This is a genomic window from Myxococcus sp. MxC21-1 (assembly GCF_032612255.1).
GTDB lineage: Bacteria > Myxococcota > Myxococcia > Myxococcales > Myxococcaceae > Myxococcus > Myxococcus virescens.
In genome coordinates this window covers 9,024,865-9,080,842 of the sequence record NZ_CP123278.1, presented here as the reverse complement: position 1 = coordinate 9,080,842, position 55,978 = coordinate 9,024,865, and the positions used below count along the sequence as shown (strand labels likewise).

Below are 55,978 nucleotides of genomic sequence, written 5' to 3'. Positions count from 1 at the left end.
CCGCTGCACGAAGATTGCGGTCGAGGGCGAAGAGGCCTCGACTTGGCAAGGTGGCAGGTGCGTCACTCAGTTGGGCGAAGTTGAGCTGCCCGAGGAAGTGGAAGCCATCCCACGTCAGGTCCACCTCTTCGACGTAGGGGATGCCGCCGAACTTGCTGTCGAGCGTGGAGAGCACGGGCTGCGCGGCCCTGTGGCCCATCAGTCTGTGGAGGATGGAGGGCCGGAGGGGCGAGCGAGAGACGCGCTCCGAGCGGATGTACAGACACGGGGAAGGTGCCGTTTCGAGGAACCGCTCGATGTCGGACTCGAGTCCCGGTGCGTGGGAGCGGAGCATCCGCCGGAGGTTCTCGGGGAGTTCGAGTGGAGCTTTCATGGCATCGAGTCTCCCGTGGGGACGGCGCACGTGTTGTTGATGCCTGGGGGAGCTTGCCCGATTCGAGTCAGTCACCGCCGCTAGTTTGACGGGGCGCCTCGCATGGCATCGAGGCTACGGGGGATGCCCATGCGGCTGTCTTGGATGCTCTTGTTGCTGCTCATCGGGCCCGCGTGCTCGACGGTGCGTGTGGTGCGTCTGGACACGGGAGAGGCTGCGCCCATCGTGTACGCACCGCGTGATGCGGAAGGCGCCAGTTCCGTGGAGTTGGACGATGAGGCGTTCGAGACCGCCGTGGTGTCATTGGCCCGGGATGTGAGGCCCTCCCTGCATCCACTGCGCGATGCGCGGCGGCGCTTCGGTGTACCGGACAGGAGTGGGGTCTACGCGTACGAGCATCGAAGCTAGCGGCTGATTCCCGTGGAGGAGCGCGCGGACGGTCCGCGCCTGTTGATGGCCTATGCGGACGAGGGGCTGACGCGCGACTACGGCCAATGGTGCGTGCGGAAGCGGCAACCGGGTGACTGCCTTCGGCTGCTGGATGAAGGCCCTCTGCTGGCCAGCGATGGAAAGTACACCCTGGCGATGGCCATCGCCATGGACTCGGTCTGGGACGAGACGGTTGAGGCTCTGCGCGACATGGCAGACCCGCAAGCCGTGATGGCCACGGTGACAGCGGCCGTCAGCATGTACTTGCTGCTGTGGGCCTTGCCGGAGCCGGTGAGCAAGGGTGTTGCCGCCCTCGTGACGGCCACCGCGATTGCGTACCTCGGTGTGGACACGGTGTGGCGCTTGCTGGATGGGTGGATTGCGCTGGTGCGCCAGGTGGACCGGGCCACGACCTTCGCGCAGCTCAGCGAGGCGGGTGAGGCTTACGGCGAGGTGCTTGGGGAGAACGCCGCGCGCATCTTCGTCATGCTGGCCACGGCGGCCATCGGGAATACGGCGGGGCTGGCGGCGAAGGCGCCAAGGCTCCCAGGTTCCTCGCAGGCGGCGCTGACCGTCGAGGCGCAGGAGGGCTATCGCTACGCGGCCCTGGGAAGCGTGGAGTCGGTGGCGATGACGGCGGATGGCTTCACCGTCGCGCTGGCGCCGCATGCCGTGGCGATGGCGGCCAGTGGCTCTAGAGGTGCGAGCCGCATACAGAAGCACCACATCGCCACGAACAAGAACGACGTCTCCGCTGCGCGTGGTGGGCCGTGGACGCCGAGATTCAAGGCCATCTTCAGACGGGCTGGGATGGAGCTGAAGGACCCTGAGAACATCGTCCCCGTCCCAGCGCACCGCGGACCACATCCACGCGAGTACCATGAGCAGGTCCTCTTCACGCTCGAAGAGGCCACGAGCACCTGTCGTGGCGTCGCCCAATGCCGCGAGGCATTGACCCGGGCCCTGAACCGCCTGGCGCGTGAAGTCTCGACACCCGGCACGCGGCTCAACACACTGGTGACTTCGGGCTCGCGGCGCTAGGAGCGTTCCATCATGCCGACGCGGTACTTCCAGCTCACGGATGACATGTATCTGCCCAGTCGCTGGGAGTTGGGAACCCTCGACGGACCGGATGGAGTCCCGGTGCAGCCGGCGCTGCTCAGGAGCGGAACACCTCTATCGCTGAAGGGCCGCTTGAAGGTCGCCATCGAGGAACCCGGAGGCCCGCTCGATTTCACCCATGCGCCGTACAGCATTCCCATCGTGCACGTCCGGGTAGCATCCCTGCTCACGGAGCAGAGCCCAGACGAGGTTCAGTTCCTGCCGGTCGACATTCCCTCGCAGCCCGACCAGTACCTCGTGCTGAACGCTCTTCGGCTCATCCGGTGCATCGATGACGCCCGCTCCTCCGAGGTCCGCTACTGGGAACCGGAGGACGGTATGCCCGAGAAGCTCGGGACCTACTTCTCCATCGCGGGTCTGCGCATCGACCCCACGAAGGCCGGAGGTGCTCGGATGTTCCGGACCTGGGGTTGGCCGGGGGCCCTCATCGTCTCCGAGGACCTCAAGCAGGCCCTGGAACAGTCCGGCGCCACGGGGATGAAGTTCACCCCCGTGTGACGCGGGCGGCTACTCAGGCTTCTTCGCGCCCGTCCGCTGCCAGAACTCGCGCAGCAGAATCGTAGCGAAGCGGGAGTCATTCAGGATGTACCGCCGCCACAGGCGCTTGGGCTCGTTCACCAGCCGGTACAGCCATTCGAAGCCCGCGCGCGAAATCCAAACGGGCGCGCGCTTCGCCGTTCCGGCGATGAAGTCCAACCCCGCGCCAATGCCAATGGCGACCGTGGGGCCCAGCTTGGAGGCCACCTGCGAAATCCACACCTCCTGCTTCGGGCTGCCCAGCGCCACCAGGAGCAGGTGCGGGTCCTTCTCGCGAATCTTCGCGACAATCGGGTCGTTCTGCGCGTCGCCGCCGTCCAGGCGCACCATGGGCGAATCCCAGCCCACCACCTCCACGCCGTACTGCTCGCTGACGATGCGGCCCACCTTCTCCGCCACGCCGGGGCCCGCGCCCAGCAGGAACACGCGCCACTTGCGCTCTGCCCCCAGCTTCATCAGCGGGAGGATGAGGTCCGAACCGGCGATGCGCTCGGGCAGCGGCACGTCCATGGCGCGCGAGGCCCAGACGATGGGCATCCCATCCACCACTGAAATCGTGGCGCGTGCGTACGCCTCGCGGAATTGCGAGTTGTCCTCGGCCAGCACCACGTGGTCCACGTTGGCGGTGAACACGTAGCCGCCCTGGCGCGAGTCCACCAGCCGGCCAATCTCCGTCACCGCCTCCTCGAAGGTGAGCTGGTCGATGGCGAGCTGGCCGATGTTCAGGCGCGCTCGGCCAGTGGTGAACGGGGTCTGCGGGGGGACGGGCGTCGCGGCGGAGCTCATGGCTTCTTCACCGTCAGGTCGAGCACGGTCATGGAATAGGGCGGCAGCCGCTGGGTCAGGGAACCCGCGGCCTTCGCACCGGGAGTCTGCTCGGTGAACCCCCCAGGTGCGCCCGAGTAGCCCAGCACGCGCACGCTGTCGAGTGTCCCGCAGCCCTTGAGTTGAATCTGCGCCTGGGCTGCCTGGTCCGGGTCGAAGTTGAGCACCACCGCCACCATCTTCCCGCCCGCCTCGTCGCGCGAGGCGAACACGCTGGTGCCCTCGGCGGCCTTCGCGGGCACCCACCAGTCCTGGAAGCGGCTCCCCTTGCCGTCGAAGTTCCGGAACGCGCGGAACGCCCAGAACACCGGCGAGCCCTCGGTGGGGTACTGCCAGAAGTAGGCGGAGTAGATGTTCTCCTGCGCGAAGCGGCCCAGCGCCTCGGCCTGGGCCAGTCCGCCGCTCATGTGCCGGAAGGCGCCGAAGTTGTACTCGCCAATGGAGATGCGCAGGCCCGGGTAGTGGTCGGCGATCCACTCCTTCATGCGCGGGATGAGGCGCACGGGCTCGCCAATCCAGGACTCGTCCTTGTACGTGGGGTCCCACAGCCCGCGCGTGGAGCGGATGCGGCGCGCGTTGGTGGCCGGGTCCGTGTTGCCCTCCAGGCCGACGCCGACGTTCGTCTGTGGATAGAAGTGCAGGTCCACGATGTCGAGCAGCCGCACGCCCGTCTTCTTCTCGTGCTCGCGCAGTTGCCGCAGGTACCAGGGCAGCAGCGGCATGTTGCCGTGCGCGCGTCGGTCGGAGTGCGGCATCTTCCCCGGCGCGAAGTCCGCCGCGGACCACAGGTAGTTCGTCCAGCCCCACTCGGCCGGGCCCGCGATGAGGCCCTCCGGGTCTTCCTTCCGCACCACCGTGCCGTAGGCAATCGTGCGCTCCAGCAGCCCGTCATACGACAGCGGCTCCGGGTGCACGTCGCGGTGCGTGGAGTTCCAGAGCATGGGCTCGTTGTCCAGGATGTACGTCTGGACGCTGCGCTGGCCCCGCTCCTGGTCCTTCTTCCGGATGGCGCGGATCCACTCGGCGATGAACTCCGGTGGGGCCTCGGTGCTGGTGAGCGTCGGTGCGCCGGGCTTCAGCGGCGTGCCATCCCGGGTGAGCCCGTTGCCCGAGCCGTTGTCCTCCTGCTGCTGCGGGCCGAAGCGCGATACGGGGAAGCCCACCGACTTCGCGTCCTTGGCCACCCAACCCAGGATGGGCACCGTCAGCGCGGACGTCATGCCGTGCTTGCGGTTGGACTCCAGGAAGTCGTCGTAGCTCAGGCCGATGTCGACGTTCTGGTAGAACCAGTCGTTCGCGGTGTTCCACGCGCCGCCCAGCTTCCAGTTGTAGCGGGACGTGGGGTTGCCGCCCCAGCGGCGCGTGGTGGCGCCCATCTCGTACTGGTGCTTGTCGCGCTTCTCCGTCAACCCGTCGAAGGCGATGCCGTAGATGAGCGGGCTGATGCGGTGGCTCGGCGCGGTGCAGTCGATGGTCATGGGCGCATCGCGGCCACTGCCCTGGCCGGTGCGTCCGCCCCCGCGGCCAGCGCGGCGGCCAGTTCGGGCGGCAGCGGCACCAGCGCCACCTTGTCGAACAGCACCCATTCACGGCCCACGCTCTTGGACGCGCGCAGCACCACGCGGTCGAACGGCTGGCCGCGTGGGTTGAGCTGCTCCATGGGGATGACAATCTCCGACCACTCACCGTCCTTGCGGACCTGGAGCTCGGGGATGATGGGGACGCGTGGGAAGCTGGCGGCGCCCGGAGCGTCCAGGCGGACCTCCAGGAACTCGCCGAAGGACTCTGGCGCGCTGAACCGGAACGACAGCGCGCCGAAGGTGCCCTCCAGCTTGGGCCGGTACAGAATCCACCCGGCGTAGTTGAACAGGCGCATGCGCGCCGGCGCGCCCTTGGGGAGCTCGCGCTGCGCCCAGCCGAGGTCCTTCCAATCGGGGGACAGGCCTCCGTCGTACAGCATCACCGGCGCGGTCTTCTCCGTGCCGGTTGCAGGCGCCGTGGCCGCGGTGCCGTTCGCGCCCGCTGTGTTGCTCGTGCCCGGCGCCGCCGTGGCCTCGTTGCTCGTGCCCGGCGCTTCCGCGCCGACGGCCCGCGCCACGGTTACGGTGCCACCAACCAGCAGCGCACCCGACAATACGGCGGCACCCGCCTTCGTCCGCGAACGCATCACTCTGTCCTCCATGGGCGCGTTGTCGCCACAGCACCAGCGCGCGACTTCATTCGCGAACGCTTCAAACCGACCTCCACGGCCCCGCTAGAGCGCGACTTCGTCCGTGTCCTTGCGCGGGAAGATGCGGGCGGGAATCCCCACGGCCACGCTGTCTGGCGGCACGTCCTGGAGCACCACCGCGTTGGCGCCGATGCGCGAGCGCGCGCCGATGCGCACCGGTCCCAGGATGCGGGCTCCCGCGCCAATCCAGACGTCATCCTCGATGACGGGATAGCCGTTGTCCTTCGCGGTGCCCACGGTGTTGTTCCCGTAGAAGCGCACGCGGTCGCCGATGCGCGCGTCGCCGCCGATGACGACGCCCAGGCTGTGCACGAAGTACACGCCCTTGCCGAGCGTGACGTCCTTGCCAATCTCAATCCCCATCACCGCCGTCTGCGCCACGCGCAGCACGTGGTTGACCAGAGGGATGCGGTAGGCCAGCGCGGCCTCGCGGGCGCGGTTGAGCGCGGTGATGCGGTACGAATCACTGGTCAGCACCACCTTGGCGATGGACTTCGCGTCCGAGTTGCCATTGGCGGCCTTCGCCAGCTCCAGCGCATCCGTGACGAGCGAGCCAATCATCGATTCCCTGGCCTTCAGCATGGTGTGTGACTACTCCCCCCGGCCCTGCAGGTAGCGGGCGACCTCGCGGGCAATGCCCGTCCAGCCGCCGGCCTCGCCGCGCGCGCCGCGCAGATACTCCATCCCGTACACCACGGAGGTGCCGGCGAAGGCGGCCTTCTCCAGGCCCAGCTTGTCCGCGGCGTTGGCGGCGTGCATCACCGCGCGCGTCAGCACGCGTGACGCGTCCGGCGCCACCAGGGTGGCGGCCAGCAGCGGGCGAGTCAGGGGGTGGGTCTGGAACAGCAGCCGCCACGGATTGACGTCACGCACGTCCGGGTGCTTCCGGGCCACCTGCGTGTCGAACATGCCGTAGCGGTGCGCGCGCTTCAGCCAGCGCTCGAAGGACACGTGGTCACTGCCGTGCAGCACGTACGCGTCACGCGCGAAGACGAAGGCGCAGCCGGCCTTCTCCAGCCGCACGCCCAGCTCCACGTCCTCCGACTGTCCCAATGACTGGTCGAAGCCGCCCACGCCCGCGTAGTCCGCGCGGGGGAAGGACACGTTGCCGGTGAACAGGTGGACGCCGCGGGCGCGGGCGCCGGGCGTGGAGAGCTCCTCGGCCATGCGGTTGTTGAGGTACGCGTACCAGCGCTCGAACAACGGCATGTCGCCAATGGACGGGTCCGGCCGGATGCGGCCCAGCACCACGGTGCGCGAGCCCTCCGGATGGTGCGCCGGTGCCGCTCCAGGAAGTCCGGGGCCACCTGCATGTCGTCATCCGTGACGAGCACCACGTCACCCCGGGCGGCCATGACGCCCCGGTGCCGGGCGGCGGCGGCGCCCGCGTTCTGCTGCACCTCCACGCGCAGGGTGTAGGGCAGGGCCAGGGCCCGCAGCGGCTCGCGGGTGGGCTCCTTGGAGCCGTCGTCCACCACGACGACCTCGAACTGCTCGGGCGGCAGCGTCTGCCCGGCCAGCTGCCACAGCAGCCGGGTGATGAGGGGCAGCCGGTTGTACGTGGCGATGACGACGCTGAGCCGGGGCGCGGAGGTGGAGCTCATGCCTTCTTCTTCTGGGACGCCGCCCGGCGCTGCTTCTTCGTCAGCCGGGGAAAGGTGACGCTGCCGAGGAAGCGCTCGCGGCCCACGAACTCCAGGGTCTTGCTGGCGGCGCCGAAGTCCGTCTCGCCCAGGGTGACGCAGAGGAGGCAGCCGTCGGCGGCCAGCGCCAGCGGCAGGCTGGCCGGATGGGTCATCAACGAATCGATGACGGCGACCACACGCTCGCCCCGGGACACGCGCTCGCGCAGCTCCAGCACCTTCTGCGCGGCGGCCGTGGGCGACAGGCCGGTGGCGTCTTCCAGGTGGACCTTCTGCGTGTAGGCGTAGGGCGCGCCCGCCTCCAGCACGGCCGTGGCGGCATCCAGCGCCGGAGCACCCGGGTGGGCCGGCACCACCGTGAGGAAGCTCCACGCGTGGCGCTCCAGGGCGAACCACAGCCGTTGCAACGCCGGGGACGGAATGGCGCTGTCGGTCGAGCTGGCGTCGGCGGGAGGTGCGCTGGAATCGGCTGCCATGGGGAGGGGCTCGGTATAGCGCAACGCGTGGCGCCGGCCCAACGGCCTCTCCGGGCAGTCCGGGGCGCGGCGGCCCGCCTGGCTGCCGCGGAGCGCGCCTGCGACGCGTGACAGTCACCGCCTCCCGAACCGGGCGTTCCGCCGCGCGCTCCCCAGGCGGCCCGGCGGGGCGCGCGAAGCCCTCCCCACCGCGAGCGTGAAGCGAGTGTGACGGGCTGGGTACGCGCCTACCCACGCCGTGGCAGGGGCAGGCAGGCGTGTTATGCCATCCACCGTGCAGAAGATTGGCTATTTGATTCCCGAGTTCCCCGGACAGACGCACATCTTCTTCTGGCGCGAGCTGCAGGCGCTCCAGGGGAAGGGCGTGACGCCGGAACTGGTGTCCACGCGTCCGCCTCCCGCGCGCATCATCTCGCACAGCTGGGCGCGCGAGGCCATGTCGCGCACGGAGTACCTGACGCCGCCGGGGCCGCTGGGGGTCGCCAAGGCCGCCGCGGAGGTGGCCCGCGCCATGCCCACGGGCTGGGCCCGGTGTCTGGCCTCCATCGCCCGAGCGGAAGGGCTGGACGCGAAGGGCCGCGCGCAGCTGCTGGCCTTCGCCGTCATGGGCGGCCGGCTGGCGTCGCTGGCGCGGGAGCGGGGCTGGACGCACGTCCACGTCCATTCATGCGCCAACGCCGCGCACGTGGCGCTCTTCGCGAACCTCCTGTCGGGGTTGCCCTACAGCCTGACGTTGCACGGGCCGCTGGATGATTACGGCCCCAACCAGCGCGAGAAGTGGCGGCACGCGCGGTTCGCCTTCGTGATTACGAAGAAGCTGCTCAAGGAAGTGAATGACGAGCTGGCCGGCGCGCTGCCGTCGCGCATCGAGCTGGCGCCCATGGGCGTGGAGCTGCGCAAGTTCAACCGCTCCGTGCCCTACTCGGCGTGGACGGGTGAAGGCCCGCTGCGCATCTTTTCCTGCGGCCGCCTCAACCCCTGCAAGGGCCACGCGGACCTCATCGACGCGGTGGGGATGTTGCGCGCGAAGGGGCTGGACGCGCGGCTGTCCATCGCGGGTGAGGACGAGGCCGGCGGCACCACGTACCGCAAGGTGCTGGAGGCCAAAATCCAGGAGACGGGCCTGGGCGACGCGGTGACGTTGCTGGGCGCGGTGAGCGAGGACACGGTGCGCGGTGAAATCGAGCGCGCGCACATCTTCTCGCTGGCCAGCCTCCAGGAGCCGTTGGGCGTGGCCATCATGGAGGCCATGGCCATGCGCGTGCCCGTGGTGGTGACGGGCGCGGGTGGGGTGCCGGAGTTGGTGGATGACGGGGTGGACGGAATCCTCGTGCCCCCGCAGCAGCCCCGCACCCTGGCGGACAAGCTGGAGACCGTGGCGCGCGACGCGCAGGAGGCCCACCGGCTGGGTGAGGCGGGCCGTCGCAAGGTGGAGACGACGTTCAGCAGCGAGCGCAGCGCGGACATGCTCGCGCAGATGCTCCAGCGGGCGGTGGTGTAGCGGGCCATACGGTAGGAGGTCCCGCCGCGCTGGAAGGTGTTGCCAGGCCGTCACTGGCCCGGTGCGGGCCTTCCGCGGACTGGTGGGCGTTCTGGGGCGGCACCATGATGGGGCCCGTCTTGACCGGGGGGCGCTGGGTTCGCCCGCCTGGCGGAGACCCGCGGGCACGGCGGGTTGGACCCGTTGCGAAATCCCCCCTGGCGCATGACCGCCAGGGGTCAGGCACGAAGGGAGGCATCGCGGGTGAAAATGCCCCAGCAACCCACGTTCCATGCGCTCACCCGGCTGGAGCCGCTCGCCACGAGTGTCCTGCTGGTGGACGACAACGCGGCCAACCTGCTCGCGCTGGAGGCCGTCCTGGAGCCGCTGGGGCAACGGTTGGTGAGGGCGTCTTCAGGCCCCGAGGCCCTGCGATGGCTGCTTCGGGAGGAGTTCGCCGTCATCCTGCTGGACGTGCAGATGCCCGGCGTGGACGGCTTCGAGACGGCCCGCCTCATCCGCCAGCGCCAGCGCACCCGCTACACGCCCATCATCTTCCTCACCGCGCACGGCCGCGACGAAGCCCACCTGGTGCACGGCTACGCGGTGGGCGCGGCGGACTACGTGGTGAAGCCCTTCCATCCGGACGTGCTGCGCTGGAAGGTGGAGGCCTTCGTCGGGCTGTACCTCCAGCAGCAGCGGCTCCAGCGGCACGAGTCCGCGCTGTGGGAGCGCGAGCGCCGGATGCTGGAGCAGCAGGGCGAGCTGCGCTTCCGCCGGCTGGTGGACACCATGCCCCAGTTCGTCTGGGAGTTGCTGCTGGACGGCACCATCGGCTACGCCAACCGGGGCTGGCTGGACTACGCGGGGCTGTCGCCGGAGCAGGGGCGGAAGTGGAAGGACACGCTGTACTGCCTGCACCCGGAGGACGTTTCCTGCCTTCGGAACGCCTGGAAGGAAGCCCAGCGCGAGGGCCAACCGCTGGAGCAGGAGTGCCGGCTGCGGCGGGCGGATGGCGAGTACCGCTGGTTCCTGACGCGCACGATTCCAGAGCGCGACGAGCAGGGGCAGCTCGCCGGCTGGGTCTCCACGGCGACGGACATCGACGACGCGCGCCGGGCGGTGGAGACGCTGCGGGCGGCCAGCGAAGCGAAGGACATGTTCCTCACCATGGCGGCGCACGAGCTGCGCACGCCGCTGCAGGCCGCGCGGGGGTATGCGCACCGGCCTCGGTGAAGGCGGGCGACACGCTGGCGCCGGGCGTGGACAAGGCGCTGCACGGCATCCATCGCAGCGTGAATCGCATGGTGAAGCTGGTGGAGAACCTGCTCGACGTGGGGCGCATCCAGCGGGGCGAGCTGCACGTGGAGCCGAAGGCGCTGGACGTGGGCGCGCTGCTGCGCGACGTGGCCGAGCACTTCGAGCCGCTGCCCGAAGGCCAGCACATCGAGCTGGACGCCCCCGAGGGACTGGTGGTGCCGGGAGACCGCGAGCGGCTGGACGGTGTTCACCAACCTGGTGTCGAACGCGCTGCGCTACTCACCGGAGGGCGGGCGCATCCGGCTCGCCGCCCGCGAGGATGCGGGGCGCGTGCACGTGGAGGTGGTGGACCACGGGCTGGGCATCCCCGGCGAGAAGCTGGAGGACATCTTCGAGCGCTTCGGCCGCGCGCACGGGATTTCCTACGGCGGGCTGGGCCTGGGCCTGTCGATTGCGCGGGGCATCGTCGAACGCCACGGCGGGCGCATCTGGGCGGAGTCTCCCGGCAGCCAGGGCATGGGCAGCACCTTTCACGTCGTGCTGCCGGTGGAGCCGGGCAAGCCCGCGCCATGACACCGCCGGGCCGCCTGCCTGGGTTGGCGGAAGAGGGGAGGCGGATGGAGCCCGAGGCCGAGCTGGTCCGCGAAGACGAGCTGCGTGACGCGTGGCCGGCGCTGTCGGCGCGAGAGCGCGTGGAGGGTTTCCACCTGCTGCCGCCCGAGCGCGCGCGGGACTTCTTCGCCACCCTGAATGCTCCAGCGCAACTGGGGCTGCTCGAGGCACTCTCGGCCGGGGAGCGGGGCACGTGGCTGCGGGCGATGGCGCCGGATGACGCGGCGGACGTCGTGCAGCGGCTGTCTCCCGAGGCGCGGGAGGCCGGCTGGCCCTGCTCGACGCGCCGTCCCTGCGTGAGGTGCGGGCGCTGCTGGCGTATGGCGAGGACGCAGCGGGTGGGCTGATGAACCCGCGCTTCGTCCGCGTGCGGCCGGAGATGCGCATCGACGAGGCCCTCAGCTACCTGCGCCGGCAGGCCCGCGAGCAGGTGGAGACCGTCTACTACGCCTATGTGCTGGACGAGGCACAGCGACTGGAGGGCGTGGTCTCCCTGCGCCAGCTCTTCCAGGCCACGCCGGACAAGGCGGTGCGGGAGGTGATGCGCACGGAGTTGATTCGCGTGCGGGAGGACACGGACCAGGAGGAGGTGGGGCGCCTCTTCGCCTGGTACGGCCTGGGGGCCATCCCCGTGGTGGACGACCAGGGGCGGATGAAGGGCATCGTCACCGTGGATGACATCGTCAGCGTGGTGCAGGCGGAGGCCACCGAGGACATCCAGAAGGTGGGTGGCACGGAGGCCCTGGGGGCGCCGTACTTGGAGATGGGCCTGCCCGCCATGCTGAAGAAGCGCGCGGGCTGGCTGCTGGTGCTCTTCCTGTCGGAGATGCTCACCGCCACCGCCATGACGCGCTATCAGGATGAGATTGCCCGCGCGGTGGTGCTCAGCCTCTTCGTGCCGCTCATCATCTCCGCGGGAGGCAACGCCGGCAGTCAGGCCTCCACGCTGGTCATCCGCGCGTTGGCGTTGGCGCAGGTGCGCCTGCGGGACGTGGTCCTCGTGCTGCGGCGGGAGCTGCTGTCCGGCCTGTCACTGGGGCTGGTATTGGGCTCGGTGGGCGTGGCGCGCATCCTGCTCTGGCAGGTGCTGTTCCACCTCTACGGCGAGCACGCCTTCCGGGTGGCCCTCACGGTGGGGCTGGCGGTGCTGGGCGTGGTGACGTGGGGGACGCTGGCGGGTTCGATGCTGCCGTTCCTGCTGCGGCGGCTCGGCTTCGACCCCGCGAGCGCGTCCGCGCCCTTCGTGGCCACGCTGGTGGACGTCAGCGGGCTGGTCATCTACTTCACCACGGCGGAGCTCATCCTCCGGGGCACCCTGTTGTAGCCGCCGCGCTCAGCGCGGGTTCGCGGCGGAGGAAGGGGCGTCCTCGTTGGGATAGGTGATGGCGCCCGGCGGTGGCACGGGCGCGGCGGGCGCGGGGCCCAGCAGCCGGCTGTGGGGCATGGGCCACGCGCCGGTGTGCACGGCGAGCTTCCCCGTCATGGCCACGGCCAGCGATATCTGGAACGTGCAGATGTACGAGATGATGCCCATGTCCCCGAACACCTGGTTGATGTACGTGGCCACCAGTCCCACGATGATGAGCGCGGCGGCGCGGTACTCCGAGACGTTGGTGCGGTGATACGCGCGCACCACCAGGTAGATGGTGACGGCCAGGTACATCCACACGCCCGTGTAGCCCAGCAGCCCCCCGAACGCGAACAGCCCCAGCAGTGAGTTGTGCGGGTGGAAGCGGTACTGGGGGAAGACGAAGGCGATGTCCGGCAGTGGGATGGGCTCCAGGAACTCGTGCCCGTAGCCGGTGCCCAGGATGGGGAACTGGGCCCACGTGGCAATCATGTCCAGGTTCTCAATGTCGCGGTAGTCCAGGTTGCCTTCGCCGCCCTGGCCGTCAATCAGCGAGCGGATGGTCTGCACCGGCGCGAAGACGGACGAGCCGGAGTTCCACCCCGCCGCGATGTACACGATGATGAAGGGCGCGAAGAACGGCAGCGTCCGCACCACGAACCGCTTCAGCGGCGTCCACGGGTTGATGAGGAAGGCCGCCAGCAGACAGCCGGCGAAGCTGACATAGGCCAGGCGCCGGTCGTTGAAAATCATCCCAATGCCAATGAAGGCGATGATGGCCAGGCCGCGCAGCATGTGCGCGGACTTGGGCTTCTCGACGAAGCGCAGCGTCGCCACCAGCAGGGCGAAGACGAACGTCATCGAGTCGGAGTGGGACGTGGTGTACTCCACCTCCACGCCGAGCTCGTGCACCACGACCATGGCGAAGTAGGTGCTCACCGCGGACTTGGTGAGGCCCGCCAGGATGATGGTCTTCGCGAAGGCGGGCCAGTCCTCCGGGCCCCGCATGGCGTAGTGATACATCGCCACGATGAAGGGCATCATCGCGGCCTGGTGCCATTGCCACAGCGAGTTCTTGATGTCCCCGCCCCGGGCGATGCCGCGCACCTCCATCCAGAGGATGGCGACCAGGGACAGCGCCACCACGGCGATGAGCGGCCGGGGCATGGGCAGCGGCTCCGGGTCGATGGTGGACTTCGTCACCCGTCGGTACATCGCCAGCCCCATCAACCCGAGGATGAGCACGTCCACCAGCGGGAAGCGCAGCGCCCCGATTTTGGTGATGTAGCTGAGCTGCGCGAACATCAGCTCGCCCAGCGGGTGGAGCGGCGAGGGCCACAGGCCCGACTGGGGCCGCTCTGGCACGTAGTCCACCGCCAGGACGAGCCAGGTCACCACCAACACCGGGTACTTCACCGGCACCTTCAGGATGACCCACACCACCCCCACGCACAGCACAGGGGCCAATGCGACCACGGGGTGGATGACGGCGCCGCCCACGGTGGCCAGCACCAGGAAAGCAAGCAGTGCGCCGTAGCGCAGGTAGGGCGGCCGGTCGGGTGCGTACATCGAGACCCGGAGGAGGCTACATCCGGGGAGCGGGTTGGGATAGATGGAGTGGCACGTATGCCTGCTCCCCGCCCACGCGTCCTCCTGATTGCCGAGCTGTGCAACCCCGACTGGGTGAGCGTCCCGCTCGAAGGCTGGTCGCTCTACCGCGCTCTGGCCGAGGTGGCGGACGTGCACCTGGTCACCCACGTCCGCAACCGGGAGAACATCCTCAAGCAGGGCGTGCAGGAGGGCTCGCAGTTCACCGCGCTGGACTCCACGCCGGTGGAGAAGCCGCTCGACAAGGTGGGCGAGGTGCTGCGGGGTAAGACGGGGGTGGGCTGGACGACGGCCACCGCGCTGAGCGCGCTGCCCTACTACTATTTCGAGGAGGTGCTCTGGCGCCGCTTCGGCCCGCGCATCGAGGCGGGTGAGTTCGACCTGGTGCACCGCTACACGCCCATCAGCCCCACCACGCCCAGCACGCTGGCGGCGCGGTGCAAGAAGGCGGGCGTGCCCTTCGTCATGGGGCCGCTCAACGGTGGCCTGCCCTGGCCCAAGGGCTTTGGCGGCGCGCGGCGGCGGGAGAAGGAGTGGCTGAGCTACATCCGTGACGTCTACAAGCTGATGCCCTTCTACAAGTCCACGCGGGAGAACGCGTCCGCCATCATCACCGGCTCGCGCGCCACGCGAGGGCAGGTGTCGGGGCGGTGGCACGGCAAGACGGTGTACGTGCCGGAGAACGCCATCGACACCCGGCGCTTCGGCACGGCGAAGTCGGAGGGCCCGGTGGAGCTGCCCCTGCGCGTGGCCTTCGTGGGCCGCTTCGTGCCGTACAAGGGCATGGCCATGCTGATGGAGGCCGCCGCGCCACTCATCCGCGAGGGCAAGGTGGTGCTGGAGTACATCGGTGATGGCCAGGAGATGGCCAACCTCCGGGCGCAGGCGGCGCGCGAGGGTATCGAGTCCGGCGTCACCTTCGCCGGCTGGGTGAAGCACCAGGAGCTCCAGGGCCGGCTGGCGAAGAACCACATCTTCGGCTTCCCCAGCGTGCGCGAGTTCGGCGGCGCGGTGGTGTGCGAGGCCATGGCGCTGGGGCTGGTGCCCATCGTCATGGACTACGGCGGCCCGGGGGAAATCGTGAGCCCGGCCACCGGCTTCGCCATCCAGATGGGGACGCCGGAGGAAATCGTCCTGCGCGTGCGTGAGGTGCTGACGAAGCTGGCGGCGGACCCGTCCGTCATCCGCCCCATGGGCGAGCGCGCCCGCGAGCGCATCTTCAAGTACTTCACCTGGAAGGCGAAGGCGGAGCAGGTGCTGGAGGTGTACCGCTGGGTGAAGGGCGAGCGCGGCCAGCCGGACTGGGGCATGCCGCTGGCGGATTGAGGCGCGGCCTCACTCGTCCAGGTCCAGCTTGCGGTACAGCGTGCGCCGGTTGATGCCCAGGATGCGCGCGGCGGCGGCCTTGTTGCCACCCTGCGCCTCCACCACCCGGCGCACATAGGCGCGCTCCACCTCTTCCAGAGGCGCGTCCTCGCCCGAGGCACGGCTGAGCAGCGACGTCAGGCCGTTGTCGCCGCCGCCCGGGAGGTCGAAGTCCTCCGGCACCAACGTGTCATGGTCCGCCAGGGCCACCGCGCGCTCCAGCAGGTTGGCCAGCTCGCGCACGTTGCCGGGCCACGCGTGGGCCAGCAGTCGCTTCAGCGCGCTGGCGGACACGCCCAGCACCTCGCGTTGCTGCTGCTCGCCCAGGCGCCCGAGGAAGAAGTCCACCAGGGGCAGGATGTCCTCGCGCCGCTCGCGCAGCGGGGGCACCTCGATGCGGATGACGTTGAGGCGGTAGTAGAGGTCCGCGCGGAAGCGGCCCTCACGCAGCAGCACCTCCAGCGGCTGGTTGGTGGCGGCCAGCACGCGGGCGCGCACGGGGGTCTCCGTGCTCGAGCCCAGGGGCCGCACGCGTCCCGTCTCCAGGGCCTGGAGCAGCTTGGCCTGCACCTCCAGCGACAGCTCGCCCACTTCGTCCAGGAAGAGCGTCCCGCCGCCGGCCGACACGAAGACGCCGGCCCGGTCCTCGCGCGCGTCGGTGTAGGCGCCGCGCCTGGCGCCGAACAGCTCGCTCTCCGCCAGCCCCGAGGGCAGGGCCGCGCAGTTGAGCTGGAGGAAGGGCTGGGTGCGCCGCGCGCTGGATTCGTGGATGAAGCGCGCCAGGGCGCTCTTGCCGGTGCCTGTCTCGCCGGTGAGCAGCACGGTGGCGTCGCTGCGCGCCGCGCGGCGGGACACCTCCAGCGCCTTCTGCATGGCGGGGCTGCGGGCCACCAGCCCGCCGGGCGTGTCGCCGGGGACGGCCGCGCGCAGGCGCACGATTTCGCGGCGCAGTTGCCGCTCCCGGAAGGCGCGCTCCAGTGTGAGGACGAGCGCGTCGATGTTGAAGGGCTTGGTGACGAAGTCGCAGGCGCCGGCCTTCACCGCCGCCACCGCCAGCTCCACGCTGCCGAAGGCGGTGATGAGCACCACCAGCTGGCCCGGCTTGCGCGTCAGCAGCGCCTCCAGCACCTCCGTGCCGCGCATGCGGGGCATCTCCACGTCGGTGATGACCAGGTCGAAGGACTCGCGCTCGAAGAGGGCCAGCGCCTCCTCGGGCGAGGTGCGTCCCACCGCCTCGTAACCGCGCGCGTCCAGGGATTCGCAGAGGAAGTCCACCACCCCCGCGTCATCATCCAGGATGAGCAGGCGCTTTCTGGGAGTGCTCATACCGCCCCCGTTCCTTCTTCCTTCTCGGAAGGAATGTGCACGACGAAGTGAGTGCCCAGGCCCGGGCGCGACGTCACCGTCACGGCGCCGCCGTGCTCCGCGACAATGGCCTTCACCACCGGCAGGCCCAGGCCCGTGCCGGCGTGGGCGCTCCAGGTGGTGAAGAAGGGCTCGAAGACGCGCTCCAGCGCCGCGTCATCCATGCCCACCCCGGTGTCCTCCACGGACAGGCGCACGCCGTGGCGCTCGCGCAGGCCGGGGGCGGGGTGGAAGGTGGACGGCGCCAGCGTCACCCGCACCTCGCCGCCTCGGGGCGTGGCGCGCAGCGCATTGGTGAGCAGGTTGAGCGTCACCTGCTGCAAGCCGTCTCCGTCCGCCAGCACGCGGGGGAGCGGCTCCTCGGAATGGAACGTCAGCCGGACGTCGCGCCCGCGCGCGTCGAACTCCAGCAGCTCCACCACCGCGCGCACGGAGGCGAGCGCGTCCAGGGACTCCAGCTTCGACGGCTTGCGGCGGGCCAGGTCCAGGAGCTGGCGGACGATGCGCTCGATGCGCTCCGACTGCTCCACCAGGATGCGCGCGTTGCGCCGCACGTCGTCGGGCAGCTCGGCGCGCGCGGCCAGGGCCTGGGCCCGTCCGTTGAGGATGAGCAGGGGGAGCCGATTTCGTGCGCCAGCCCCGCGGACAGCTGTCCCACGGCGGCCAGCTTGTCCACGCGCCGCAGGCCGCCTCCAGTGCCAACCGTGATTCGGCCTCGGCCGACAGCCGCTGCCGCGCCTCGCCCAGCTCCTTCACCATGCCGTTGAAGGCGTGGACGACCTCGCCCACCTCGTCGTCACTGCCGGGCGTCACGGTGGCCGTGAAGTCGCCGCCGCGCACCGCGCGCATCGCGCCCACCACGCGCTCCAGGGGACGTCGGAGGTAGAGCATCAGCAGCAACCAGCCCACCAGGGAGATGCCGGTGATGAGCGTCAGCACCGACAGCACGGTGGCGCGGCTGGTGGACTCCAGGTCCTGCCGCAGCCCGTCCAGCGGCTTCACCACGGCGAGCGCCCCCACCACGTTGGTGTTGTCGTCGCTGTGCAGGGGCAGGACGATGAGCAGGTGCGACAGCTTCTCGGGGCCCGCGAAGTGGGTGAGGGAGTGGTGCGTCTTCAGCACCCGCCGGGCGGCATCCTCCACCAGGTGCAGCGTCTGCGAGCTGCCCGGGGAGCGCACCACCGGCACGGCCTGGGCGTTGAAGACGAAGACGTCCACGGTCGGGTCCCGGTGGTCCAACGACTCGAGGATTTCGTTCACGTCCGCCGCCTGCCCGTCTCGCAGCGCGTTCTCCATGGCCACCTGGAGCGCCGTGGCCAGCAGTCGCGCTGCGTGCTCGGTGGCCGTCCGCAGGTCGTGCTCCTCCTTCTGGAGTTGGCTGTAGCCGTAGGCGCCCAGGATGACGGCGCTCGTCAGCGTCAGGCCCAGGCCCAGCTTCGTGGAGATGCGCACGCCGGACACTGTGGCGAAAGTGCACAGGTGGTTCAATAAGCACCAGTTGCGCCTGCTCGCTGAGCGTCGCCGTCCTCAATGATTCTCGTGGGTTGAACGCCCGGCGCGGTGGACCGGGACTTGCCCTGGGGCTGGGGCATGAACAGGACCCTGCTCCTTGGCCTCTGGGCCTTCTCCGCCGCCTGCTCGGGCGCGGGCACCTCCTCCGCTCCCGCTGAGCGCGCCGCGTCCGCCCCCTGAAGGAAGGCGTGGTGCAGCTCGCCGAGGCCTCCCGGGCCTTCATCACCGTCACCCCGGTGAAGGCGGACGCCAGCAGCGCGGCGCTCCAGGCCCCCGCGCGTGTGGCCTTCCGGGACGGGCGCTGTCGCGGCTGGTGGCGCCCCTGGCGGGCCGGGTGGTGAGCGTCCATGTTCGCACGGGCGACACGGTGAAGCCGGGTGACGCGCTGGTGACGCTGGACTGCCCGGAGGCCGCGGCGTCGCGCACGGCGGTGGCCACCGCGACGGCGGCGCTGCGCGAGGCCCAGTCCGCCTTCGAGCGCGAGGCGCGCATGTTCGAGCAGGGCGTCACGACGGAGCGTGAGCGCCTGTCCGCGGAGACGCGGCTGGCGGAGGCGCGTGCGGAGCTGGCGCGGGCGCAGGCGTCCGTGGGCTTCGTGGGCACCGGGAGCGGCACCACCGTGGTGCTGCGCGCGCCAATGGCGGGCACGGTGCTGAGCCGGAGCGCGGCGGAGGGCATCGCCGTGCAGCCGGGCGGAGACGTGCTGGTGGAGGTGGGGGACCCTTCGGCGCTGTGGGTGATGGCGGACGTGTTCGAGCGCGACCTGCCGCTGGTGCGTGAGGGCGCGCGGGTGCGGGTGACGATGCCATCGGTGCACGCGCCGCTGGAGGGGAAGGTGGACTCGGTGGGCGCGGTGGTGGCGAGCGGCTCGCGGACGGCGCCGGTGCGCATCACCCTGGACACGCAGGAGCTGGGACTGCGGCCCGGTATGTTCGGGCGCGTGCGCATCGACTCGCCGGACGCCAGCCTGACGCTGCCGGTGGAGGCGGTGCTGCTGCGCAACGGCAAGGACTCCGTGGTGTACGTGCAGCAGGACGCGGGCACCTTCGAGCGGCGGCCCGTCGTCGTGGCGCAGCCGGTGGAGGGACGGGTGCAGGTCATCGCGGGCCTGTCGCCGGGGGACCCGGTCGTCACCCGGGGCGCGCTGTTGCTGGATGGCGCGGCGGACCAGCTCCTCTAGGCGCGGCGAGGACACCCACAAATGCTGCGAGCACTCATCGCGTTCTGTGTCCGAAGCCGCCTGCCCGTCCTGCTGCTGACGCTGGGCATCGGCCTCTTCGGTGTGAAGGCCTATCTCGAAACGCCCGTGGAGGCGTTTCCGGATGTCACCAACCTCCAAGTGAATGTCATCGCGCAGATGCCCGGGCTGGCGCCCGAGGAAATCGAGCGGCAGGTGACGGTGCCCCTGGAGCGTGTGCTCAACGGCACGCCGGGCATGGTGCAGATGCGCAGCGAGAGCCTCTTCGGGCTGTCGCTCATCTTCCTCACCTTCGATGACGGCGTGGACCCGTTCAAGGCGCGCACCATCGTCGGGGAGCGCATGTCCAACGCGGACACACCGGACGGCGCGGACGTGCGGCTGGCGCCCGAGGCCACGCCGCTGGGCAAAATCTACCAGTTCCGCGTGCTGAGCGACCGGCACACCCTCACCGAGACGCGCTCGGAGATGGAGTGGAACATCGCGCGGCACCTGCGCCAGGTGCCCGGCGTGGCGGACGTGCTCAGCCTGGGCGGCTTCCTCAAGGAGTTCCACGTCCAGGTGGACCCGTCGCGGCTGCTCGCGCACGAGCTGACGCTGGCGGACGTCACCGAGGCGCTGGAGCGCTCCAACCGCAACGTGGGCGGCGGCTTCCTGCGCCAGGGCGACCAGGAGTTGCTCATCCGCGGTGTGGGCTACCTGCGCGGCGCGCAGGACGTGCAGGGCATCGTCCTCAAGAGCGAGGACGGCACGCCGGTGACGGTGGGCGACGTGGCGCGGGTGGTGGCGTCGCACACGCCGCGTCGCGGCTCGGTGAGCCACAACCTGGACATGGACGTCACCGAAGGTGTCGTCCTGCTGCGCCGGGGAGAGAACCCCAGCACGGTGCTGGAGGGCGTGCACGCCAAGGTGGAGGAGCTGAACTCGCGGGTGCTGCCCAAGGGCATGCGCATCGAGGCCTTCTATGACCGGAACGACCTGGTGGGGCACACGCTGTCCACGGTCCACCACAACCTGCTGCACGGCGCACTGCTGGTGGTGGCGGTGGCGTGGCTGTTCCTGCGCAGCCTGCGCTGCTCGCTCATCGTCGCGTCCGTCATCCCCCTGGCGCTGCTGACGGCCTTCATCGGCCTGAAGATGGTGGGCCTGCCCGCGAACCTCATCTCCATGGGCGCCATCGACTTCGGCATCCTGGTGGATGGCGCGGTGGTGCTGGTGGAGAACGTGCTGCACGAGGCAGGGGTGCAGCGGCCCCGGCGGCGCAAGGAGATGCTGGGGCTCATCCTGCGCTCGGCGCTGGACGTGGCGCGGCCGACCTTCTTCGCCATGGCCATCATCATCGCCGCGCTCATCCCCGTCTTCACCCTGGAGCGCGTGGAGGGCCGCATCTTCCGGCCGCTGTCGCTGACGTACAGCTTCGCGCTGGTGGGCGCGCTCGTCTTCGCGCTGACGGTGGTGCCCGCGCTGTGCGCGCTGCTGCTTCGGCCGAAGGACGCGGAGGTGAAGGAGCCGAAGCTGCTCACCACCCTGCGGGAAGGCTACGGCCGCGCGGTGACGTGGCTGATGCCGCGCAGGCCGCTGGTGTTCGCGAGCATGGCGGCGCTGGTGCTCTTCACCGGCGTGGTGGGCTCGCGGGTGGGCAGTGAGTTCCTTCCGGAGCTGGACGAGGGCGACATCAACATCTTCGTGGAGATGCCGGCCAGCATCTCCCTGGGCAAGGGCGCGGACCTCCTCCTGGAGGTGCGGCGCAGGCTGCTGGACTTCCCGGAGGTGAAGGAGGTGCTCGTCGAGCAGGGGCGCCCGGAGGACGGCACGGACAACGAGGCCGTCAACATGGGCAAGACGTTCGTCCGCTTCAACGCCGAGGAGACGTGGCGCAAGGGCTGGGACAAGGAGCGGCTGGTGCGGGAGATGCGCGCCTCGCTGCTGGAGATTCCGGGCGTCAGCTTCAACTTCTCGCAGCCCATCAAGGACAGCGTGGAGGAGGCCATCAGCGGCGTGCGCGGCAAGGTGGTGCTGAAGATTTTCGGCACGGACCTGGCGGCCATGCGCGGCACGCTGGAGCAGGCCGTCACGTCGCTGCAGAACGTGGAGGGCGTGGTGGACCTGGGGCTCTATCGAGACTCCAGCGTGCCGCAGCTCCAGGTGGTGCTGGACCGTCCCGCGCTGGCGCGTGCCGGCATCGACGTGTCCACCGCGCAGGACCTGGTGGAGACGGCCTTGGGTGGCCGGGTGGTGACGGAACTGTGGGAGCAGGAGCGGCCCGTCCCGGTGCGTGTCATCCTGCCGGGCACGGAGCGTGACGACGAGGCGCGCATCGGCGGCATCCTGGTGCCCACGGCCAGCGGTGGCCATGTCCCGCTGCGCGAGGTGGCGCGGCTGGAGAAGGCGCTGGGCCGCGCGAGCATCAACCGCGAGGCGAACAGCCGCACCCTGGCGCTGAAGTTCAACGTGGAGGGGCGCGACATGGGCTCCACCATCCAGGAGGCCATGGCCACCGTGGAGCGCGAGGTGGCGGTGCCGGAGGGCACGTTCCTCAAGTGGGGCGGCGAGTTCGAGAACCAGGAGCGCGCGCTGGGCCGGCTGGCGGTCATCGTGCCCATCTCCTTCCTGGTGGTGTTCGCGTTGCTCTACGCGGCGCTGGGCTCCATGCGGAGCGCGAGCGCGGTGCTGGCGGGGGCGCCCTTCGCCATGTGCGGCGGCGTGCTGGCGCTGGCCGTCACGGGCATCCCGTTGTCGGTGAGCGCGGCGGTGGGCTTCATCACGCTGCTGGGTCAGGTGTGTCTGGCATCGCTGCTGGTCGTGAGCGCGGTGGATGACCGGCGGAAGGCGGGTGAGTCCCTGGAGGCCGCGCTGCCGGCGGGCGCGTCCAGTCGCTTCCGCGCGGTGTTGATGACGGCGCTGCTGGCGATGCTGGGGTTGATGCCGGCGGCGCTCTCCAGCGGAGCGGGCAGCGAGACGCAGCGGCCCTTCGCGGTGGTCATCATCGGCGGACTGGTGACGGCGGTGCTGGTGTCGCTGTTCGCGCTGCCGGCCTTCTACTCCGTCATCGTGGGGAAGCATGCCGCCTCCACGGGCTCGCGGGACGACGAGGACGAGGACCTGGACTCCGGCGTGGAGCACATCGGTTCCAAGGGGCACGGCGCGGAGCAGGGCACCGCGGGGGTGGCGGCGTGAGGCGCTTCAACGGGACGGGCGCTCAGCGGGCGTCAGTGGTGGGGCCGCCAGGCGGGAGTGGTGGTGAGGCGCGGCTCGGAGGGCTCGCCGGTGGTCACTGGCGTCAGGATGAGGTGGCGGCATGAGGCGCTTCATTGGGGCGAGAGTCCGGAGGTCTCCTGGTGGTGCACGGCGAGGCATGGCGGGCCGAAAGGCCCGGCACCGCTGGAGCATCGATGCTCTTCGGCGCGACGCCGTCTTCGGACCCGTTCTGCGAAGCGGTGTGCGTTCAGCGAACGGTGGCCTGAAGCGCTTCATGCCGGTGCGTGCCCACTGGGCGGTGCCGGAGACGGAGCCATGCGGTACCAAGCGAGGTTTCAGCACAGAGGACGTTCCATGGCTGTCGTTGGTGTCGGAAGGCGATCAGGGCGAGGCGGAGGTGACGGAATGAGGTACTTCACCGCATGGGGTGTGCTGTGTCTGTTGATGGCCGGGCCTGCCCGGGCGGAGCAGGCCGATACTCCGTCGCCGGCGCGACTCACGCAGGAGCAGCGGCGGTCCGAGGCGACATCGCCGGACCGGCTTACTCAGGAGCAGCGGCGGTCCGAGGCGACATCGCCGGACCGACTCCTGCTCGCGCAGACGCGGTCCGATACTCCTCGGGACTCACTCACGCAGGAGCAGAAGCGGACCGAGGTGGCGCCTCCGGAGCACATCACGCTGGAGCAGGCGCTGTCGTTGCTGGACGAGCGCAGCCCGTGGGCCGTGGCGGAGCGCTCGCGCATTGACGTAGCGGCGGCGGACCGCATCGAGGCGAGCATCCTGCCCAATCCCTCGTTCAGCTACGGAACGCAGCTCCTGGCCGCGGGTGTGAACACCGGTTCGTCGGTGGTGCACGAGCTGTCGCTGGAACAGCCCCTGATGATTTTCGGGCAGCGCGGCGTGCGCCGCGAGCAGGCGGAGCGCAACGTGTCCGCCGAGCAGGCGCGCGTGAACGCCTCACTGGCGGAGCGCGCGCTGGCCGTGCGCGAGGCCTTCGCGGCGCTGCTGACGAACCAGGAGGAACTGCGCGTGCTGGAGGAGACGGCGGTGGACCTGGGGCGCGTGGAGAAGGTCGTGAAGGGCCGGGCGGCGGCGGGTGACTCCAGCCGTTATGACGTGGAGCGCATCGAGGTGGAGAGCCGCGCGCTGGAGGTGGAGGTGCTGAACGCGCGCGTCAACGTGGCCGACGCCTCCGGACGGCTGGCCGCGTTGCTCGGCATGGAAGGGTGGCACCCGAAGGCGCAGGGCTCGTTGCGGACCACCGAATCCCTGCCGGACCTGCCGCTCCTGTGGGAGTCCGCCCAGCAGCGCCGGCCGTCGCTGGTGGCGGCGCGCGCGCGGCAGGCTGTGGCACGAGGTGGTCTGGACGTGGCCCGCAGGAGCGGCTGCCGGTGCCATCCGTGGCGGCGGGGGTCATGTTCACCCGGAACGAGCAGAGCACCATCGCCCTGGTGGGCGTGGGACTGCCGTTGCCGCTCTTCGACCGGAACCAGGGCGCCGTGGCCCGCGCGTCCGCGGAGATGCAGGCCGAGGCCCGCGCACTGGAAGCGGAGCTGGCCGAGGCCCGCGCGGAGCTGGCCCGGGCTCACGCCGTCCTGGAGGGTCGCAAGGGCGCGTTGGCGCGGCTGGAGCATGACGTGGTGGAGCGGCTGCCCACGGTGCGCCGGATGGCGGAGGACGCCTACCGCGAGGGGCGCGGAGGCATCCTGGAGTTGCTGGACGCGTTCCGCTCGCTCAAGGACATGCGAGTGCTTCACCTGAAGCAGCAGGAGACGGTGAAGCTCGCTGAGGCCTCGGTGCTCTTCGCGGCGGGGTTGGACACGGCGCCCTGACGGGAGCTTGCGCTCGCGCCTGGCGGAAGTGCCCCGGCATGGCGGGGCATCACGCCAGGCGCGGGCGCGGGGCTCAGGGCAGGGTGGGCACGCGGTCGAAGTCCATGGTGCTCACGGGCGCGAAGGCCTCGAAGCGTTCCTCGCGGTGGTCTCAGTAGGTCGCCAGAAGTTCCGAGACCAATCCCGGTCGCATGCACAACTTCTGGGAGATGCGACCTGCAAGGAGCCCTGCCGAACTGGGGCTGACAGCAGATGACAGGCGGGAGCTGGAGTAGCCGCTGCGGCAGGCACGCGACGCTCGCCACTTCCGTCGCCTTCTGGCCATCAAGCGCATCGCAGAGGGCAAGGGCCCTGGCGAAGCTGCGCACCTGGCGACCGCTGGACCTCTTGCCCCAGGAAGCCCTCCTCAAGGCAGGCTGCCTCGTCGAGGGCTTCTGGCTGCGCGATGGGTTAGAGAATTTCTGGAGACCTCCTTAGTACTACCCGGTCACATGCGTGACGGCCCCCGAGGAGGTGCACGGGCGTTGATGTGACGCAGGCACAGAGGGCAGTGGCCGATGCGGCGCAGCAGCAGGTGCTGAAGGCGGCGGCGCACCTCGGGCAGTGTCCAGCGTGTTCTCCTCCGGGGGGGAAAGCGCCCGGCGGAGCGCGAGGAATCCGTGGGCTACCATGCAGAGGGTGGCATGGTGGTGGAAGCCTCGCCACCCTCGCCCCTCGAAGTGGTCAAGCCCCACCTCGCCTTTGAGTTCCTGGTAGTCGCGCTCCACTCTCCAGCGCAGCTTGGACAAGCGCACCAACTCCGTAAGCGACGTGTTCGCGGGCAGCGAGCAGAGCGAGTACTTCGTTGGAGCCTTCTCCTCCTGGGGCCACTCGATGAGCAGCCATACCTCTTCACTCGGCGCAGCTCGCTGGACGTGCCGCTCCGCCGTCCGCACGCGCACTGCGGCGAACCGGGAGGACTGCTCGCCCCGACTGCCCTCGCGCCAAGAGACTGTCTGGAATTCCTCCTTCGGAAGCTGAAGCGCCAACTCCTCGATGGCCCAGGGCTGCACGCCCTCGGCCACGTAGCGCGTGCGCGGGCGCCCGTTCTGCCCCGGCTCCCTCTCGGGCTTGCGCGGCTTGGCGCCGGGCGGCCACACCTTGCGCGTGCCCTGCACGCCCATGAGGTAGTGCAGGCCGCGCTCTCGCACGCCGTCGCGGAACTCCCGTGCATCGCCATACCCGGCATCGGCCAGCACGAGGTGTCGGCGTACGCCCCACGCCAAGGCGTCATCCAATTGGCGCAGCGCTATCTGCCACTTCTTCTGAAACTTCACTCCAGCCGGGACGCCCGCGGCCTTGCAGCGCTTCCTGCTGCGCGTCCACTCCTCAGGCAGGTACAACTGCATGGCGATGCAGCCGCTGCCCTTCTCTCCAGCAACATGCAGGCTGACGGCCACCTGGCAGTTCTCCGTCCGCCCCAGGGTGCCCGAGTACTGGCGCGCCACACCCACCGAATGCACGCCCTTCTTCGGCAAGCCCGTGTCGTCAATGACGAGGGCCTCCAAGCCCGGTAGCTCGCGCTCAAGCTTCCGCGCCAGACGTCGTCGCATTTCGGAGTCCTCCCAAGCCGCGCCGGACACGCACTGCTGAAGCCGCTGGCGCATGGCTTCTGTCTGCTCGGGGGCTGCGACGAGCCGGGCCGCCATGGGCTCGATGCTCTTGCGTTCTCCGTCGAGCAGCAGTCCCGTGAGGTAGCCGCCGAGGGCGCGACGTCTCTCGGTCCGGCCCATTCCCTCCGTCATCGAGTCCAGGAACTCGCTCAGCTCCCGGTCAAGCTTGTGTAACTGGGTGGGCATCATGCTCCGTCAACACGGGGCGTCCGCACCCGATTCATCTGACCGGGTAGTGTTAGGTCAGCTCGCGCAAGAACGGCACGACCACGCCGCCCAGTCGCTCGGGTTGGTCAAACGGAAGACCATGGGCGGCGTTCTGTACCTGTTCGATTCGCACACGTGGGTTGAGGCTCCGCAGTTCCATTGCCATCTCGAGCGTGACGACGGGGCTGCGGTCTCCAATGACGAGGAGGGTCGGGACGTCAATCGCGCTCACCACGTCGCGATACTCGGGGTTGGGCGGCGTGAGAACGTCGAAGGCGCCCAGGCGGGTGTTCAGTCTTGCCTCGGCAAGAAGGTCGATGATTTCGGGCGAGCGATGCGGGTTGCGGGCACGTGCCTGTGCAACGAGGTCAGACTTGTGCAAGCCGAGGGCCCGGCGGTGTTGGTCGGCGACGTCGCTGTCGCGCACCTCGCGTTGGCGCTCGGGACTCAAGAACGTCGGGTCGACGAGGATGAGGCCGCGGAGGCCCCCCATCCCTCGACTCGCCACCACCGCGGCGGTCATTCCGCCCATCGAGTGGCCAAGCAGCACCGGACGAGAGAGCTCCAGGCCGCGGATGAGGCCCACGACGTCGTTCGCGTGGTCGTCGTACCGGTAGCCGTGGTGCGGCGTGCTCGAACCGCCGTGCCCCCTGGCGTCGGGCATGACGACGTCGAATTCACCTTCGAGCACGCGCGCCAAAGGAGTCCAGCAGGCGCCGTTCCCCATCAGTCCATGGAGCAGAACGACGGGAGGGTTGGCGCCTCCGGTCCGGAGGTAGTGAATGTTGATGCCGTTCGTTTCGCGGACTCCACTCACCCAGGTCGTCATGGAGCTGTTCCTACCTGATCTCAAGGCCAGCTTCCCGCGAGCCAGCGCCCTGGGTGCCCCACTGGCGAAGGCCTCGGTGCCCTGAGGAATGGGAGCCGCCCGCGCCTGGCGGAAGGACCGCACCAGGCGCGTGCGCGGGACTCAGGGGAGGGTGGGCACGCGGTCGAAGTCCATGGTGCTCACGGGCGCGAAGGCCTCGAAGCGGTCCTCGCGGTGGTCGAGGGCGCGGGCCTTCTGGATGAGGGCGCCCAGCTCCGCCACGTCCTCGCGGGCCTTCAGCGGTTCGCCAATCTCCTCCCAGAAGGAGAAGAGGGCGTCGTAGGTCAGCGGGCGCACCCAGTAGGAGCCACGCAGCTTCTCCGCGAAGGCGGCGGCCACATAGGACAGGCGCGTGGGCGGCGTGGCGCGGCCGTAGGTGGGACGGAGGACGCTCGACGGCAGGGGCTTCTCAATGAGCTTCGAGTCCCCGCCCTCCGGCGCCTTGTACCGGATGCGCAGCGTGCCGAAGGACGCGGAGGGCTCGGTCAGCTTCACCTCGTAGAGCGCGGTGACGGCGTGGCCCGCGCCGATTTCACCCGCGTCCACGCGGTCATCGGCGAACTGCTCCTTGGTGAGCATGCGGTTCTCGTAGCCGAGCAGCCGGTAGTGGGACACGGCCTGCGGGTTGAACTCCATCTGGAGCTTCACGTCCTTGGCCACCACCTGGAGCGTGCCGGTGAGGTCGCGCACGAAGATGCGGTGCGCCTCTTCAATCCGGTCCACGTAGGCGTAGTTGCCCTCGCCCACCTGGGACAGGCGCTCCATCAACACGTCGTTGTAGTTGCCCATGCCGAAGCCGACGGTGGACAGGGTGATGCCCTTCGCCGCGCGCGCACGGATGCGCTCCCAGATGCTGTTGGCGTCGGTGAGCCCGGTGTTGGCCACGCCGTCCGAGCAGAGGATGACGCGGTTGATGCCGCCCTCCACGAGGTGGGAGGCCGCGAGCGAATAGCCCATCTCCAGGCCCGCCTGGGCGTTGGTGGAACCCTCGGTGTGCAGGCTGTCGATGGCGGCGCGGATGATGTGTGCGTGCACGGCGCTGGTGGGCTCCAGCACCAGGCGCGCGGTGGAGCCGTACACGACGATGGAGACCTGGTCGCGCTCATCCAGTCCGTTCACGAGCAGGTGCAGTGCGCGCTTCACCAGGCCCAGCCGGTTCTCCAGGTTCATGGAGCCGGACACGTCGATGACGAAGACGAGGTGGCTTGGCTTGCGCTGCGGGCGGCTGACCTCCCGCGCCTTCACGCCGACGTGGACCACGTGGTAGCCCTTGCGCACGGGGGACGGAAACCCTTCCACCTGGACGCTGAAGGGCGCGCTGCCCTGGTGCGCGTAGCCGTAGTCGAAGGTGTTGACGAACTCCTCCACGCGGACGGCCTGTTCATTGGGCAGGCCGCCGCGCTCCAGGTAGGCCCGCGTCAGGGTGTACGACGCGGAATCCGTGTCGACGGAGAAGGTGGAGAAGCGCTCCTCCTCCGTGTTGACGGTGGGATTGACCCCGTACCCCTGGAAGTACATGTGGAAGGGGGAGATCGGCGTGGGCGCCACTGCGGGTGCAGGAGGCTCGACGTCCCTGCGGACGAACCGAGGCGCGCTCTGAGGCTTCGGGGGGCCCGGACGACCCAGCGGCTGCGCGGGCAGGGTGGACGCCGGTGGACCGTTGAGGGACACACCGTGGGGGCGACTCATCGCGTCGGGGGGCTCGTAGACGCGGGTCGCGCCAGTCCGGCCGCCCGGACGGGCGACAGCGACGCGCTTGAGGAACTCCTGGTCGACGTTCACGCCCATGGTCGTGGAGCCCACGTCGATGGTCGGTGGAGCGCCGACGATATGTACCGGCTCCTCCGATGCAGCAGCGAGGAGTTCCACGTCGACCCGGATGGTCCGGTTGAGGCGCAGTTGGATGGCCGAGCGTGTGTAGGGCTTGAACCCTTCCTTCTCGAACGTCAGCGTGTAGTCGCCTGGCGGGAGCTGCGGGATGCGGTAGCTCCCTTGGGCATCGGTCGAGACTCGCAATTCCCCCTGGAGGTTGGGGGAGCTCGCGGTCACGACAGCATTGGCGACGGGAACGCGCCGATATGCGTTACGCACCGTCCCGATGATGGTGCTGGTGTTCGGATGTCCGCCGGCATCGGGTTGGGCCAGGGAGGGAAGGGCGAACAACAGCAGGAAGACGCACAGCACACTGCGAGCGACGGAATGCATCGTGGGCCACCTCGGGGGAACAAGAGGTGGCCATCTTCCAGAGGGCGCTCGTGACGAACGTCATGGGCGCCTCGCCTCTTCATCACGGTTCCAGCATCAATCGCGCGCCAGGATGCCGGGGCTGGAACGGGTCTGGGTGGGCCGCCAAGGTCGTCCGCGATGACGTGCAGGACTTTTTCCGGTCCATCCGCTGCGTCCACCCACCAGATGAAGAGGCGGCCTTCCCGGTGGAGCCTACGTCATCCCTTGGTTCGCACGCCCATCCGCGTTGCCTCCTCCCAAGCCGCATCGGCTGCCCGCGCCGCGCCGTTCCTACACACGAAACTAAAGTCCAACTCGAGTCTCATGCAAGACAGCCTGCGCAACTGCGCCCGTCCTCCCATCGCTGACGTTGTGCGCGGCCTTGACGGTAGCTCCTGAGTACGACGGGGGAGCGGTGTCAGTCTCGCTCCCGTCGTCGTTACGGCTCGTCGTCGAGGTCTTCGAGCTGCCCGGCTGCAACGTCGCGGTAGAAGGGCACCACTTCTTCGGCGAGCACCTCCCGCATTTCTTGGCGGGCGCTGTCGAAGTCACCCGCGCGCTTGTGCTGGTACATGCGGTGAAGCGCACGCATCAGGCGCCAGGAGCCATCCTTGATTCGGCGCATGGCTTCTCGCAGAAGTTCTGTTGCGCCTGCCTCGGTCTGTAGCGCGGTGTCCGCGTCGCTGATGGCGACTTCTCGCGCGGTGCGCCGGAGCAAGCTCCGCACGTCATCCGTCAACTCCAGCGGGATGCCTTGATTCAACACGCCATGTGCGAGGGCGCGCACCGGGTCCCAATCGGGGCTGTCGTCCATTACTTCCTCCGCGTCTTACTGAGGGCAGGATGGAGGCCGGTGAGCCGTTGAGGGACCCACTGGGTTGGGGGCTGTCTGGACCGTTATGCTCGAAGGGGAGGGGCGCGCCAGTCCAGTCAACTGGACGGGCGACGGCGATGCGCTTGATGAACTCCTGGTCGAGTTTCACTCAGGTGGTCGCGGCGCCCACGTCGATGATTGGAGGGGGGCGATGACACGGACCGGCTCCTCGGGCGCAGCGGCGAGGAGTTCCACGCCGACGACGATGATCCGGTTGGGATGCAGTTGAATGGCCAAGCGTGTGTAGGCCTGGAACCCTTCTTTCTCGAACGTCAGTGTGTACTCACCCGGTGGGAGCTGCGGGATGCCGTATCTCCCCTGTGCATTGGTCGAAACCGACAATTCCCCCTGGAGGTTGGGGGAGCGCGCGGTCACGAAGACATCGGTCATGGGACGGCGTTCATGCGCGTTGCGCACCGTGCCGAGGATGATGCTGGGGTTTGGGTGTTCGCAGTCATCGGATTGAGCCAGGACGGGAAGGGCGAACAGCAGCAGGAAGACGCACAGCACACTGCGAGCGCTGGACGACATCGTGGGCCACCTCAGAGGAACAAGAGGTAGGCATCTTCCAGAGAGCGCTCCTGACGAACTTCATGCGCGCCTCGCCTCTTCATCATGGTTCCATCATCGGGCGATGTGTTCCGAGCCGTCGCTCTGGCCGCACTCGCACCTCAGGGCTGCACATTCCAGGTCCACCTTTCTGGAGCCCACGTGCCCGCCTGCGAGTCCACGAGCACCGGGCCGAGAAATGCCCGCACCGCCATGGTGAGCGCGTCCAACGTTGGCCAGGGAAGGGCGTCCTCACGTGCCATCTTCGCGTAGGGCTGCTGCCACTGCGCCGGGGGCTCGGGAACGAAGTACGGGAGCGGGTGCGTTCCGCGGAACGCAAACGTCTGCTCAAGGGCTGCTCGCAGGCGCGTCGAATCGATCTCCCGAGCCATGGCGAGCAGCGCAATGTCCGGAAGGTCCTTGATGCGCGTGTTGGGCCGGGCGCGCGGCAACGTATACGCGTGAAGCTTCTCCGCCAGATGCGTCTCGACGGGATAGAGCCGCAGCGTTGGCGGTGTGATGCCAGCGAAGCCCAACACGTCATCGGTCACGACGACATCTGGTTCTCCGGTGATGGGATCTCCAAACGCGACGTCGACGCCAAAGGGTGCGCCATAGATGCGGCCAGCGAGGTCACACTCCGCTCGAAAACGCAGCCCGTCATACTTCATCCCGTCGTTCTGGATTTCGGGGTGCGCTGAATCCGCGCGGACCTGGAAGCGCATGAAGTCCCCCAGGTCGAGCTGACTGGCGTGTTCGAGTCGCTGAAGCACGTCGAGAGGCGGCCCGACGAATCGGAGGTCCACGTCCCGTGTTGTCCGCGCCCGGTTCAGCCGGAATTCAAGAACCAGTCCTCCCTTCAAGGTGACGGAGTCCTCGAAGACGCGGACCACCCGTGCGAGGAACCGGTCGAAGACGAGGAGTTGTCGCCGTCGCGCGAAGGCCAACCCAGAGGGCGTCGCTGCGCGGAGGCGCTGTTCGAGCGCGTGCTTGAAGCCCGCGGCGTTCGTGTACCTGCGAGGGGGCATGCGGAGGCGTCCTAGGGACGTTGGGCCGCACTCTGAATACCCACCAGGTCTGACGTGAGAATGAGTCCGCGTGACAGGGCCTGCGCGATGGCCTGATTCAGCAGGTCGGGTGAGACCTGCGCCGCTGCGCAGTCCAGCAGCGTTCTGCGCGGCGAAGTCCCTGGGATGGGACCGAACCAGACGCGCTCCGTTTCGCCAACGTCGGCATGGTGGAGCACGGTGCCCGCGGGGGCGCGGAACCGGCGTTGTCTCCACGCGGCCGGCAGCGACAGGTGCACCCGTGAGGGCAGGACGTCCGACAGGCCATGAAGCGACAGCGCGGTCTGGTGGGAGAAGACACCTTGCTGCTCGGACCAGAGCCAGACGGCGACGAGGTCCTCGTGCTCACTGGCCGGAAAATGCACCAGCCGGTAGATGCCACGGCGCACACGGTGGAACCTCCCGGCCCCCACATGGTGGGCGAGCACCTGCGGCGAATACCCCGCCTCCAGTGCCTGCTGCGCCGTGAACAGGCCCGATTGCCCCGCGACGATGTCGAAGAGCCGGTCCCAATCTGGCTGGCCGCGTCGCGCCGTTCCCACGCACGAAACTAAAGTCCAATTTGAGTTTCGTGCAAGTCGCCACGCTCGACTGCACGAAACTCAAGTCCAATTTGAGTTTCGTGCACACCGCCCGCTACCGGTTCTCGCCCTCACGCGAGGTCCGCACCCACTCGCCGCGCTTCTCCGCGCCGGGGCCGCGCAGCATGAGCCACACCTTCCACACGACGTAGACAGGCGCCCAGGCCAGGTCCAGCAGGCCGCGAACGCCCACGCCAGACACCCACCAGCCGCGCAGGACATACGCCCCCAGGCTGGCCACGCTGAAGCCCGCCACGCCCAGCGCCCACGGCATCGGGTTGTGGGACCACCAGGCGAACGCCCCGGCCATCACCGCGCAACCCACCGCCGCCAGCACCAGCTGGCTCAGCGGCGGCACCAGCACGTCCATGGCGATGTCCAACAGCGTGCCGTCCCTCTTCCGGAGGCCATCCTTCAGCAGCGGCCATCCGTGCAGCTTGCGCATCTGCGCGCGGCCCCCCTCCCAGCGTTGACGCTGCGAGCGGCTCTGCTTCTCCGCGGACACCATCTCCCCCAGCACGTCCGCCTCCCAGACGTAGTGCACGCGGAAGCCGTTGCGGGCCAGGCGGATGCCGTACTCCAGGTCCTCCACCACGCTGAAGGCGTCATGCGGCACCTTGGCCAGCGCGTGGTGCGTGAAGCACATGCCGTTGCCGCGCAGGCCGCACGACACGCCCAGGGCCTCGCGGCCCTGTGAGCGCACCTTGTGGAACATGCCCAGGGCAATGGTCATCAGCCGCGTGCGCCAGGACGCCGTGGGGTTCATCACCCCGTAGTGCGCCTGCATGGCGTGCGCGGCTTCGAGCCCGCCCTTCACGCCATCGACCTCCTTGCCCTCGACACCCTCGATGCGCTTCGCGAAGGCGGTCAGCAGGTTGGGCGACACCACCGTGTCCGCGTCCACCACCACCACCGCCTCGGCGAAGCCGTCCTGCTGGCTGAACTCGAAGGCGTGGGCCAGCGCGTAGCCCTTGCCCCGCTTCGTCGTGTCCTGGCGCTCCAGGACGAAGGCGCCTGCCTCACGCGCCTTCTGCGCCGTCGCGTCGGAACAGTTGTCCGCCACCACGATGATGCGCCGAAGGTGCGCCGGGTAGTCCACCTCGGACAGGTTCTTCACCGTCCGGGCGATGCCCAGCTCCTCGTTGTGCGCGGGGATGATGATGTCGAACTTCCGCGGCCCGATGCGCGTCGTCGGCGGCTGGGGCCGATAGGAGCGCAGCGTCAGGGTCAGCAGATAGCCACACGCCACCGCCACGGGAAGCTGCGCCACGCACAGCGCCACGTCCAGCCACGTCCACGATGTCACGACATGCACCCCCGAGCGCGCTGTTCAGCGCCGCTCCAGCTCCGCCAGCACGGGTAGCTTCAGAATCCGCTCGACCTGCCACTTCTCCAGAATGCGCCGGCGGATGATGTCCAGCGCCAGCGCCGCGAAGATGCCCATGCCGATTCCGCCCACCACGCCCGCGGCGACGATGAGCTTCACCTTCGGCTTGGACGGCCGCTCTGGGAAGGTGGGCGGCGACAGCACGCTGAAGCGGTGCTTCATGGACGCGCGGGAAATCTCCAGCTCCGTGCGCGCCTGGTCCAACCGCCGCATCTTCTCCTGGTGCCGCATCACCAGCATGCGCACCCGGTCCGCCGCCACCGACACCTCCGGGTCATCCGACGTGGCCGGCCCGCCGAACGTCGCGCCGCCAATAGCCGCCGTCGCCAGCCCGGACTCCAGCTCACCCGGGTCACCGCCGTTGCGCACGTACTCGTTGATGAGCTCCGTCATCTCCGAGCGCAGCGCAATCAACTGCGGCGAATCCTCCTGGAGCGAGGAGATGCGCTGCTCCAGGTCGGTGATGATGGGGTGCTGCGGCGAATAGATGACGCGCTGCTCGGACAGCTGGTTGCGCAGCTCCGTCAGCCGCCGCGAGCGGAAGTCCTCCACGTCCCCAATGGCCCGGCGCTTCGTCTGAATCATGAAGCGCATCTGCGCCAGCAGGTGGTCGGTGTTGATGCCCAGCGCGGCGTTGGCCGTGGCCGCGGCACCGCCCCGCCGTCCCTTCTTCTCCTCCTCCTTCTTCTGCCGGGCCTCCACGCGCTTCACCGCCGCGTTGAGCTGGCCAATGGCCTGCTGGATGCCCGCGGCCTCGTCCACCACCTGCTTCTCCAGGATGGTGATGGCCTCCTGCACCGCCCCCATCTCCGCCGCCTGGCGCATGTCGAGGAAGTTCTGCTGCGCGGCCTGCACGATGTTGAGCGCCAGCTGCGGGTCGCTCCACTCCACGCCGATGGAGACGGTGCCCGTGCCGCCCTCCACGCCGACAATCATCGCCTGCTCCAGCATGGCGGTGAGCGCGTCGCGCTTGTCCTCGTCCGACATGGGCTTGGGCGGCTTGCGCAGCACCTTCTCCTTCAGCCGGCTCAGCGGCGAGCGCTGCAGCTCCCAGTACTCCACCAGCTTCGCCTGCGCGACGATGGACTTGAGGTTGTCGTGCTTCATCACCATCTCCCACGCGGCGCGCGTGGGCTGGTCCGCGTCCACGGGGATGGAGCGCCCGGGGTTGGCCAGCGAGGAGATGATGAAGTTGCGCTGCGTCAGCATCCGCGTCTCCACGCGGTACTTGCGCGGCATGATTTTGCTGACGCCCACCGCCATGGCGGACACCGCGCCCATCACCACCAGGGCGAGGAACCAGTGCCGCAGCACCGCGTTCTTCAAGAAGAAGACCGCGTCGATGGCGAAGCCCCAGTCGATGAGGTCCGCGGGTGCGTTCGTCTCCGGGCGCTCCGGAGTGAACGCGGGCCGCGGCGGCACCAGCTGGGGGCGCGGCCCGGGAGCCCCGGGCGCGGGGACCGTCACGGCGCCCTCCTGGCCCCAGTGCTCTTGAGGAGCGACTGCACCCGCCGGGTGAACTCCTCCTGGGTGAAGGGCTTGCCCAGGTAGCCGTTGGCGCCGGCCTCCTCGGCGTGCGCCTTGTCCTCCGGCAAGTCCCGGGCGCTCACCACCAGCACCGGCACGTCCGCCATCGTCGCCGAGCGGCGGATGTGCTCGCAGAGGTCATAGCCGGAGATGTCCGGCAGCGTCAGGTCCAGACACACGAGGTCGGGACGCGCGGCCGTCTCCAGGTGCTTGAGCGCGGCGCGGCCACTGGGCAGCTCCACGACCTCCTTGAACCCCATGTCCCGCAGGTAGTCGCCCAGCATCTTCCGGAAGAAGGGGGCGTCCTCCACCAAGAGGACCGTGTGCAGGTCGGACTCCATCCGTCGTCAACCTTTCTGAAACTCGCTCAGCCGAACCCGAGCCGTGGCACCCAGACGAGGACGCCATACGTGTATGCCGCGTTGAAGAGGACGAACCAGAGGATGGCCTTCTTCAGCCCCCGCATCGGATGCGGATCCCTCGCCGCCTTGGCTGGCAGAGCGATGGTGAGGATGAGGACGGACATCAAGATGAGCTTCGCCATGGCGCCAGCCCTCAGAGAATACCAGTTTGCCGCACGGACAGGCCCAACGTCGCAGCCCACGTCAGCCGGGCCGCCGGGAGTTCGGGCGAGCGGCTCCACGTCCCGCGGAGGTCGGTATCCACGGACACCCACCGCGTGAGAATCCAGGAACCAGTGAAGCCTCCGGAAAGGATGCTGTCCCCACGACTTCCGCCGACGGCCGCGGCGCCGCCGCCCATGGCGGACACGCGCACGCGGGGCCCCAGGGCCCAGGTCCCCGTCAGCGTCAGGTCCGCCCGAGGGTAGACGCGCGCCGTGAGCCGGTCCGTGAAGGGGACGAGCCGCAGGTCCGCCCGGCCATTGAAGTCCGCGGTGCGCGAGGGAACCCGGTGGCTCACCCCGACATTCAGGTTGGGGAGCAGCTCCGTCCGGGGCGCGTCCAGCGGGCCGGGCTCGGGCTCGCCTTCGCCGGGGGCACGGGGATGGCGTGCACCACGCTCACGCCCGCTCCGGCCTCCAGGGAGGTGCGCCTGTCCACCCGGTGCCCCCAGGCCTCCCGCAGCGTGACGATGGTGTTGTTCGCCCCGGTGGAGAAGCGCGCGGAGTTGAACGCCACGGAGGTGGTGATGGCGCTCAGGGGGACAGCGCATGGCTGAGGGACACGTCCGCGCGCGGGCCATACTGCATGGGCACCGCTTCGCGGGCGGGCCCGTCCAGGCCGCCGCTGATGGAGAAGCCGCCGGAGCCGGTGAGGTTCCACCGCCGCCCCAGCCAGCCGGTGTCCGCCGTCAGCGTCGTCGCGGAGGAGAGGAAGTAGACGGTGTCCGCCTGGGGCAGGGGCTGCAGGGGCCCGCCGCTTCCGGGCGGAGGCAGCGGTCCGTCAGGGGTGCCCGGTGTGCCGCCGGGCAGGGAGCCCAGGTCCGTGGTGAGGAGGTTGACGCTGCCCAGCACCAGCTCCTCCGACAGGCGCAGGGACAGGCCGCGCTCGGGGCGCCACAGGCCGGCCAGGCGGCCCATGTGCTGGATTTCGGTGCGCGCGCGGGCGGTGACTTCGCGCAGGCTGATGCGCGGGGCGTACTCCACCTGGAGCGCGGTGTTGCCCTCGCGAATCTCCAGGCCCAGGAGCGGGGTGACGTCGGTGTCACCGGCGACACGGGGGCCTCGGGGGCGGGGTCCTCGTTGGAGCGCAGGCGCGAGTCGACGCGCGCGGCCGTGGCGTAGCTGACTGAGGCGGAGGACACCTCCAGCAACGCGACGGTGAGGACCGTCCCCAGCACGGGTTATTCCACCACCACCACGTCACCGGGGCGCAGGCGGAAGGTGGGTGCGCGCCCCTCGGCGTGGATGAGGTCGTCATAGCGGAAGCGGATGCGCTCGGGCGCGGCGCCCTCTTCCTGGCGCATGACGAAGATGCGGTCCTTGTGGGCGTACTCGGTGAAGCCGCCCGCGCCGGCCAGGGCCTGAAGCAGGCTGGCGCCCGGGTCGATTTCCAGCGGACCGATGCGGTTGACCTCACCCATCATGGTCACCTTGATGGGGCGCGCCATCTCCAGCGCGACGGTGACGACGGGGTGGTTGATGTAGTCCTTCAGCCGCGTCTGGATTTGCTGCGACAGCATGGCCGGCGTGTGGCCGGCGGCCTCCACGTCGTCCAGGAAGAGCAGGCTGATGCGGCCGTCCTCGCGCACGCGGGCCTGCGTGGTGAGCGACTCCTGGTTCCACACGCGGATGTTGAGCAGGTCGCCCGCGGCGATGCGGTACGCCGAGTCCACCGGGGGCGGCTTCTCCTGGTAGTCATCCACCCAGGTGTACTTGCCCAGGCCCCGGCAGGCGGGCGCCAGCAGCAGCAGCGCGGCGCAGGCGGCGAACGAGCGCCAGGGGTGGCGCGGGGCGGAAGGCAGCTGGCGGTGCGTGGACGGCATGAGCGGCGGAACTCTCCTCACGGGGTGGGCGCGGCCTCGGGCGCGGGGTTTCCACGGCGGCGGGCGATGCGCACCACCTGGAGCACCTCGCCGGGGCGCACCGCGCCGGTAGCCAGCACCGCGACGATGTACAGCACGGCCTCCACGGTGATGCGCACCCACGGGTTCAGGGAGGCCAGCAGCGTCTGGTCCAGCACGGCGATGGCCGCGCAGATGACGGCCGTCTTGGCCATCATGGACACCAGGCGCGCGTCGAAGGCCGCCTTGCCCATGCGCCCCAGCAGGCTGATGGTGACGCAGATTTCCATGAGCAGCATGGACAGCGCCGTGCCCGCCGCGCCGCCGCCGTTGCCCAGCGCCGAAAGCATCAGCGGAATCAGCAGCAGGTTGAGGAGGGGGATCAGCACCACGCTGCCAATGACGCTGGTGATGGTCACCCACCACTCGCGGTTCGTCATGGTCAGCCACAGGCCGGCGTTCATCGTCACGAAGGCCAGCACGAACAGCGGCGACATCAGCCGCAGCGGCATGGCGGATTCGGAGAACGCGCCGCCCATCAGCCCCACCCACAGCGGAGCACCCAGGACGATGAGCATCATCATGGGCACGGTGACGGCCAGCGTGCCCTCCAGCGAGCGGCGCGTCAGGTTCGTCAGCTCCGCCTCGGAGCGCTCGGCCGCGCGGGACGCCAGCGGCATCAGCACCCAGCCGAACACCGGGTTGAGGAAGAAGGTGAGGCCCGCGATGTTCCACGCCGCGCCGTACCAGCCCACCTCTTCGTGGCTGGAGACCATGCCCAGAATCATCACGTCCAGGCGCCCGTTGGCCGCCAGCGCCGCGCCGGTGATGAAGAAGGGCAGGCTGGCCTTGAGCACCTTCAGCGTGGCCGGCACGTCCACCTTGAAGGTGAGCCCCATGTGCTCGCGGGCCAGGTACCAGCCCACGCCCAGCTTCACCGCCTCGGACGCCACCAGCGGCACCGCCAGCCACGGCAGCGGCAGGCCCGCCACGGCGACGGCCAGCAGGCCTCCGCCCCACACCAGCTTGGTGACGATGTTGGAGACGGACAGCCCCGCCACCTTGCCCTTGGCGTGGAGCAGCGCGGCCACGGAGGCGTTGATGATGATGAGCGATTGGGCCAGCGCGAAGACGTAGACGAGCTGGCGCACCTCGGTCGGCTCATCGAAGTGGGCCATCACCAGCGCCATGGCGCCCATCAGCACCGCGGTGAGGCCCAGCCGCAGCAGCAGCGTGCTGCCGAAGAAGTCGCTGGCGTGCTCGGGCCGGCGCGACACCTCCTTGCGGATGTACATCTCCAGGCCCAGGTGGGTGGCGATGAAGAAGACGGCGGAGAAGCTGTCGGCGTAGTTGAAGCGCCCGAAGCTCTCCGGTCCCAGGTGGGCCGGCAGCAGGAAGCGCACGCCCATGGCGATGGCGTACGTGGCCAGCAGCGAGCCACCGAGTTGGAGCCCGTTGCGCACCGCGCCCATCGCTTCATGCGAGCGCTCGCGCTCGCCCGCGTCCTGCGAAATGGAATGGCTGGGACTGTTCACGGTGGGAGCGTGCGGACCCGGCGCCGGCCAGGACTGCCCGGGTGCATAGAAAACGAGCGGGGGCGGCACGTCAATGCCGCCCCCGCAAAGGTTGGGTTGCCTGAAGGCTTGCTAGCTGGCGCCGCGGCCCGTGAGCACCACCGGCACCGTCTGCAGCAGCAGGCGCAGGTCGCTCGTCAGGCTCCAGTGGTCGATGTACTGCATGTCCAGGTACATCCACTCCTCGAAGGAGATCTGGTTCCGTCCTGACACCTGCCAGATGCAGGTGAGTCCAGGACGCACCGACAGGCGGCGGCGCTGCCACGTCTCGTACTTGGCCACCTCGGTGGGCACCGGCGGGCGCGGCCCGACGATGCTCATCTCCCCGCGCAGCACGTTGATGAACTGGGGCAGCTCATCGATGGAGAACTTGCGGATGAAGCGGCCGATGCCGGTGATGCGCGGGTCGTGCTTCATCTTGAAGACGGGGCCCGTCTGCTCGTTGAGCGCGGCCAGCTTCTCCTTCAGCTCCTCGGCGTTCACCACCATGGAGCGGAACTTCAGCATGTAGAAGGGCTTGCCGTTCTGCCCCACGCGCAGCTGCTTGAAGAAGATGGGGCCCTTGGAGGTGAACTTCACCGCCAGCGCCACCATGCCCAACAGCGGCAGCAGCGCCCACAGCGCCGCCGCGGACACGCAGATGTCGAACAGGCGCTTCATCGCCATCTGGTGCGGCTTGGGGCTCACCGCCGCGAAGTGCAGGAAGCCGTCCGCCACCGCGCGGCGCTCCACCGGGCGGGCGCGGTCCAGGCGGAAGCTGTGCGCGGGCAGCGCGAAGGGCACGCCGAAGCGCTCGGCCAGCTTGATGGCCGCCTGCATGGACTCGCCCTGCTTCAGCGTGTTGCCGGCGATGTACACCTCATCCACCGCGGTGTTGCGGAGGATGTGCTCCAGGTCGTCCACCGAACCCATGACCGGGCCGGGCAGCTCTCCCACGGAGCCGTTGTCGTCGTGGAAGCGCACGTAGCCCAGAATCTGCCGGCGGCCCCGGTTGGCCAGGTCCTCACCGGTGTAGCGGCCCATGGCGCCCGTGCCCACGATGAGCACCGCGTCCATGGGGCGCTCCTGCGAGGCCACCGGGCGGAAGACGAACAGGCGCAGGAGCAGCGTCACCGGCCAGAAGATGAACAGCAGCGGGCCCACCACCGGCGACGTCACCACCTCCGGCATCGCCACGCTGCCCAGCGTCAGCACCGTCACCACCGCCAGCGTCGTCACCGACACCAGCGCCACGTGGTCCAGCTTGCTGCGCTCGGCGAAGCGCGAGTCGTACAGGCACAGCGCGGTGCCCGTCACGATCCACACCACCCACGCCGCGAGCACCAGCCCAGACACCTTCCAACCGGACTCCGCCGACAGCTGGCCGCTCAGCCACACCGAGCCCACCAGCACCGACGACAGCAGCACGAGGTCCACCGTGAGGTTCAGCTTCGCCGCGAACCCTGGGGCCAGCTTGGGCGGCCCCTGCACCTCTTCAATTGCTTGTCCCTGAGCGTTGGCCGACCCAGGAGCACCGACCACCGCCGCACTTGCCGTTGCGCCGCTCATCGTGTCCACCCCCCTCTGCTCACTTTCGTGCAGTTGAAGCAGAGGTCGCCGTTGAGGCTAGAAATGTTCAAGTCGGAAGGAAACCTGTTTTGCCTGATATCGCGGCGAGGTGCAACCCCTGCCGCGTCACTAAGACGTGACCGCATGTGAAATCTTGCGACCGCCCTACCCAGGTTCGAGTTCACCGAGCGTCACCAACACATCGTGATTCACCGCGGCTGCCCGCGTTTCCTTCGTCACGGTTTCTTTGCATTTACGGTGCCGCTCTGACGCGAAGGCACGGATGATGCCAGTCGCCGGGTGGTCCCTGGAAGGGCTCCAGGAGTTTCAAGGGGTTACACCTGCGACAGGCGTTCGAGCCCGGTGTAGACGTTGAAGCGCTCGTTCCGGACGAAAGCGGCCAGCGTCATGCCAGAACGCAGGGCCAGGTCCACTGCGAGGGAGCTGGCGGCGGAGACGCCCGCGACGATGGGAATGCGGGCCATGGCGGCTTTCTGGATGATCTCAAAGCTGACGCGTCCACTGACGGCGAGCACCGCGGGCTGACGCGTCAGCGGGAGGCGGGGGGCCCGAGGGCCCCGCACGGTGCCGGCCAGCACCAGCGTCCCGACCACCTTGTCCACGGCGTTGTGGCGGCCCACGTCCTCATGGGCGGCCAGGAGGTGGCCGTCGGCGTCGAGCACGGCGGCGGCGTGGACGCCTCCGGTGCGGGCGAAGTTGCGCTGCACGTCGCGCAGGCGCTCGGTGGCGCGGGCCACGGCGTCGGGGTGGAGCACCGGGCCGGGCGGCAGGGCCGGGCACACGGCGAGCAGGTCATCCACGCTGCGCCGGCCACACACGCCGCAGGCGGAGGTGGTGAGGGTGCCCCGGCGGGCGGTGCTCACGCGCTCCACGTCGAGGAAGGCGCCGGGGGCGGGGGTGACTTCGATGACGTTGCCGAAGCCCTCCTCGCCTGGCCGTCCGCAGTGTGCCAGCCCGCCCAGGTCGTCCACGCTCTGGAGGATGCCCTCGGCGAAGAGGAAGCCGGTGGCCAGCTCGCGGTCATGTCCTGGCGTGCGCATGGTGGTGGCCACCGAGTCTCCGCTGACGCGAATCTCCAGAGGCTCCTCCACCGCGATGTCGTCCTCCTGGGCCGGGAGCAACGTGGCGCCGTTCCACCGCTGGACGAAGCGGCGCGTGACGCCGCGGGCGTCCACGGGGGCAGGGGCGCGGGGCGGCTCGGGCGCAGGTGGGCCAGGATGAGGTCCGCCACGGCGCGCACGTCGTCGGGGTGCAGCACGCGCAGGCCGGGTGGGAAGTCCGTGGGGAGTGCGGGCTCGGAGGAGAGCACCGCGAGGACCTCCGGGCGCGAGGGCGCCAGCGGCGGGCCCAGACCCTCCCGCCATACCTCCAGCTTGGGGAGGGGGCCGTCCTTCCAGCCTTCGACGAGCACCAGGTCCACGGCGCCCGCGGAGCGCTCGAGCAGCGATGGAAGCGCGTCGGAGAGCGCGGTGGCCGTCGTGAGCTGGACGCCCGTGGGCGTAGCGAAGCCGGTGAGCACGGCGCTCGCGTCCTGGTAGCGGGCGGTGTCGCTGCCGGGCCGGTGCAGCGGATGGGCGTCGGAGGAGTGCTTCACCACGGCCACGCGCAGGCCTCGCGCGGCGAGCTCGGGAACGAGCCGGGTGAGCAGCGTCGTCTTGCCGGCGCCGGACCAGCCCACCACGCTGAGCGCGGGCACGCGGCTCATGCCAGTGCGCCCACGGGGGTGAAGGTGGGCCGGTCGAAGAGCTCGACGTCGACGAGGTCGTCTTCGGCGAAGTCCGCGCGGCCGGGTGGGAGGAGGGCCCAGCCCTCGCCGTGGACGTTCTGGAGGATCTGCCCGGCGCCCTGGGGGCGGAGCACGGCGCGCGGCGCGAGGCCGTCCCGGGCTTCCAGGGTGGTGGTGATGAGGTAGGTGAGGCCCGCCTGCTTGCGGCGTGCTTCGGAGAGGTGGGCGCGGACGCGGCGGCGCGTCTCCAACACACCTTGGTGCTTGAGAAGGAGCGGGCGCGCGAGCTGGTCGAACGCCACGGTGGCCGCGCCGGGATTGCCGGGCAGCACGACGACGGAGGTGTCACCCAGCCGGGCCACGGCCACGGGCTTGCCGGGCTTGAGCGCGACGCCGTCCACGAAGAAGCGGGCGCCGAGCGCGGCGAGCACGCGTTTCACCGGTCCTTGTCACCCACGGAGGCGCCTCCGGTGGTGATGAGGACATCCACCTGCGGGGCCAGTCGGGCGAGCGCATCGCGCAGGGCGCTCTCGTCATCGCGGGCGCGGGCAAGTTGGCGGACATCCGCGCCGGCCTCGCGGGCGAGCGCGGCCACGAGGACGAGGTTGCTCTCGTACACCTGGTGGGGCAGGGCCGGCGTGCCAGGGGGACGAGCTCATCACCGGTGGCGAGCACGGCGATGCGCGGCGCGGGGCGCACCCAGACGTCCGTGGTGCCCATGGACGCGAGCACGCCGAGCACGGCGGCGCCCACGCGCTGGCCCGCGTCGAAGAGGGGGTGCCGGTGAGGACTTCCTCTCCGGTGCGGCGGATGTCGTTGCCGGGCGGCACGGTGATGAAGACGTCCACGCAGGCGCCGTCCTCGGCGGCGCGTGCGGCCTCCTGGCGGACGATGGCGTCGGCGCCGGGGGCAGGGGCGCGCCGGTGAAGACGCGCGCGGCTTCTCCGGGCCGGAGGGGCGTGGAGGGGAGGGTGCCGGCGAAGACCGTGCTGGTGACGCGCAGGCGCGCGGGCCGGTCGCGGGATGCGCCCTGGGTCTCCTCGGCGTGCACGGCCCAGCCGTCCATGGCGGAGTTGTCACAGCCGGGCAGCGAGCGGGAGGCCGTGACGGGGGCGGCGAGGAACCGGCCCTGGGCATCGAGGAGCGGCACGCGCTCGGGCGCCGCCGGGGCGATGGCGTCGAGCGCGGCTTGCCGGGCGGAGTCGAGGGGCGTGAGGGGCATGGAAGCGCCGCAGCCTATGTCGTGGAGCGCCCGCTGTGTCCACGGGGGCAAGGGCCACTTCGTCTGGGGGCGTGCGTGGGCGGACAGATAAAGTGGCCGCGGCAGGCGCGCGAACGGGGCACGAGCATGGAGCGGATCCGCACGGAGTTCCCGGAGGTGACGCTGGCCATCCTCGCGGGAGGGCAGGGCCGGCGCCTGTCTGGCGTGCCCAAGGGGCTGTTGGAAGTGGAGGGGCGCACGGTGCTGGAGCGGCTCCTGGCGCTGGCCCCGTGCTTCGAGGACGTCTTGCTGGTGGCGAACGTGCCCGGGCCCTATGCGCGCTTCGGGTTGCGCACGGTGGCGGACGTGGTGCCAGACAAGGGAGCGCCTGGCGGTGTCCATGCGGCGCTGGTGGCCGCGCGCACACCCTGGGTGGTGGCGGTGGCGTGCGACATGCCGTTCATCACGACGGAGGTCCTGCGGGTGTTGCTGGGCGCGCGGGATGACGGCGTGGACGCGGTGTGCTTCGAGGCGCGGGGCAGGCTGGAGCCGTTGCTCGCGGCGTACCGGTCGGCGCTGGCACCAGCGTGGGGGACGACACTGGCGACGGATCCGTCGATGCGGGAGTTGGTGTCCGGAGTGCGCACGCGGCTGTTGTCCGAGGCCGTGCTGCGCGCGGTGGATCCGTCACTCCGGTCCCTGGCGAACGTGAACACCCCCGAGGACCTGGCGCGCTACGGTGTGGTGCTGCCGTCGTGGCGGGGGTGAAGGGCGCGTGTCTCCCCGAGGAAGGCACTCAAGAAAGGGATTGAGAACGCCCAGGGGTATACTGACAGGCTGTGCGACCCTTCCTGTGCGTGTGGCTTCTGGTGCTTGCCTTGTTCTGGAGCGGTTGCGCCACCGCCTCGAGTGCACCTCTCCAAAGCGGAGGGGCTGACGCGGAGAAGGAGTGTCGCTCACCCGACGAAGACAGGTGCGTCGCACTCCTGTGCCAGGGGGGCGCATGTGGCTTCTACCTCTGTGAGGACATGCCCGGTGCGGTGTCGCTGGCGCGCTTTCCTCCTGCGCGTCCGCCTGCTGCGGCCGCCGCGCCCGGCAGAGGGCCTCGGAGGCATTGGGGAGGTGGGCACCATCTTCCTCGTGGGGCCGTCATGGTCTTCCCCAACTGGACTGGCGCGCCCGAGCGGATCATCCCTCCGTCACGCCAGCTCACGCCCGGGCGCTGGGAAAAGCATCACATCTTTCCCCAGGCAGAAGACCTCTCGATGTGGTTCGGAGTTCGAGGCGTCAAGATCCACGACTACACCATGCCGATTCCGCGTGACGTCCATCGGCGCATTCACGGTGGAGACGGACGCGGTGGCGCGTGGAACCAGGCCTGGCGCGACTTCAAGGCGGCAAAGCCGGGCGCCAGTCCCACGGACATCTACAGGTTCGCGGGGGAACTCATACATCGCTTCCAACTCATGGGCGGTCCGATTCAGCCCTACTATTCGCGCCCGGGAGTGTGAGGACGGATGAGCCGTTTCTTCTGGATGCATGAGGACAAGGCAGCGGCGGCAAAGTACGGAGGGGAGATCAACGCCTGGCACAAGCTGTCGCTCCCCGGCGTGAGCTGCGGCACTTGCGGCGAGACATGGGCCCATACGGGACACGAGTATCCGTGCGTCGACCTGGCTCAACTGCCGGAGCGCAACGAGTTCGCGCGTCCCAGGCCCGAGCCCTTCCCTGAATTCGCGCGTCTCCGTGAGTTGGTCCGGCCTCTGGTTCCTCCAGGTGCCGAACTGCCGCCCGGTACGGGCTTCGGTCCCTTGGTCGGACGTGCCACGGGCGTATTCGGTCCCATTGCCTGGGTATGGGGGCAGAAGCTGCTCGTGCAGCGCGACGCCCTGTCGCGGCTGCATTCCGAGGGCGTACAAGGACTCCAGGCCTGCCCGACGCAGCTGCGCTTCCGGCAGAAAGACCCGCCAGAACTGCTGGAGCTACAGATTGCGCCCCACGGCAGGCTGCATCCGGACTGCATCCCGCCCGATGAGCCGCCACCGTGCGTGACCTGTGGCCGCTTCGGCCTGACGCGGCCGGATGCGCCCATTCTCGACGCGGCCTCCCTCCCCACGGACCTGGACCTGTTCCGGGTCGGGAACTTCTCCACGATGATTGTCGGCACGGAGCGCTTCATGGAGGCAGTGCGCCGGCTGGACCTGGATGGCATCACCTTCCAAGAGCTGCCCGCGCGCTGACGGCCGGTTCGCCAAGACTGGAGCCTGAGCAGGCAACCAGGCAGCCCCCCTGCGTCACCATGACTCATGGACCACGGCGTCCGGGAATGGGAAACAGGCGGGGGAGAACCTCATGTTGAAGACCCCTCTTGGACGTTTCCGTGCCGTGGCCCTCGCGGAGGGCCTGTCCGTCATCGCGCTCTTCTTCATCGCCATGCCCTTGAAGTACGCGGCGGGCATGCCGCAGGCCGTGAAGTTCACCGGCTGGGTCCACGGCCTGCTCTTCGTGCTCTACCTCTTCGCGCTCATGGAGGCGGCCATCACCTACCGCTGGTCCTTCGTGCGCGTGGTGGGCGGCGTCTTCGCGTCGCTGCTCCCCTTCGGCACCTTCGTCTTCGAAGCGCGCCTGCGCCGTGAAGCGGCCGAGCCGGCCGTCGAGCCCGCGCCCTGAGCCACGTCGCGCACCGGACGTGACAGGTGGGGCGCTCCGCTCCGAGGCCGCCCGGAGTTCGCGCGGGCGGCCAAGCTGTGCCAGCATCCCGCGCGTTCTCCGACGGGAGGTCAGCATGGAGCGCGGCAAGTGGGACACGCCAGAGGATGTGGAGCGCGAGCTGAGCTCGCGGCTCGCGCTCGTGGAAGCGTCCGAGGGCATTCGCGGCATGCACTTCGCGGCCGTCCTCGACACCGTGCGCTTCCTCGGCGGTGAGCAGGCGGTGGCTCCCATCCAGCAGGGCGGTGACTACCCCGCCGACCTGGACACCACCGAGCTCTACCCCGTCCCGCCGTTCATGCGCGTGTTCTTCTCCGCGGCCCGGCTGTTGGCATCGCAGCTCGGCGGTGTCGAGGAGGCCATGCGGCAGCTCGGCGTCCAGGGCACGCTGGCCTTCATCAACTCCATGTTCGGCGCCGAGGTCCGGCAGCAGGTGGGCGGCGAGCCCAAGCGCCTCGTGGAGATGCTCCCCGAGGCCTACCGCATGGCCATCAACTTCGGAGAGCTGCAGGTGGCGTGGACGGGCCCGCGCTCGGGCCGCATCCACATGCGCCGCATCTTCACCCCCGTGGCCTACAACGAGGGCATGCTCGAAGGCGCGCTGCTGGCCGTGGGCGCCCAGGACATCCAGGTGCGCGGCGGACAGACGTCCCTGCTGGACAGCGAGTACACGCTGTCCTGGGACTCGTGACCTGCTGCGTGTCGCGGATGCGGCAGGCCGCGGTGCGTGCCGCGGTTTCTCGCCTCGCGAGAATGGGCCGCTGCCAGTGCTGGCCCGTACACATCTGCTGGACGAATCGTGGTGAGCCCTCTGTCACGCGGCTGATCCGCGCATGACATCGACGCGACTGTTCACAACCATGACGAAATAAATGATGTTCCTCCGCGCCCATTGGCTAGAAGTGGGCGCCGAGCGCCCGGACATGTGCGCCGGGCCTACGCAACGGAGGGACGTCTCATGAAGGCAAACAACTGGAAGAACCTGGCCGCAGTGGCGGGCGTCATGGTGTCGGTGAGCGCCGGCGCTCAGGAGTCGTCGGGGAGCTTCGGTTCGGAGGGGCAGTTCGTCATCAGCACGGATGCCTCCGCGAGCCTGGGTTACTCCACGCAGGGCAGCGGCATCGGCTACATCTTCCTGGAGCCCGGCGCGGACTACTTCCTCAAGAAGAACCTGTCCGTCGGTAGCGGCCTCCAGGTCCGCGCGCTCTTCGGCAGCGGTGACACGATTGCCGCCTTCGGCCTGAACGCGCGCGTCGGTTACAACATCTCGCTCTCCGACCGCATCTCCGTGTGGCCCAAGGGCCAGGTGTCGCTGTACATCGGCGACGACATCCTGCCCTTCGCGAACTCGGCGCTCCCCGCCGACGTGACCGTCATCCTGGAAGGCTACGCGCCCTTCCTCTTCCACGTGACGCCGCACTTCTTCGTGGGCGGTGGCCCGCGCCTGGCCTTCGGCCTGGGCAATGACGTGGAGGTGAACTTCAGCGTCGCCTCCACCATCGGCGGCTACTTCTAGTCTCCGCCCCGCCGCGTCCCTCGATGACGTGGACGTGCGTGGGGTGCATCAGGGGCCTCGGACGAGGTGGGACGCTGCGCCCACCGCGTGCCGGGGCCCGCTTCATTTCCAGCCAAGGGCCCGGGCCGCCGTCGCCGTCAGTGGCTCCGCTGCTGAACGGGGCCGCCCTCTCGCGACAGGTTGAGCGCGGTGCCCACCAGCGCGAGGTGGCTGAAGGCCTGCGGGAAGTTGCCCACCATCTTGTGGGCCACCGGGTCGAATTCCTCGGACAGCAGGCCCACGTCGTTGCACAGGCCCAGCAGGCGCTCGAACAGCGCGCGCGCCTCGTCCTTGCGGCCCATCAGCGCCAGCGCGTCCGCCAGCCAGAAGCTGCACGCCAGGAAGACGCCTTCGCCCGGAGGAGGCCGTCCCGCGTCTCGTGCGTGTGGTAGCGGCGCACCAGCCCGTCGTGGCACAGCTCGCGGCGGACGGCCTCCACGGTGCCGCGCACGCGGACGTCGTCGGGTGGGAGGAAGCCCACCATGGGAATCAACAGCAGGCTGGCGTCCAGGGCCTGGCTGCCAAAGGCCTGGGTGAAGGTGTTGCGGCGCGTGTCGTAGCCCCGCGCGCAGATGTCCGCGTGCATCTGCGCCCGCAGCGCCTTCCAGTGCTCCACCTGTGCGCCGCGCATGCCGCGCAGGTCCGCCGTCTTCACCATCCGGTCCATGGCCACCCAGGCCATGACCTTGGAGTGGGTGAACTGCTGTCGCCCGCCGCGCACCTCCCAGATGCCCTCGTCGGGCTGGTCCCAGTGGCGCTCCACGAAGCGCAGCAGGTGCACGCTCACGTCCCAGGCCTCGGCGTCCGAGCAGACGCCGTGACGGAGCGCGTGGTAGAGGCAGTCGGCAATCTCGCCGAAGACGTCCAACTGGAACTGGCCCACGGCGGCGTTGCCGATGCGCACCGGGCGCGAGCTCGCGAAGCCCGGCAGCCACGGCAGCTCCAACTCGGTGACGCGGCGCTCTCCGGCCACGCCGTAGAGGATTTGGAGCTCGTCTGGCTCTCCAGCCACCGCGCGCAGCAGCCAGTCCCGCCAGGCCTGGGCTTCCTGGGTGTAGCCGGCGTCCAGCAGGGTCAGCAGCGTCAGCGTGGCATCCCGCAGCCAGCAGTAGCGGTAGTCCCAGTTGCGCACGCCGCCCATCCGCTCCGGCAGGGACGTGGTGGGCGCGGCGACCACGCCGCCGGTGGGGGAGTAGGTGAGCGCCTTGAGGGTGATGAGCGAGCGCAGCACCTGCGCGCGCCAGGGGCTCTCATGGATGCAGCGGAGCGCCCAGTCGCGCCACCACCGCTCCGTGTCCGCGCGCGTGAGGAAGGGGCCGGCGGCTGCCGGGGCGGAGGCAGGTGCGAGGGATGCCAGGACAGGACGAAGGCCGGCGCTGCCCTTCCGGCAAGGCGAAGTCCGCGAGCACATGGCTGTGCTCCAAACGCAGCGGCAGCTCCGTGGACAGGTAGAGCGCGTCCGGGCCGGCCTTGGTGCTGACGCCTCCTGGAATCAGGCGGGCCCAGGGCGTGCGGTCGCCGTAGCCGAAGCAGGGGGCGAACTCCAGGTGGAGCGGCACCTGTCCGGTGCGGGCATCCACGATGCGAATCAACTGCGGCGTGTCCTCGCGCAGCGGCATGAAGTCGCACAGGCGCACGGTGCCGGCGTCGGTGTGGAACTCCGTCTCCAGGACCAGCGTGTCGCGCACGTAGCGGCGGTGGACGCGCCGCACGGGCACGGTGGGGGCGATGCGCCAGAAGCCATGCCGCGGCTCACCCAGCAGCGCCGCGAAGCACGCGTCCGAGTCGAAGCGTGGCCAGCACAGCCAGTCGATGGTGCCGTCATTCGCCACCAGCGCGGCGCTGTGCGTGTCTCCAATGAGGGCATGGGCTTCGATGGGCAGCGCCATGCGGGAAAGCTAGGGACGCCTCCCGCGGCGTGTCCCTCCAGGAGCACCCGGAGCGGCGGGCCGTCCACGGGCCCCGCGGATGGCGGAGGAGGGGCAGCCGCCCGCTCGCGACGCATCGGCGCCATGCGACAAGACATGGGGCATGAACAGGGAATGCCGCGGCGCGCGAACCGCCCCCGGTATGGGGTTGCCCGGACATGACTGTCCATGCGGGCCGGCCGTTCTCGATTGGCGTTGGTCCTCCGCGCGGGGTTCCCGAGGGCGTGCGCGGTCTGGTGTTTCATCCGCATGTTTCACCCGCATGCGGGCCTCGCGGCGGCCCCGCACGCCCGGCGGGGAGGCGCGTACTGCTTCCTACCCACGTACCAGGTTGCGCAGAAGGAAGGCCAGATTGGCGGGGCGCTCGGCCAGCCGGCGCATGAAGTACGGGTACCAGTGCCGTCCGTACGGCACGTAGATGCGTACCGGGTGACCCTCCCTCACGAGTCGCTCCTGCAAGTCCCTGCGGATGCCGTACAGCATCTGGAACTCGAAGGCGCCGCGCGGCAGTCCGCGCTTCGCCGCGTGGTCCAGTGCCGCTTCAATCATCCGTTCATCGTGCGTGGCGATGCCGTGATACATGCCGCTGTCCAGCAGCACCCGCATGGTGCGAACGAAGCTGGCATCCACATCCCGCTTGTCTGGGAAGGCCACGTCGGGCTTCTCCAGATAGGCACCCTTGCAGAGACGGATGCGGATGCGCTGTGCGCACAGCGCCTTCGCGTCCTGCTCCGTGCGCCGCAAGGCGCTTTGCAACACGGCGCCGACATGGGGCTCGCCGAACTCCGCGCGCAGCTGTCGCACGATGTCCAGCGTCACCTGCGTCACCGAGCTGTCCTCCATGTCGATGCGCACGAAGGAGTCGCGGGCTGCGGCCTCGGCCACCACCGTGCGCGCGTTCTCCAGGGCCAGGGCTTCATCGAACAGCAGCCCACACTGGGTGAGCTTCAGCGACACGTTGGCCCGCACGCCCACCACGTCGATGCGGGCCAGCAGCCGCTGGTACTGGCGCACCTCCTCCCGCGTCTCCTCGGGCGTCTGGACGGCCTCGTTGAGGTGGTCGAACGACGCCATGAGCCCGCGCGCGGACAGCGCCTTCACGGCGTCCACGGCCTCCTCCAGCGTCTCTCCGGCGATGAAGCGCGAGGCCAGCCGCCGGAAGGGGCGCAGGCGCATGGCGGCGCTCTCCAGTCCAGGGCGGCGGGCCAGGAACAGCAGGGCGGAGCGGGGCAGGTGGGTGGCGTCGGTGGTCATGGTGTGGGTGGCGGCTCAGTCCAGGTGCTGCCGGAGGAAGTCCCCGGCCAGCGTGTTGAAGGCATCGGGGTGGCTCATGTAGGGCAGGTGGCTGGCGCTCCGGATGAGCGCCAGCCGGGCTCCGGGGATGTGCCGGGCCACGTCGCGGGCGGCGCGGGGCGGCACCAGCAAGTCCTGGCCGCCCTGGATGACGAGCGTGGGCACCTGGAGCTCATGGAGCCGGGGCATCAGGTCCGTGGCCAGGATGTCCCGCAGCCGGCGCAGCAGCTCCACCGGGGACAAGCGCCGGGCCTCGCGCACGATTTCGGCCCGGCCCTCCGGCGGCAACCGCTGGCCTCCCAGCACCCGGGCCACGGTGGGCGCCAGCAGGTACGCCAGGGGCCGGGGGCGCGCACCAGGGTGGACAGCGTCAGGGCCAGCCGGCGGATGCGGTGCACGCTGGCCACCGGTGACACCAGCACCAGCGCCTTCACCCGCTCCGGATGGGCCAGGGCATAGGCCATGGCCAGCAGGCTGCCGTAGGACGACCCCAGCAGGGCGAAGCGCCCCGGCAGCAGGGCCTCCGCGTGGTCCAGCACCGCCGGTTCCACAAGAGCGGGGTGTGGGTGGCGGGGGTGCGCAGGGGCGGCGTCCAGAGCAGCAGCCTCAGCGCGCCCGCCAGTGGCTCCATGGGCGCGAAGGAACGGCCACTGGCCCCCAGCCCCGGAAGACACACCACGGTGCGTGACGCGTCCGTGTTGCCCTCTGGAAAGGTGAACAGGCGTACCGGTGTGCCTCGCACGGGACGGCGTTCATAAGACAGGTGGGCATAGCCCTGCTGGATGTCGTCCACCTCCGGGACGAGCGGCGGGCCGTGGGGATGTCCCCCCGGGCGGGATGACAGGGCTTCACGCATGGGAATGCCTCGTCAGGAGCCCCCGCACGCTGGCGGCCACGGTGTCCCGGAAGGCCCGGAGGCGGGATTCACTGGCATCCGGAGGTGGCGGGGCGTGAGGCGTCCCCAGGTGGAAGGTGAGCCGCACGGGCCAGGGCAGGGGCCCCATGCCCATCACCAACGGCATCCGGTATTTGTCATCGTTCGTCAGGCGCACGCGCAGGCGTTCCTCGCCCGGGGGCCACCGGAAGGTGTCATCCACCCCCTGGCCGGCGAAGGGCACCACCGGCACGCCAGCGCGGGCCGCCAGCCGCGCGAAGCCCAGCGACTGCTCCCAGCGCAGCCGGTAGCGCCCGTGGCTGTGCTTGAAGGTCTCCCACGCGCCCCCCGGATAGCAGACGACCAGTGAGCCCGCCCGAAGCGCCGTCATGGCGTTCTCCCGCGTCCCCTCCACGCCGCCCAGCCATGGCAACACCGTGCGGATCAACGGGATGCGGAAGAATCCCCGTTCCGTCAGGCCCAATGGATAGCGGCCGGTGCCCTGGTGGATCAGATGAAAGAAGGCAGGTGTCTCGTAACCCCAGACGCCGTGGTTCCCCACCAGCAGCACCGGGCCTTTCAATGGCAGGTGCTCGCAGCCCAGCAGCCGCGCCCGGTGGTACAGGGCCGACAGCGCCGCGCCCTGCTCGGCGAGGCGGAATACGGCCCGGCGCAGGCTGGCGAGCGGGGCATCCATGATGGAAAAACATGGGGATGCGTGCCGGCCCCAGCAGGCGGCGCCCTCCTCCTGGCCGCCGGGCAGCCGGGCGCCCTTGAGGCGGCGGTGGCCCCGACAGTGGGGGTTCGTAGGAGTTTGAGTAATGCCAGCTCGCAGGCATGCTCAGGTTGTCTGCTTCCAGGTGCATGCCGAACGTTCCGGCATGGGCAGCCCGTTCGACATCCTCATCGACCAGCATCGGGAACTGGAAGAGCGTCTCGAGCGTCTGGCATCGGGTGGGGAACCCGATGAGCTGAGGGGATTGACGGCGGAGCTGCTGGCATTGCTGAGGCTTCACTCACGACTGGAGGAGCGTTGCCTCTACCCGGTGATGGCAGGGGTGGAGGGCCGCGAGTCTTGTCGTGAGCAGACGGAAGACCATCTCACGATGCGTGAGCTGATGGCTGAGCTGGAAGAGCTGCCCTCGGGCCATTCCGAGTGGCAGGCGCGTCTGTTGACACTGGAAGACCTGGCGGTGGCTCATTTCCAAGAAGAGGAGAATGCACGACTGCCCCAGCTCATGACTGCCCTGGATTCCCTGTCGTTGGACGACCTGCGGCGTGATTTATCGGCCACTTGGGACGAGCTGCTGTCACGCCCCCAGGTGGCCCAGGTGGCGGGGGAGGCCCCCCTGCTGGAGTCCCTGCACTGGGACGGCTAGGCCACGGCTGCCACCGGGAAACAGGTGAGACCTGCGACAACGGGGCGAATGGTCCGTTGCTCAGTCACAACTTTTATCTCTTCCTTTAGACAAAACCATTTTTGGAAGGTAAGGGTATGGGCAGCATCACAAGCATCGAGCATCAGCCCCCCCTAGTACTGCATTACTCTTGTCGTTCCCCAGGTGAGGATTCAACGAATGTCCGTGGATAAAGCGTTTCGCGACATGATCCGCAATGAAATCGAGGTCCAGCTCAAGCCGCTGCGTGACGTGGTCGCGCGGCTGGAGGAGGGCACGGCGGACTTGGACGCGCTCCGCAACGTGGCCGAGCGCCTGGCCCCGCTGGCCGAGGTCGTCGGGCCCCTGTTCGGCGCCCAGATTCCCGCGGCCGCCAAGGCCGGCCGTCGTGGCCCGGGTCGCCCTCCCGCGGCGCGCAGCTCCGTGACGGCGGCCCCCGCGGCCGTGGGTGGCAAGCGTCGTGGCCGCAAGCCGGCGGCGGCGGGTGCTGACGGCTCGCGCGCGTGCGCCATCATCGGCTGCGGCAAGCCCAGCCGCACCAAGGGCTACTGCGCGGCCCACTACCAGAAGCTCCGCATGCTGGAGAAGACCAACCGCCGCCCGAGCGACTGGAAGGACTACGCCGACCCGGACAGCGTGGACGACATCAAGCTGCCGCGTGGACGCGCCGCGTCCAAGGCGTTGGCGGCTGCCGCTCAGGCTGGGCACGCAGGCTAGCCAGCGGCACGCTGCCCCGGCCCGGGCAGAGAGTGACCGCGCCCCCGTCGTTCCGCTCTGTTGCTGGGAGAGGAATCGGGGTCCGCCCATGCGGGAGAGACTTGCCCGTGGGGGCTTGCACGAGCATGAATGCCCGGGCCCATGAACAAACGCGATTTGGAGCCTGGAATCATCACCGACCTGGCCGGAAGGACCACGTACGGTGATTATCTGCAGCTCGACCGGCTCTTGTCGGCCCAGGTGACGCGCTCGCAGCCGCCTCACCACGACGAGCTATTGTTCATCATCCAGCATCAGACGAGCGAGCTGTGGATGAAGCTGCTCATCCACGAGCTGGGCGCCTGCATCCGTTACGTGCAGGCGGACCGGCTGGAGCCGTCGTTCAAGATTTTCGCGCGCGTGGCGCACATCCAACGGATGCTCTTCGAACAGTGGAGCGTGTTGGAGACGCTCACGCCGAACGAGTACCTGGAGTTCCGCGACACGCTGGGCAGCTCCTCTGGCTTCCAGAGCTTCCAGTACCGTGCGGTGGAGTTCCTGCTGGGCAACAAGGACGCGCAGGCGTTGATGCCCTTCCGCCACGTCCCCGCCATCCACGGCGAACTGGAGCGGCTGTTCGAATCCCCCAGCCTGTATGACGAGTTCCTGCGCCACCTGTCGCGCATGGGACATCCGGTGCCGCAGAGCCACGTGCAGCGTGACTGGCGCAAGCCCTACGAGAAGAGTCCGGAGGTGGTGGAGGTGTTCCGGCGCATCTACCAGGACGCCGAGGCGCACTGGGATGCGTATGAGATGTGCGAGAAGCTGGTGGACACCGAGGAGCGTTTCCAGCTCTGGCGCTACCGCCACATGATGACGGTGATGCGCATCATCGGCTTCAAGCAGGGCACGGGCGGCTCCTCGGGCGTGGGCTTCCTGCGCAAGGCGTTGGACCTGCGCTTCTTCCCGGAGCTGTGGGACGTGCGCACGGAGCTGACGCCGCCGCCTCCGCGCCACCGGCCCTGAACGTTCGCTCGGCTGAAGACAGTCCAGCGCCTCCCGGGGCCGTCCATTCCGGTACGGCGCCGCGGAGGGAATGACGACTGTCTGGCATGCCAGGGTGGCCGGCCACGGATTGTCATGGGCGCGGGTTAGGCTTCACGCACCATGGACGCTGCCGAACCGCTGCTCTTCGACAAGGCGTACGTCCTCTGCTACCGCACCTTCGACATCGCGGAGGAGCTGGACCTGGAGCGCGCGCGCCGGGTGCTCACGGAGGACTCGCGCCGGCTCAAGCTGTCACGGGAGAACAGTCAGTACATCCAACTGCCCAACCCGCCGCTGGCCTATGAGCTGGGCCGCCGGCCCCTGGCACTGCGGGACGGCCCCGTCACGGTGGATGTCACCGCGCGCCTGTTCGACCATGGCGCCGTGTCCATCATCCTCCAGGTGCCGGTCGTTCCGGGCACCTCGTTGAAAGCGCTCACGCGCATGGCGGACGAGCTCTATGACAGCCAGGCGCTGGAGGACCTGGCGTTGGAGTTGGTGGAAGGTGTGCGCCGCACCATCGCCCCCGCCGCGCAGGCGCCGCACCTGTGGGAGCAGAACGAGAGCTACACCGTCATCTTCGCCGAGCACATCC

General features: G+C 69.5%; 52 protein-coding genes and 10 pseudogenes (2 of these 62 running past the window's edge). 23 read left to right on the top strand and 39 right to left on the bottom strand.

All coding sequences use genetic code 11. From position 1 onward, the window contains the following. A protein-coding gene (locus tag QEG98_RS41055; protein WP_316565233.1) for a DUF1963 domain-containing protein crosses the window boundary here: on the bottom strand, positions 1-373 show its 5' portion. Its footprint begins 473 nt before the window's first position; the window shows 373 of its 846 coding nt (coding positions 1-373); the start codon lies at positions 371-373; the stop codon falls past the left edge of the window. Between the two features lie 123 nt (positions 374-496). On the opposite strand from QEG98_RS41055, the pseudogene QEG98_RS41050 reads away from it, so the two are divergent. After that, positions 497-1,843, top strand: a pseudogene (locus QEG98_RS41050) (AHH domain-containing protein). Positions 1,844-1,855: 12 nt separating this feature from the next. Next, the gene (locus QEG98_RS41045) at positions 1,856-2,422 is read left to right on the top strand and encodes an imm11 family protein (RefSeq protein ID WP_316565232.1); all 567 of its coding nucleotides are present in this window, start codon (positions 1,856-1,858) and stop codon (positions 2,420-2,422) included. Between the two features lie 9 nt (positions 2,423-2,431). Here QEG98_RS41045 and epsA read toward each other — a convergent pair whose 3' ends face one another. The 7 genes and pseudogenes from epsA to QEG98_RS41010 form a co-directional block, all read right to left on the bottom strand. Continuing rightward, positions 2,432-3,247, bottom strand: a complete 816-nt coding sequence (gene epsA, locus QEG98_RS41040) for an exopolysaccharide biosynthesis glycosyltransferase EpsA (protein ID WP_316565231.1) — start codon at positions 3,245-3,247, stop codon at positions 2,432-2,434. Beyond that, positions 3,244-4,764 (bottom strand): glycoside hydrolase family 44 protein, encoded by a 1,521-nt coding sequence (locus QEG98_RS41035; RefSeq protein ID WP_316565230.1) that lies wholly within the window; start codon positions 4,762-4,764, stop codon positions 3,244-3,246. Before QEG98_RS41035 ends, epsA begins: the two co-directional genes overlap by 4 nt. Continuing rightward, positions 4,761-5,453 (bottom strand): hypothetical protein, encoded by a 693-nt coding sequence (locus tag QEG98_RS41030; protein ID WP_316565229.1) that lies wholly within the window; start codon positions 5,451-5,453, stop codon positions 4,761-4,763. Before QEG98_RS41030 ends, QEG98_RS41035 begins: the two co-directional genes overlap by 4 nt. 87 nt (positions 5,454-5,540) lie before the next feature. Further along, positions 5,541-6,098 carry a serine O-acetyltransferase EpsC gene (epsC, locus tag QEG98_RS41025; protein ID WP_020478618.1) on the bottom strand — a complete coding sequence of 186 codons (558 nt, stop codon included), beginning with the start codon at positions 6,096-6,098 and terminating at the stop codon, positions 5,541-5,543. Positions 6,099-6,107: 9 nt separating this feature from the next. Then, on the bottom strand, positions 6,108-6,767 hold the full coding sequence (locus QEG98_RS41020; protein WP_316565228.1) for a glycosyltransferase: 660 nt from the start codon (positions 6,765-6,767) through the stop codon (positions 6,108-6,110). Positions 6,768-6,838: 71 nt separating this feature from the next. Further along, positions 6,839-7,120, bottom strand: a pseudogene (locus tag QEG98_RS41015) (glycosyltransferase family 2 protein); the annotation flags it as partial. Next, positions 7,117-7,635 (bottom strand): hypothetical protein, encoded by a 519-nt coding sequence (locus QEG98_RS41010; protein WP_244171885.1) that lies wholly within the window; start codon positions 7,633-7,635, stop codon positions 7,117-7,119. The pseudogene QEG98_RS41015 and the gene QEG98_RS41010, both read right to left, overlap by 4 nt. Before the next feature lie 274 nt (positions 7,636-7,909). On the opposite strand from QEG98_RS41010, the gene epsE reads away from it, so the two are divergent. The 4 genes and pseudogenes from epsE to mgtE all read left to right on the top strand — a co-directional run bounded on the left by epsE (position 7,910) and on the right by mgtE (position 12,311). Next, positions 7,910-9,136: an exopolysaccharide biosynthesis GT4 family glycosyltransferase EpsE gene (epsE, locus tag QEG98_RS41005; protein ID WP_316565227.1), complete on the top strand. Its 1,227-nt coding sequence runs from the start codon at positions 7,910-7,912 to the stop codon at positions 9,134-9,136. Between the two features lie 249 nt (positions 9,137-9,385). Next, entirely contained in the window at positions 9,386-10,351 is a 966-nt protein-coding gene (locus QEG98_RS41000; protein ID WP_316565226.1) for a response regulator, read from the top strand. 267 nt (positions 10,352-10,618) lie between these two features. After that, the gene (locus QEG98_RS40995; RefSeq protein WP_316565225.1) at positions 10,619-10,948 is read left to right on the top strand and encodes a sensor histidine kinase; all 330 of its coding nucleotides are present in this window, start codon (positions 10,619-10,621) and stop codon (positions 10,946-10,948) included. A 44-nt stretch (positions 10,949-10,992) separates the two neighbouring features. Then, a pseudogene (gene mgtE / locus QEG98_RS40990) lies at positions 10,993-12,311 on the top strand (magnesium transporter). Between the two features lie 9 nt (positions 12,312-12,320). Here the strand turns inward: mgtE and wzy are convergent. Further along, on the bottom strand, positions 12,321-13,904 hold the full coding sequence (gene wzy / locus QEG98_RS40985) for an exopolysaccharide repeat unit polymerase (protein WP_316565224.1): 1,584 nt from the start codon (positions 13,902-13,904) through the stop codon (positions 12,321-12,323). A gap of 57 nt (positions 13,905-13,961) precedes the next feature. On the opposite strand from wzy, the gene epsH reads away from it, so the two are divergent. Beyond that, positions 13,962-15,269 (top strand): exopolysaccharide biosynthesis glycosyltransferase EpsH, encoded by a 1,308-nt coding sequence (gene epsH / locus QEG98_RS40980; RefSeq protein WP_316565223.1) that lies wholly within the window; start codon positions 13,962-13,964, stop codon positions 15,267-15,269. Positions 15,270-15,278: 9 nt separating this feature from the next. Here the strand turns inward: epsH and QEG98_RS40975 are convergent, their stop codons facing one another. The 3 genes and pseudogenes from QEG98_RS40975 to QEG98_RS40965 all read right to left on the bottom strand — a co-directional run. Beyond that, complete coding sequence (locus QEG98_RS40975; RefSeq protein ID WP_316565222.1) at positions 15,279-16,634, bottom strand: sigma-54 dependent transcriptional regulator; 1,356 nt, start codon at positions 16,632-16,634, stop codon at positions 15,279-15,281. Further along, positions 16,631-17,227, bottom strand: coding sequence for a HAMP domain-containing sensor histidine kinase (locus tag QEG98_RS40970; RefSeq protein WP_316565221.1), 597 nt, complete (start codon positions 17,225-17,227; stop codon positions 16,631-16,633). Before QEG98_RS40970 ends, QEG98_RS40975 begins: the two co-directional genes overlap by 4 nt. Before the next feature lie 250 nt (positions 17,228-17,477). Further along, positions 17,478-17,522, bottom strand: a pseudogene (locus QEG98_RS40965) (hypothetical protein); the annotation flags it as partial. Positions 17,523-17,598: 76 nt separating this feature from the next. On the opposite strand from QEG98_RS40965, the gene QEG98_RS40960 reads away from it, so the two are divergent. The 6 genes and pseudogenes from QEG98_RS40960 to QEG98_RS40935 all read left to right on the top strand — a co-directional run. Next, positions 17,599-18,057 carry a hypothetical protein gene (locus QEG98_RS40960; RefSeq protein WP_316565220.1) on the top strand — a complete coding sequence of 153 codons (459 nt, stop codon included), beginning with the start codon at positions 17,599-17,601 and terminating at the stop codon, positions 18,055-18,057. 316 nt (positions 18,058-18,373) lie between these two features. Next, positions 18,374-18,526, top strand: a complete 153-nt coding sequence (locus QEG98_RS40955) for a hypothetical protein (RefSeq protein WP_316565219.1) — start codon at positions 18,374-18,376, stop codon at positions 18,524-18,526. After that, positions 18,523-19,365 (top strand): efflux RND transporter periplasmic adaptor subunit, encoded by an 843-nt coding sequence (locus QEG98_RS40950; protein WP_316565218.1) that lies wholly within the window; start codon positions 18,523-18,525, stop codon positions 19,363-19,365. Before QEG98_RS40955 ends, QEG98_RS40950 begins: the two co-directional genes overlap by 4 nt. Positions 19,366-19,386: 21 nt before the next feature. Beyond that, entirely contained in the window at positions 19,387-22,560 is a 3,174-nt protein-coding gene (locus QEG98_RS40945) for a CusA/CzcA family heavy metal efflux RND transporter (protein WP_316565217.1), read from the top strand. A gap of 108 nt (positions 22,561-22,668) precedes the next feature. Beyond that, a pseudogene (locus QEG98_RS40940) lies at positions 22,669-23,739 on the top strand (TolC family protein); the annotation flags it as partial. 257 nt (positions 23,740-23,996) lie between these two features. Beyond that, positions 23,997-24,314: pseudogene (locus tag QEG98_RS40935) on the top strand (TolC family protein); the annotation flags it as partial. 578 nt (positions 24,315-24,892) lie between these two features. Here the strand turns inward: QEG98_RS40935 and QEG98_RS40930 are convergent. The 20 genes and pseudogenes from QEG98_RS40930 to glp form a co-directional block, all read right to left on the bottom strand. Further along, entirely contained in the window at positions 24,893-26,254 is a 1,362-nt protein-coding gene (locus QEG98_RS40930) for an IS701 family transposase (RefSeq protein WP_316563859.1), read from the bottom strand. 49 nt (positions 26,255-26,303) lie between these two features. Continuing rightward, entirely contained in the window at positions 26,304-27,101 is a 798-nt protein-coding gene (locus QEG98_RS40925; protein WP_316565216.1) for an alpha/beta hydrolase, read from the bottom strand. Positions 27,102-27,242: 141 nt separating this feature from the next. Next, entirely contained in the window at positions 27,243-29,345 is a 2,103-nt protein-coding gene (locus QEG98_RS40920; RefSeq protein WP_316565215.1) for a YfbK domain-containing protein, read from the bottom strand. Between the two features lie 460 nt (positions 29,346-29,805). Then, complete coding sequence (locus QEG98_RS40915) at positions 29,806-30,180, bottom strand: DUSAM domain-containing protein (protein WP_090491203.1); 375 nt, start codon at positions 30,178-30,180, stop codon at positions 29,806-29,808. A gap of 165 nt (positions 30,181-30,345) precedes the next feature. Further along, complete coding sequence (locus QEG98_RS40910; protein ID WP_316565214.1) at positions 30,346-30,771, bottom strand: carboxypeptidase-like regulatory domain-containing protein; 426 nt, start codon at positions 30,769-30,771, stop codon at positions 30,346-30,348. 140 nt (positions 30,772-30,911) lie between these two features. Then, positions 30,912-31,817, bottom strand: a complete 906-nt coding sequence (locus tag QEG98_RS40905) for a nucleotidyl transferase AbiEii/AbiGii toxin family protein (protein ID WP_316565213.1) — start codon at positions 31,815-31,817, stop codon at positions 30,912-30,914. A gap of 11 nt (positions 31,818-31,828) precedes the next feature. Further along, positions 31,829-32,398: a type IV toxin-antitoxin system AbiEi family antitoxin domain-containing protein gene (locus tag QEG98_RS40900; RefSeq protein ID WP_316565212.1), complete on the bottom strand. Its 570-nt coding sequence runs from the start codon at positions 32,396-32,398 to the stop codon at positions 31,829-31,831. Positions 32,399-32,492: 94 nt separating this feature from the next. Further along, positions 32,493-33,752, bottom strand: a complete 1,260-nt coding sequence (gene epsU / locus QEG98_RS40895) for an exopolysaccharide biosynthesis GT2 family glycosyltransferase EpsU (protein WP_316565211.1) — start codon at positions 33,750-33,752, stop codon at positions 32,493-32,495. Positions 33,753-33,767: 15 nt separating this feature from the next. Continuing rightward, the gene (gene epsV / locus QEG98_RS40890) at positions 33,768-35,291 is read right to left on the bottom strand and encodes a PCP family exopolysaccharide biosynthesis protein EpsV (RefSeq protein WP_316565210.1); all 1,524 of its coding nucleotides are present in this window, start codon (positions 35,289-35,291) and stop codon (positions 33,768-33,770) included. Then, on the bottom strand, positions 35,288-35,692 hold the full coding sequence (epsW, locus tag QEG98_RS40885) for an exopolysaccharide biosynthesis response regulator EpsW (RefSeq protein ID WP_090491206.1): 405 nt from the start codon (positions 35,690-35,692) through the stop codon (positions 35,288-35,290). Before epsW ends, epsV begins: the two co-directional genes overlap by 4 nt. A 26-nt stretch (positions 35,693-35,718) precedes the next feature. Beyond that, positions 35,719-35,895: a hypothetical protein gene (locus QEG98_RS40880; RefSeq protein WP_011557330.1), complete on the bottom strand. Its 177-nt coding sequence runs from the start codon at positions 35,893-35,895 to the stop codon at positions 35,719-35,721. An 11-nt stretch (positions 35,896-35,906) separates the two neighbouring features. After that, positions 35,907-36,272 (bottom strand): hypothetical protein, encoded by a 366-nt coding sequence (locus QEG98_RS40875; protein WP_316565209.1) that lies wholly within the window; start codon positions 36,270-36,272, stop codon positions 35,907-35,909. 8 nt (positions 36,273-36,280) lie between these two features. Further along, on the bottom strand, positions 36,281-36,490 hold the full coding sequence (locus tag QEG98_RS40870; protein ID WP_316565208.1) for a hypothetical protein: 210 nt from the start codon (positions 36,488-36,490) through the stop codon (positions 36,281-36,283). A 17-nt stretch (positions 36,491-36,507) separates the two neighbouring features. Then, a complete protein-coding gene (locus QEG98_RS40865) occupies positions 36,508-36,957 on the bottom strand; it encodes a hypothetical protein (protein ID WP_316565207.1) in 450 nt (149 codons plus the stop codon). 197 nt (positions 36,958-37,154) lie between these two features. Then, positions 37,155-37,796, bottom strand: coding sequence for an exopolysaccharide export protein EpsY (gene epsY, locus QEG98_RS40860; RefSeq protein ID WP_316565206.1), 642 nt, complete (start codon positions 37,794-37,796; stop codon positions 37,155-37,157). A gap of 17 nt (positions 37,797-37,813) precedes the next feature. Next, positions 37,814-39,349, bottom strand: coding sequence for an exopolysaccharide biosynthesis flippase (gene wzx, locus QEG98_RS40855; RefSeq protein ID WP_316565205.1), 1,536 nt, complete (start codon positions 39,347-39,349; stop codon positions 37,814-37,816). 111 nt (positions 39,350-39,460) lie between these two features. Then, complete coding sequence (gene epsZ, locus QEG98_RS40850) at positions 39,461-40,945, bottom strand: exopolysaccharide biosynthesis polyisoprenyl-phosphate hexose-1-phosphate transferase EpsZ (protein WP_316565204.1); 1,485 nt, start codon at positions 40,943-40,945, stop codon at positions 39,461-39,463. A gap of 326 nt (positions 40,946-41,271) precedes the next feature. After that, a complete protein-coding gene (gene fdhD, locus QEG98_RS40845) occupies positions 41,272-42,132 on the bottom strand; it encodes a formate dehydrogenase accessory sulfurtransferase FdhD (RefSeq protein WP_316565203.1) in 861 nt (286 codons plus the stop codon). 98 nt (positions 42,133-42,230) lie between these two features. Then, positions 42,231-42,662 (bottom strand): annotated as a pseudogene (mobB, locus tag QEG98_RS40840) (molybdopterin-guanine dinucleotide biosynthesis protein B); the annotation flags it as partial. Then, positions 42,659-43,905 (bottom strand): annotated as a pseudogene (glp, locus tag QEG98_RS40835) (gephyrin-like molybdotransferase Glp). The pseudogenes mobB and glp, both read right to left, overlap by 4 nt. Positions 43,906-44,031: 126 nt before the next feature. On the opposite strand from glp, the gene QEG98_RS40830 reads away from it, so the two are divergent. The 6 genes from QEG98_RS40830 to QEG98_RS40805 all read left to right on the top strand — a co-directional run bounded on the left by QEG98_RS40830 (position 44,032) and on the right by QEG98_RS40805 (position 48,109). Next, a complete protein-coding gene (locus QEG98_RS40830) occupies positions 44,032-44,652 on the top strand; it encodes a molybdenum cofactor guanylyltransferase (RefSeq protein ID WP_316565202.1) in 621 nt (206 codons plus the stop codon). 71 nt (positions 44,653-44,723) lie between these two features. Continuing rightward, complete coding sequence (locus tag QEG98_RS40825; RefSeq protein WP_316565201.1) at positions 44,724-45,395, top strand: TIGR02269 family lipoprotein; 672 nt, start codon at positions 44,724-44,726, stop codon at positions 45,393-45,395. Between the two features lie 6 nt (positions 45,396-45,401). Next, positions 45,402-46,124, top strand: a complete 723-nt coding sequence (locus QEG98_RS40820; protein WP_316565200.1) for a double-CXXCG motif protein — start codon at positions 45,402-45,404, stop codon at positions 46,122-46,124. Positions 46,125-46,236: 112 nt separating this feature from the next. Next, positions 46,237-46,554 carry a DUF3817 domain-containing protein gene (locus tag QEG98_RS40815; protein ID WP_140870138.1) on the top strand — a complete coding sequence of 106 codons (318 nt, stop codon included), beginning with the start codon at positions 46,237-46,239 and terminating at the stop codon, positions 46,552-46,554. A gap of 115 nt (positions 46,555-46,669) precedes the next feature. Next, on the top strand, positions 46,670-47,284 hold the full coding sequence (locus tag QEG98_RS40810) for a DUF2378 family protein (protein ID WP_316565199.1): 615 nt from the start codon (positions 46,670-46,672) through the stop codon (positions 47,282-47,284). Positions 47,285-47,551: 267 nt separating this feature from the next. Then, on the top strand, positions 47,552-48,109 hold the full coding sequence (locus tag QEG98_RS40805) for a hypothetical protein (protein ID WP_316565198.1): 558 nt from the start codon (positions 47,552-47,554) through the stop codon (positions 48,107-48,109). Positions 48,110-48,246: 137 nt separating this feature from the next. On the opposite strand, the gene QEG98_RS40800 is transcribed toward QEG98_RS40805, so the two are convergent. The 7 genes and pseudogenes from QEG98_RS40800 to QEG98_RS40765 all read right to left on the bottom strand — a co-directional run bounded on the left by QEG98_RS40800 (position 48,247) and on the right by QEG98_RS40765 (position 52,940). Beyond that, on the bottom strand, positions 48,247-48,450 hold the full coding sequence (locus tag QEG98_RS40800; RefSeq protein ID WP_316565197.1) for a glycoside hydrolase family 15 protein: 204 nt from the start codon (positions 48,448-48,450) through the stop codon (positions 48,247-48,249). Next, positions 48,450-49,379 carry a glycoside hydrolase family 15 protein gene (locus QEG98_RS40795; RefSeq protein ID WP_316565196.1) on the bottom strand — a complete coding sequence of 310 codons (930 nt, stop codon included), beginning with the start codon at positions 49,377-49,379 and terminating at the stop codon, positions 48,450-48,452. Before QEG98_RS40795 ends, QEG98_RS40800 begins: the two co-directional genes overlap by 1 nt. A gap of 19 nt (positions 49,380-49,398) precedes the next feature. Then, the gene (locus QEG98_RS40790) at positions 49,399-50,037 is read right to left on the bottom strand and encodes a trehalase-like domain-containing protein (RefSeq protein WP_316565195.1); all 639 of its coding nucleotides are present in this window, start codon (positions 50,035-50,037) and stop codon (positions 49,399-49,401) included. A gap of 354 nt (positions 50,038-50,391) precedes the next feature. Beyond that, positions 50,392-51,330 (bottom strand): proline dehydrogenase family protein, encoded by a 939-nt coding sequence (locus QEG98_RS40785; RefSeq protein WP_316565194.1) that lies wholly within the window; start codon positions 51,328-51,330, stop codon positions 50,392-50,394. Between the two features lie 15 nt (positions 51,331-51,345). Continuing rightward, positions 51,346-51,723, bottom strand: a pseudogene (locus tag QEG98_RS40780) (alpha/beta fold hydrolase); the annotation flags it as partial. A 62-nt stretch (positions 51,724-51,785) separates the two neighbouring features. After that, positions 51,786-51,833 (bottom strand): annotated as a pseudogene (locus QEG98_RS42620) (hypothetical protein); the annotation flags it as partial. A gap of 384 nt (positions 51,834-52,217) precedes the next feature. Continuing rightward, positions 52,218-52,940: a lysophospholipid acyltransferase family protein gene (locus tag QEG98_RS40765; RefSeq protein WP_090491219.1), complete on the bottom strand. Its 723-nt coding sequence runs from the start codon at positions 52,938-52,940 to the stop codon at positions 52,218-52,220. Between the two features lie 124 nt (positions 52,941-53,064). Here QEG98_RS40765 and QEG98_RS40760 point away from each other — a divergent pair, with 124 nt between their 5' ends. The 4 genes from QEG98_RS40760 to QEG98_RS40745 form a co-directional block, all read left to right on the top strand. Next, positions 53,065-53,622 (top strand): hemerythrin domain-containing protein, encoded by a 558-nt coding sequence (locus QEG98_RS40760; RefSeq protein ID WP_316565192.1) that lies wholly within the window; start codon positions 53,065-53,067, stop codon positions 53,620-53,622. Positions 53,623-53,820: 198 nt separating this feature from the next. Beyond that, positions 53,821-54,357: a cell wall protein gene (locus QEG98_RS40755; protein WP_090491221.1), complete on the top strand. Its 537-nt coding sequence runs from the start codon at positions 53,821-53,823 to the stop codon at positions 54,355-54,357. A 129-nt stretch (positions 54,358-54,486) separates the two neighbouring features. Further along, positions 54,487-55,362, top strand: a complete 876-nt coding sequence (locus QEG98_RS40750) for a tryptophan 2,3-dioxygenase (protein ID WP_011557312.1) — start codon at positions 54,487-54,489, stop codon at positions 55,360-55,362. A 141-nt stretch (positions 55,363-55,503) separates the two neighbouring features. Beyond that, positions 55,504-55,978, top strand: partial view of a hypothetical protein gene (locus QEG98_RS40745; protein WP_090491222.1) — the beginning only. 647 nt of this gene lie beyond the right edge of the window; only the first 475 of its 1,122 coding nucleotides appear in the window; its start codon is at positions 55,504-55,506; the stop codon falls past the right edge of the window.

Coding starts and splice junctions, on each gene's coding strand:
- QEG98_RS40810 (WP_316565199.1), top strand. CDS start 46,670: ATGGAGCGCGGCAAGTGGGACACGCCAGAGGATGTGGAGCGCGAGCTG.
- QEG98_RS40880 (WP_011557330.1), bottom strand. CDS start 35,895: ATGGCGAAGCTCATCTTGATGTCCGTCCTCATCCTCACCATCGCTCTG.
- QEG98_RS40765 (WP_090491219.1), bottom strand. CDS start 52,940: ATGGATGCCCCGCTCGCCAGCCTGCGCCGGGCCGTATTCCGCCTCGCC.
- QEG98_RS40960 (WP_316565220.1), top strand. CDS start 17,599: ATGAGCGTCAGCACCGACAGCACGGTGGCGCGGCTGGTGGACTCCAGG.
- epsC (WP_020478618.1), bottom strand. CDS start 6,098: ATGCTGAAGGCCAGGGAATCGATGATTGGCTCGCTCGTCACGGATGCG.
- QEG98_RS40815 (WP_140870138.1), top strand. CDS start 46,237: ATGTTGAAGACCCCTCTTGGACGTTTCCGTGCCGTGGCCCTCGCGGAG.
- epsA (WP_316565231.1), bottom strand. CDS start 3,247: ATGAGCTCCGCCGCGACGCCCGTCCCCCCGCAGACCCCGTTCACCACT.
- QEG98_RS40945 (WP_316565217.1), top strand. CDS start 19,387: ATGCTGCGAGCACTCATCGCGTTCTGTGTCCGAAGCCGCCTGCCCGTC.
- QEG98_RS40755 (WP_090491221.1), top strand. CDS start 53,821: ATGTCCGTGGATAAAGCGTTTCGCGACATGATCCGCAATGAAATCGAG.
- QEG98_RS41045 (WP_316565232.1), top strand. CDS start 1,856: ATGCCGACGCGGTACTTCCAGCTCACGGATGACATGTATCTGCCCAGT.
- QEG98_RS40920 (WP_316565215.1), bottom strand. CDS start 29,345: ATGCATTCCGTCGCTCGCAGTGTGCTGTGCGTCTTCCTGCTGTTGTTC.
- QEG98_RS41000 (WP_316565226.1), top strand. CDS start 9,386: ATGCCCCAGCAACCCACGTTCCATGCGCTCACCCGGCTGGAGCCGCTC.
- QEG98_RS40925 (WP_316565216.1), bottom strand. CDS start 27,101: ATGACGACCTGGGTGAGTGGAGTCCGCGAAACGAACGGCATCAACATT.
- QEG98_RS40790 (WP_316565195.1), bottom strand. CDS start 50,037: ATGGCGCTGCCCATCGAAGCCCATGCCCTCATTGGAGACACGCACAGC.
- QEG98_RS40910 (WP_316565214.1), bottom strand. CDS start 30,771: ATGTCGTCCAGCGCTCGCAGTGTGCTGTGCGTCTTCCTGCTGCTGTTC.
- QEG98_RS40805 (WP_316565198.1), top strand. CDS start 47,552: ATGAAGGCAAACAACTGGAAGAACCTGGCCGCAGTGGCGGGCGTCATG.
- epsH (WP_316565223.1), top strand. CDS start 13,962: ATGCCTGCTCCCCGCCCACGCGTCCTCCTGATTGCCGAGCTGTGCAAC.
- QEG98_RS41010 (WP_244171885.1), bottom strand. CDS start 7,635: ATGGCAGCCGATTCCAGCGCACCTCCCGCCGACGCCAGCTCGACCGAC.
- QEG98_RS40785 (WP_316565194.1), bottom strand. CDS start 51,330: ATGACCACCGACGCCACCCACCTGCCCCGCTCCGCCCTGCTGTTCCTG.
- QEG98_RS40975 (WP_316565222.1), bottom strand. CDS start 16,634: ATGAGCACTCCCAGAAAGCGCCTGCTCATCCTGGATGATGACGCGGGG.
- QEG98_RS40820 (WP_316565200.1), top strand. CDS start 45,402: ATGAGCCGTTTCTTCTGGATGCATGAGGACAAGGCAGCGGCGGCAAAG.
- QEG98_RS40760 (WP_316565192.1), top strand. CDS start 53,065: ATGCCAGCTCGCAGGCATGCTCAGGTTGTCTGCTTCCAGGTGCATGCC.
- QEG98_RS40930 (WP_316563859.1), bottom strand. CDS start 26,254: ATGATGCCCACCCAGTTACACAAGCTTGACCGGGAGCTGAGCGAGTTC.
- QEG98_RS41035 (WP_316565230.1), bottom strand. CDS start 4,764: ATGACCATCGACTGCACCGCGCCGAGCCACCGCATCAGCCCGCTCATC.
- QEG98_RS40905 (WP_316565213.1), bottom strand. CDS start 31,817: ATGCCCCCTCGCAGGTACACGAACGCCGCGGGCTTCAAGCACGCGCTC.
- wzy (WP_316565224.1), bottom strand. CDS start 13,904: ATGTACGCACCCGACCGGCCGCCCTACCTGCGCTACGGCGCACTGCTT.
- QEG98_RS40750 (WP_011557312.1), top strand. CDS start 54,487: ATGCCCGGGCCCATGAACAAACGCGATTTGGAGCCTGGAATCATCACC.
- epsY (WP_316565206.1), bottom strand. CDS start 37,796: ATGCCGTCCACGCACCGCCAGCTGCCTTCCGCCCCGCGCCACCCCTGG.
- QEG98_RS41030 (WP_316565229.1), bottom strand. CDS start 5,453: ATGCGTTCGCGGACGAAGGCGGGTGCCGCCGTATTGTCGGGTGCGCTG.
- QEG98_RS40800 (WP_316565197.1), bottom strand. CDS start 48,450: ATGGGCCGCAAGGACGAGGCGCGCGCGCTGTTCGAGCGCCTGCTGGGC.
- epsW (WP_090491206.1), bottom strand. CDS start 35,692: ATGGAGTCCGACCTGCACACGGTCCTCTTGGTGGAGGACGCCCCCTTC.
- QEG98_RS40830 (WP_316565202.1), top strand. CDS start 44,032: ATGGAGCGGATCCGCACGGAGTTCCCGGAGGTGACGCTGGCCATCCTC.
- QEG98_RS40915 (WP_090491203.1), bottom strand. CDS start 30,180: ATGGACGACAGCCCCGATTGGGACCCGGTGCGCGCCCTCGCACATGGC.